This window comes from Nocardioides dilutus (assembly GCF_054779555.1).
This window is the reverse complement of sequence record NZ_BAAGYA010000001.1, coordinates 1,666,521-1,721,902: the sequence shown is the minus strand read 5'-3', so window position 1 is coordinate 1,721,902 and position 55,382 is coordinate 1,666,521. Positions and strand designations below refer to the sequence as shown.

Genomic DNA, 55,382 nt, shown 5'->3' with positions numbered 1-55,382 from the left:
CCGATCGGCTGGGATACGACAGTCTGGCGATGCCCGACCACGTCGTCGACCTGGAGACGCTGCGCACGCCTTACCCCTACACGCCCGACGGCACCCGGCGCTGGGGCTTCGAGGCCGAGTGGCCCGACCCATGGGTGCTCGCGGGTGCGCTGTCGACCGTGACCACCCGGTTGCGGTTCTTCACCTCCGTCTACGTCCCGGCGGCCCGCAACCCGTTCCAGGTCGCCAAGTCGGTCGGCACCGCAGCGGTCATCTCCGGCAACCGCGTGGCCCTCGGCGTCGGCATCGGGTGGTGCGAGGAGGAGTTCGAGCTGCTCGAGCAGAGCTTCCGGACCCGCGGCAAGCGCACGGACGAGGGCCTGGCTCTGCTCAAGGAGCTGTGGAAGCCCGGCTGGGTCGAGTTCTCCGGCGACTACTACCAGGCGCCTCGGCTCGTCATGGAGCCCACGCCCACGGCGCCGATCCCTATCTACGTCGGCGGGTTGTCCGAGATCGCGCTCGCTCGCGCGGCGCGCCACGACGGCTGGGTCGGCGACATGTACCGGACCGACGAGGCGATGGGCTGGGCCCGGCGCCTCGACGAGCTACGCCGCGGGCGGGGCGCGACCGGCGACTTCGCGGTCATCGTCGCGCTGACCGATGCCTTCCTGCCCGAGCACTTCGCCCGGGCCGAGGAGGGGGGCGTGACCGACTGCATGACGATGCCGTGGATGTACTACTTCGGCACCGAGGCCACGCTGGAGCAGAAGCTGGAGGGCATGACCCGGTTCGCCGAGGAGGTCATCGCTCCGCTGGGGGCGTCAGGACGCTAGGACGACGGTGACCGTCTCGCAGCCGTCGGTGACGTCCAGCGGGTCGACCGACCCGGTGTAGGTCAACACGTCGGCGGGGCCCGGCCCGCAGTAGATGATGTCCACCGACCCGTCGCTGGTGGCCAGGACCCGGTTGTCGCCTGCCTCGGCATAGACCATGTCCTCGCCGGCGCCCAGCGTGATCACGTCGTTGCCGTCGTCGCCGACGACCTTGTCGTTGCCCGGCCCGTCGGAGATCTGGTCGTTGCCCAGGCCACCGTTGATGTCGTCGTCGCCCTCACCGCCGTCGACCAGGTCGTCGTCGTTGCCGGCCGCGAGCTTGTCGTCGCCGGCACCGCCCTCGAGCCAGTCGCCGTCGTTGGTGGTCGTGATCAGGTCGTCGCCCTCACCCCCGATGGCGTGGTCGCGGCCGTCGTTGAGGAGCAGCACGTCGTCACCGGCGCCGCCCTCGGCGGTGTCGTTGCCGCCGCCACCCCGGATCTTGTCGTTGCCGGCCTGCCCGTAGGCCTTGTCGCTGCCGGCACCCAGCGTCAGCTTGTCCTTGCCGGGCCCGCCGTCGACCGTGTCCTTGCCGCCACCGGCGACGATGGTGTCGTTGCCGGCCTTGCCCTTGATCGTGTCGTTGCCGGCCTTGCCCTTGAGGGTGTCGCTGCCGCCCGTCCCGTTGATGGTGTCGTTGCCGCCCGTCCCGTTGATGGTGGCGGCCCGCGCGACCGACGCGCCGCCGGCGACGGCGGCACAGACGGCCGCGGCCGCGAGCGCGCGTGCCCATGGGTGTGACATCGGCGGCCCCCCTACTGCGTCTGGACGATCTCGCAGTTGGAGATGTAGTCGATGTTGGCATCGCCACGGCCACCCACGAAGACGATGGTGTCGTTCGGGCCCTCGCCGCAGTAGATCTCGTCACGCACGCCGTCGGCGGTGACGTAGACCGTGTTGGACCCCTCCTCGCCGAAGACGATGTCCTTGCCCTCGCCGAGGACGATGACGTCGTTGCCGGCGTCGCCGGAGATCTTGTCGTCACCGGGTCCGTCGGTGATGCGGTCGTTGCCGTCGCCGCCGTCGTGGTCGTCGTTGCCGTCGCCACCGTCGATGGTGTCGTTGCCGGCGCCACCCTGGACCTTGTCGTTCCCGGGGCCGCCGATGAGGGTGTCGTCGTCGTTGAGGCCCTTGATGACGTCGTCGCCCTTGCCGCCCTCGGAGTGGTCGTTGCCGTCCCCGCTCTTGATGACGTCGTTGCCACCGTCGCCGTAGGACTTGTCGTTGCCGCCGCCGCCCTTGAGGAGGTCGTTGCCGCCCTTGCCCTTGAGCGTGTCGTTGCCGCCCTTGCCCTTGAGGGTGTTGGCCTTGCCGTTGCCGACCAGCGTGAGGGCCTCGGCGGGCAGCGACATGCTCAGCACGAGCGCGGCTGCCGTGAGGACGCCGACGGCCAGCTTGGGAACAGGGGTCATGGCGTGACTCTAACGACCTGACGCCGCGCCGCCTGTAACGCAACGAGACCTCCCGTCGCTCTTGGGTGTGACGGCGGTCCGCTCGGGCCCGGAGAGGTGGAGTCTGGATGAGCAGGAACAGCACAGGGACCAGGACCATGACGTGGAGGTCCCTCCTCGGCACGGTCGTCGCAGTGGCGGTCGCTGCCACCCCGGCGCTGGCCGGCATGACCAATGCGCCGGCCTCGGCGAGCGCGCCCGAGCGTGCGGTCAAGAACGAGACGACGATCTCGATCCGGGTCAACGACCGCCGGGTCGAGGCAGGCGAGACCACCAAGGTCCGCGGCAACCTCAACATCAAGAAGAGCGACGACGAGCCCGGTCGGCTGGTGACCCTCGAGGCGAAGACCGCGGACGACGCGGCGTTCACCGCGATCGGCACCGCCACGGCCGGACCCCGCGGCGGGCTGAAGCTCCAGGTCGCTCCCGCGGTCACCACCCGCTACCGCTGGTACTACCCCGGCGACGCCGACACCCGCGCCAGCCGCAGCGGAGTCGCCCGGATCGTGGTCGGCCCCGGCCAGGGGGACGGCACCCCCGAGCGGATCAAGACCACGCTGTCGATCCGTGCCACCGACCGTCCCGTGGACCACGACGGCGACAGCCTGGTCCGCGGCAAGCTGCTGGCCCGGGGGGTCGAGATCCCCCACCGCCAGATCCTGCTCCTGGCCCGCACGGCCGGCAACCCGTTCGCACCGGTGGCGACGGCCCGGACCGACCGCGACGGCGTGGTCCGGTTCCCGGTCAGCCCGACGGTCAAGACTGCCTACCGCCTGAAGTTCCAGGGCACGCGACTGCTCCGGCCGGCCCGCAGCGGCGTCGTGCGCATCGGGGTCCGACCGGAGATCAGCGCCTCGGCCTCACCCAGCCCCATCAACCCGGGTGAGTCGAGCACGGTGTCCGGCCTGGTCACCTACGAGGGTGCGCCCTACGTGGGTGCGACCGTCGACCTGCTCGCCCGCCACCCTGGGCGGCACGGGAGGTTCAGCGTGGTCGCGACCGGCACCACGGACCCGCTCGGCGCGGTGTCGTTCGTCCAGTCGCCCCTGCGGACCACGGTCTACCGGCTGCTGGTCCGGCACTCCGAGGGCACTCCCCCGCGGGCCGTGAGCGACAACGTCCGGGTCGTCGTCCGGACCGCGACCTCGCTGTCGATCCGCGGCCGCACCACCCCGGAGGGGTACGCCGTCAGCGGCGTCCTCCGCGGTGGCGGCGGGCCGATCGCGGGCCGCATCGTCTCGCTTGAGCTGCTGGGCGAGGACGGGCTGACCTGGACCGCGATCGACTCGGCCCGCACCAAGAAGCGCGGGAAGGTGAAGTTCCTGGAGCCCATCTCGGAGGGCGCCAGCTACCGCCTCTCGTTCGCGGGCGGCCACCGCCTCGCGCCGAGCGTCAGCGGGGTTGTGGTCAACTGAGATCCGCCGCGACCCCCGGAAGGAGCCGGCGCTGGACGAAGTCCGCGACCAAGCCGCCCACGGACCCGAGATCACGCGCTCTCGGGTCCGTGGGCTGCCCGAGGACGACCTCACCGCCGCCCTCCACGCCGCCCGCTCCGGGGACGAGGACGCCTTCGTCACCGTGTGGAAGACGCTCCATCCGCCGCTGTTGCGCTACCTCCGGGTGCGCGGCGACGACGGTCCCGAAGACCTCGCCTCGGAGACGTGGATGCATGTGCTGCGCGGACTCGAGACGTTCGTGGGTGACGCCCGCGAGTTCCGGGCCTGGCTCTTCACCATCGCCCGCAACCGCGCCGTCGACGCCGGTCGGGCCCGCACCCGTCGGCCGACGGTGCCCGTCGCCGACGTCACCGAGCTGCATCCCGACCCGCATCGGCACCACGCTCCCAGCGCAGAGGACCTTGCCATCACCAACGACGACACGGCCCGCGCGCTGCGGCTCGTGGCCACCCTGCCGGCGATGCAGGCCGAGATGGTGATGCTCCGCGTGGTCGCCGGACTCGACGTGGCCGACGTCGCCGAGATCCTGGACAAGAAGCCCGGCACGGTGCGGGTGACCGTGCACCGGGCGCTGCAGACCCTCGCGCGCGACCAGCGCGCGGCCTCCCCTACAGAGACCTCACGAGAGGTGGTGTGACATGGCCGAGCCGTTCGACGACGACCCCTTCGACGACCAACCGTTGGTGCGATCGCTCCGCGAGCCCGGCACGCCGAGCGAGCTGGCCGACCAGGAGCACTACCTCGCGATGTTCCGCGAGACGCGCGGCGGCAGCAGGGTCACCCCCCTCTCTCCCGGTCCACCACGCCGCTCGGGCGGCCGCGCCGCACGCCGGCTGGGGGCCGGGACCACGCTGAGCATCGCTATCGCCGTCGCGGGCGGCGGCGTCGCCGCGGCCTACACCGCGAACCTGCCCGAACCTCTGCAGCAGTTCGCCCACGACGTCCTCGGGCCGGTCCACGTGCCCCCGCCCACACCGGCGCGCCGGGACCGGGTCGAGACCGCCCCAGACACCGACCCGAGTCCGTCCGACGCGGAGATCCCGACCGCGACCCCGGCACCTGAGCCGACGCCGACCGCTGAAGTCACCAAGCCCGGCAGTGGGGACCCGAAGCCGAGCGGGCAGGCCGACCCGAGCCACGCGGCGTCCGACGACCCGAGCGAGGCGCCGTCCGACGACCCGTCTCCCACGCCGTCCGTCACCCCCACCGCGACCCCCTCGCCGACACCCAGCCCGACCCCCACGCCGACCCCGACCCCGACGCCGCCCCCGGCGCCGGAGGCGCCGGCCCCGGCCACGGTGAGCATCGCCGGCACCAGCCACCGGGTCGACTACGCCACGTCGCCGGAGTTCTCCGGGGTCGTCCGCGACGACGACGGGTCGGCGGTGGCGGACGTCCAGGTCGCGTTGATGCAGCTCGAGGACGGCGTCTGGCGCCGGGTCGCCTCCACGACCAGCAGCGAGGAAGGCACGGTGTCGATGTCGGCGCCGCCGGTCTACGAGAACACGGTGCTGCGCCTGAAGACCAAGGGCGCCAAGAGCGACCGCTGGCGGGTCAGGATGCACCCCGAGCTCACGCTGTCGCCGTCGGTCGCGGACGACACCGTGACCATGGCGGCCGCCGCCACCGGCGGGCAGCAGGGTGACGTGGTCCGCCTCTACACCTGGCGCGACGGCGAGCGCGTCACTCTCGCCACCGGGATCCTCGGACCCGACGGGACCGTCACGTTCCAGGTCGAGCAGGAGACTAAGAAGGCGCGGTACGCCGCCCTGCTCGAGGCGACCGACGAGCACACCGCCGACAAGACATCGGTCGTGGTCACCAAGCCGCAGACGCCGAAGGACGAGCCGACCCCGAGCCGGGGGGCATAGGTCCCGCGGCCCGGTGACCTCCGGCCGTTGGGTGGGACTGCCGGTCGGAGGCATTGTCGAACCATGACCACTGCTGCCGCCCACGACGCCGCGCCGGACCACGAGCGCCCCAGGGCCCTCGTCGTCGTCGAGTCGATGTTCGGCAACACCCAGCAGGTCGGTGCCGCGGTCGCCCTCGGCCTCGACCTCGCAGGCTTCGAGGTCGAGGTGCTCGGGGTCACGACCGCTCCGGCCGAGCTGCCCGCGAACCTGGCGCTGCTCGTGGTCGGCGCGCCCACCCATGCCTTCTCGCTGAGCCGGCCGAGCACCCGGGAGGACGCCGTCCGCCAGGGCGCCGACGCGGAGCGGGCCGGCTATGGCATGCGCGAGTGGCTGGGCGAGTGCCACGACGGCGAGCACCCACCGCCGGTCGCCGTGTTCGACACCCGGGTGAGCAAGGTCCGCCGCCTGCCGATGGCCGCCGGACCGGCGGCCCGCCGCCTGGCCCGGGCCAAGGGCTTCGAAGTCCTGGACCACCCGGCGTACTTCCTGGTCGAGGACATCAGCGGCCCCCTCGCCGCCGGCGAGCTGGCCCGCGCCACGGGGTGGGGACGGCACATCGGTGCCCTGTGCCTCGAGCGCGGCGCGGTCGTCGCGATCTAGCTGCAGCTGCCGCGAGACCTAGGACTAGAGCGGCACCCGCCAGTCGACGGTGGTGCCACCGCCGGGCGCAGAGGTCACCGTGAAGGTGCCGCCGCGCTTGAGCGCCCGCTCGCGGATGTTGCCCAGGCCGCTCTCCCGGGCGTCCTCGGCGATCCCGCGACCGTCGTCAGTCACGACCACCCGGACCTCGTCGCCGACGCTGACCGTGACCGAGACCGACGAGGCATCGGCATGTCGGCTCGCGTTGGACAACGACTCCCCGAGGACAGCCAGCAGGTCCGGGGCAACGAGCGGCGGCACGAGGGTGCGCAGGGGGCCCTCGATGACCAGCGTGGGCCGGAACTTCAAGGTGGCCGCGGCCCGGTCCACCAGGCGTGTCACCTCCGCCTGGAGGTCTGCCGAGTCCGCCAGCGAGCCCAGCGCGAAGATCGTCCGCCGGATGTCCTTGATCGTCCCGTCGAGGTCATCGACCGCCGTGGTCAGGCGCTCGGTGACCTTCGGGTCGGTGGACGAGCGGGCGACGCTCTCGAGTCCGAGACCCACGGCGAACAGGCGCTGGATCACCAGGTCGTGCAGGTCGCGCCCGATCCGGTCGCGGTCCTCGAACAGCACCAGGCGCTGCTGGTCCTCGCGTGCTCGCGCCAGCTGAAGGGCGAGCGTGGCCTGCTCGGCGAAGCTGGCCGGCAGGGCCTGGTCGACCAGCTCCGCCCGGGAGGCGTTCTCGGGCAGCCAGCCCAGTGTCAACGCCCCCTCCACGCCCTTGCCCGACCCGAGCGGTACGACGATGGCCGGACCGAGAGACCCCAGTCCCAGCTCAGCGGCCGGGTCGATGACTCCGAGCTCGGCGCCCAGGTCCTCGACGGTGAGCACGGTCTGGCTGCGGACCACCCGTGCCGACAGGGACTCCGACATGGGCAGCGCGTGGAGCGCGTCGCGGTCGGCGTCGATGCCCGACACCACCTCCATCACGAGCGACTCGGGGTCGCGCCCCACGACCACCCAGGCCACGTCGGCACAGGCCACGGCACGGGCTTTGTCCGCCACGACCTGAAGGGAGTCGTGCTGGGAGTCCTGGTCGGCGAGGACGCCGGTGATCTCAGCGGTCGCCGCGAGCCACTCCTGGCGCATCGCGGCCTCCTCGTAGAGCCTGGCGTTCTCGATCGCCACGCCCGCGGCCGCGGCCAGCGCAACCACGATCCGCTCGTCCTGCTCGGTGAAGTCGACGCCCCCGGCCTTCTCGGTGAGATACAGGTTGCCGAACACCTTGTCGCGGATCCGCACCGGAACCCCGAGGAAGGAGGTCATCGGGGGGTGTCCGGGCGGGATGCCGTAGGACGCCGGGTGAGCGGTCAGGTCGTGCAGGCGCAGCGGCTCCGGCTGGTCAATGATGAGCCCGAGCAGCCCGTGCCCGGACGGCAGGTCACCGATCTCCACGACCTGCTCCTGGGACATCCCGTGGTGGATGAAGGTCCGCAACCGGCGGTCCCGCCCGACATCGAGCACGCCCAGCGCGGCGTACTTCGCATCGGCGAGGTTGCTCGCGATGAGAACGATCCGGGAGAGCACCCCGTCGAGGGTCAGGTCGGCGGCCATCGTCACCACCGCGTCGAGCAGCAGCCGGAGCCTGGCCTGCTCGTCGAGCACCCCGTGAACGCGCGTCAGCAGCTCGCGGAGCAGGTCGTCGAGCTCCACACCGGCAAGCTGTCCCTCGTCAGCCACCTGACAACGCTAGCAACGAACGGGGGCCCGTATGTGCAGGCCGTCCGGCCCCGCCGATTCGGGACCTGCGGCCCCTCCGGGCGGAGTCCCGTCGGGGTGACACTGCCGGACATGGAAACCTCGGAGGACAGACTGCTGATCGACCTCGACGAGGCCGAGTGCCTACGTCTCGCGGCCACCGAGCCGGTCGGTCGACTGGTCTGGACCGGCCCCGCCGGACCCTCCGTCGTGCCGGTCAACTTCACGCTCGAGGGTCGCTCGGTGCACGTCCGCACGGCGGCCTACTCCGCGCTCGCGCGCGAGTGCGACGACAGCCGGGTGGCGTTCGAGGTGGACGCCTACGACCCTGACAGCCGGCTCGGCTGGAGCGTGGTGATGCTCGGCCGTGCCTCGGTCGGGCTGGTCCGTCCCGGAGCCCCCGCCCCCGAGGTGTGGCCGGTCGGCGCCAAGGCCGCCCAGCTCACGATCGACATCGACAAGGTGACCGGACGCCGGCTCCGCCGCCGCAACTGAGCCGCGCTCAGGACTGCTGGTGCTTGGTGGCGAAGATGGCCGCCTGGGTCCGGCTGCTGAGTCCCAGCTTGGCGAGCATCGAGCTCACGTAGTTCTTGACCGTCTTCTCGGCGAGGTACATCCGCTCGGCGATCTCGCGGTTGGTCAGCCCTTCCCCGATCAGCTCGAGGATCTTCTGCTCCTGCGCGGTGAGAGCCTCGAGCTGCTGGTCGCGCGGAGGTCCGTTGCGGACCCGCTCAAGCACGCGGGCGGTCACCGAGGGGTCCAAGGTCGACTCCCCGGCGGCGACCCGGCGTACCGTGTCGACCAGGTCGTTGCCGCGCACCTGCTTGAGGATGTATCCGGCGGCCCCGGCCATGATCGCGGAAAACAGCGCCTCGTCGTCGTCGTAGGACGTGAGGATGAGTGCCTTGATCGTCGGGTCGACCGACCGGACGTCGCGGCACACCTCCATGCCGGTGCCGTCCGGGAGCCGTCCGTCGAGGATCGCCACGTCCGGCCGCAGGGCCGGGATACGGCGGACCGCCTCTTGGGCGAGGCCGGACTCGCCGACGACCTCGATGTCTCCCTCCGACTCGAGCAGCTCCTTGATGCCGCGTCGGACGACCTCGTGGTCGTCGAGGAGGAACACCCGGATCGGGGACGTGTCGTTCGCCATGTGCACACCGTAGACACCATCCCCAGGAAGACACAGGCTCATCGGCCTCCGTGGACGGGACCAAGGTCCCTGCTCCCCCGCCCTGCGACGGCACAGAGTTGGCACATTCCACGCAGGAATCCCCCGTACGAGCGAGAGCAGGTGCGTCATGCTGGTCCGCGAGGTCATGACCGACCAGGCGGTCACGGTCACTCGTGACACCTCCGTCAAGGAGGCGTTGGCGCTGCTCGAGCGGCATCAGATCACCGCGGCCCCCGTCCTCGACGTCGCCGCCCGGATCGAGGGAATGGTCAGCGAGGCCGACCTGATCCGCGACCTCCTCCAGCCCGACCAGCGCACCCACGAGTGGCCGACTCAGGAGGAGTGGCGTGACCGCCCCCGCGTGGTCGGCGACGTGATGTCGACGCATCCGGTCACCGTGGCCCCGGAGACCGACCTGGCCGCGGCGGTCGAGCTGATGACCACGTTGGGGATCAAGAGCGTCCCTGTCGTCGATCGTCACCATCGCCTGGCGGGCATGCTCAGCCGCAGCGACGTGGTCCGCGTCCTGGCGCGCTCCGACGACGAGATCGAGCGCGACGTCGACGCGATGCTGACCGAGGTGGGCCTCGGCGACTGGCTGGTCGCGGTCAACGACGGCCAGGTCGACCTGTCCGGACCCGAGGACTCGCCCTACCGGATGACCGCCCGGGCGGTCGCCGAGTCGGTGCTGGGTGTGGTCGCCGTGCAGGTGAAGACGTGACGGGTCCCTCGGAGGAGGTGCTGCGCACGCTGGTCGAGCTCGCCTGCCGGGCCCCCAGCGTGCACAACACCCAGCCATGGGTCTGGCGCACCACGGATGACGGCCTGGACCTCTACGCCGATCCGTCCCGGGTCCTCGATGCGAGCGACCCACAGGGACGCAACCTGGTGATCAGCTGCGGGGCCGCCCTGCACCACGCGCAGGTGGTCGCGGGTGCCCTCGGCTGGAAGGCGACAGTGGCCCGGTGTCCCGACGGCCCCGGATCCAAGTCCAACCGGCTGGCGACCATCTCGCTAGCACCCGGCGACGTCGCCGACGACGCGGGTGAGGTGCTGCTGTCCGTGCGCGAGCGATGCACGGACCGGAGGCGGTTCACATCGTGGCCGGTCCCGGAGGAGATGCTGCACGCGTTCGCCCGGACCGCCGGCGCCTGGGGCGTCCATGCGGTACCGCTCGTGGACGTGACCGACCGCTTCCGGCTCGACCGGCTGGTCGACCGCGCCCGCGAGCGGCAGCGCCGCGACCAGCGGGTGGCACAGGAGCAGGAGACCTGGATCGACCACGGGCCGACGGACGGGATCCCCTCCGCGGTGCTGCCCGCGGAGGACGCCTCGACCACGCTGGCCAGGTCGTCCCGGTTCGACACCGGCGTGCTCGACGACCCGAACCCGGAGCTGGAGACCTCCGACGGGGTCGTGCTCCTGTGCGGCTACGCCGAAGGGCCGGAGGACTGGCTGCGCACCGGCGAGGCGCTGAGCGCCCTGTGGCTGCGGGCCACGCTTGACGGCCTGTCCGTGGTGCCGCTGAGCCAGGTGATCGAGGTCGAGGAGACGCGGAGCTCGCTCCAGAACGAGGTGCTCGGCGGCCTTGCGGTCCCCAACCTCTTGGTGCGACTCGGCTGGCAGGCCCTGAGCCGCAGCCAGCTCACCCGGACCGGTCGGCGGCCGTTGGACGAGGTCCTCGACCCGCGATGACCGGCACGAACCCTCGCCCTCCACGGGACCTTGGTCCCGCGCCGCAGAGTCCTCGGCCCGTGGGGGCGGGCGGCGCCTCTCCCTAGCGTGCTTCGAAGACCGCGTAGCTCTCGGCCCGACCGAGCTGACCCAGGAGAGACTCCCTCGTGGACCCGACCGATATCGCCCGGTGGCAGTTCGCCATCACCACCGTCTACCACTTCCTCTTCGTCCCCATCACCATCGGTCTCTCGGCGATCATCGCCGGCTACCAGACCGCCTGGCTGCGGACCCGCAACGAGCAGTGGCTGCGGCTGACGAAGTTCTTCGGCAAGCTGTTCCTCATCAACTTCGCCATCGGCGTGGTGACGGGGATCGTGCAGGAGTTCCAGTTCGGGATGAACTGGAGCGACTACTCCCGGTTCGTGGGCGACGTCTTCGGTGCCCCGCTGGCCGTCGAGGGGCTGCTCGCGTTCTTCCTCGAGTCCACGTTCCTCGGGCTCTGGATCTTCGGCTGGGACCGGTTGCCCGAGAAGGTGCACCTCGCCTGCATCTGGCTGGTGCACATCGGCACGCTCTTCTCGGCCTACTTCATCCTCGCCGCCAACTCGTGGATGCAGAACCCGGTTGGCTTCGGCTACAACGAGGAGACCGGCCGAGCCGAGATGACCGACTTCGCCGCGGTCCTGTTCAACAAGGTCCAGCTGGTGACCTTCCCGCACGTCGTGCTGTCGGCATACATGACCGGCGCCGCCTTCGTCGTCGGCGTCGCGATCTGGCAGCTGCGCCGGCACCGCAAGCCGGAAGACGCGGTCGACACCGGCGACGCCGGGCTCTACCGCAGGGCCGCCCGAACCGGAGCGGTGATCCTGCTCGTCAGCGGTCTGGGCGTGCTGGTCAGCGGCGACGTGCAGGGCAAGATCATGACCGAGGTCCAGCCGATGAAGATGGCGGCGGCCGAGGGGCTCTACGAGACGGAAGACCCGGCCGCGTTCTCGATCCTCACCATCGGCAGCCTGGACGGTTCCGAGGAGAAGTTCGCGATCAAGATTCCGCGGCTGCTCTCCTTCCTGGCCAACGGCAGCTTCAGCGGCGAGGTCCGGGGCATCGACGAGCTGCGCGCGGAGTACCAGGAGACCTACGGCCAGGACCCCGGCGCCGGCTACTACTCGCCCGGTGACTACACGCCCGTCATCCCGCTGACCTACTGGACGTTCCGCCTGATGATGGGGCTCGGCCTGGTCGCGATGGCCGTCGGTGCGTGGGTGCTCTGGGCCACCCGGCGGGGCCGGGCGCCGGACGGGCGGCTGTTCCTGGCCGCCGCGGTGTCCCTGCCGTTCCTGCCGCTGCTCGCCAACTCCTTCGGATGGATCTTCACCGAGGTGGGTCGCCAGCCCTGGTCGGTCTTCGGGCTCCTGACGACCGAGCAGTCCGTGTCCCCGGGGGTCAGCACCGGTGAGGTGCTCACCTCGCTGATCCTGCTGACCCTGGTCTACGGGCTCCTGGCCGTCGTGGAGGTGAGGCTGCTGCTCACCTACATCCGCAAGGGGGCCGAGCCGCTTCCGGAAGCCAAGGACGACGACCCCTCCGACCCCGACCGGCCGCTGGCCTTCGCCTACTGAGAGCGGAGAGACAATCATGGAGCTCACCACCGTCTGGTTCATCCTGATCGCCGTCTTGTGGGTCGGCTACTTCTGCCTCGAGGGCTTCGACTTCGGCGTCGGCATGCTGCTGCCGATCCTCGGGCGCTCCGACACCGAGCGTCGGGTCCTCATCAACACGATCGGCCCGGTCTGGGACGGCAACGAGGTCTGGCTGCTGGTCGCCGGCGGAGCGACGTTCGCTGCCTTCCCGGAGTGGTACGCGACGCTGTTCAGCGGCTTCTACCTCCCCTTGCTGCTGATCCTGCTCGCGCTGATCGTCCGCGGGCTGGCGTTCGAGTACCGCGCCAAGCGCGAGGACGACGACTGGCGCCGCAACTGGGACCTGGCGATCATCGTCGGCTCGTTCGTGCCGGCGCTCCTCTGGGGCGTCGCGTTCGCCAACATCCTGCGGGGCGTGCCGATCGACTCCGAGATGGAGTACGTCGGCGGGTTCTTCAACCTGCTCAACCCCTACGCGCTGCTCGGCGGGGCGACCACGTTGTTGCTGTTCCTCACCCACGGCGCGATGTTCATCGCGCTGAAGACCGACGGTGAGATCAGGGTCCGGGCCCGCGAGCTCGCCCTGCGGGTCGGCCTCGCTGCCGCCGTGGTCACCGTGGCGTTCCTGGGCTGGACCCAGGCGCGCACCGGCTCGGTCGGCTCCGCGGTCGCGTTCGTGCTGGCTGCCGTGGCGCTGGTGGGCGGGCTTTTGGCCATCACCCGGGTCCGTGAGGGCTGGGCCTTCATCGGCACCTTCGCCGCGATCGGCCTCGGTGTGGCCGGGCTCTTCCTGGGCCTGTTCCCCGACGTGATGCCGACCAGCCTGTCCGACGGCCTGGGCCTGACGACGACGAACGCCTCGGCCACCGACTACACGCTCAAGATCATGACCGTCGTGGCGGTGATCTTCACGCCCGTGGTGCTGGCCTACCAGGCCTGGAGCTACTGGGTGTTCCGCAAGCGGATCGCGGTGCACCACATCCCCACCACACAGTCGATGTCCCGGCTGTGAGGCCGACCGACCCCTGGCTGCTGCGCCAGCTGAGGCCCGCGCGCGACGCCCTGCTGGCCGTCGTGGGCTACGGCGCGGTGTCCAGCGTCGTGGTGATCGCCCAGGCCTGGGCGGTCACCGCGCTGGTCATCGCGGTGCTGGACGGCCGCTCCGTGACCGTGCCCGCCGCACTGGTGGTCCTGCTCCTCCTTGGCAGGTCACTGGTGGGCTGGCGCGGCGAGGTGGCGGCCGCCCGGGCTGCGACCACGGTGGCGAGCTCCCTTCGGGGACAGCTCGTCACCCGGGTCGTCGGGGGCAGCCCGGGCGAGGCCGAGGCGGCGCCTGGGAGCGGCGCCGCCTCGGTCCTCCTCACTCGCGGCGTCGCGGCCATCGAGCCCTACGTCACGCGCTACCTGCCGGCGATGGTGCTGGCGTCGTTCCTCCCGGTCCTCACGGTGCTGGTCATCGCCAGCCAGGACCTGCTCAGCGCGCTGATCGTGGCGGCCACCCTCCCGCTCGTCCCCGTCTTCGGCGCGTTGGTCGGGCTCGCCACCCGGGACCGGGCCCGGTCGCAGTGGCGGCAGATGGGCGCCCTGTCGGGGCACTTCCTGGACGTCGTGCGCGGCCTGCCCACCCTGGTCGCGTTCCGCCGCGCCCGTCCCCAGTCCTCCCGGATCGCGGAGGTCAGCGACCGCTACCGGCGCGCCTCGCTGGAGACGCTGAAGATCGCCTTCGCCTCCTCGCTCGTGCTCGAGCTGGTCGCCACCCTGTCGGTGGCCCTCGTCGCGGTGACGACAGGCGTCCGGCTCGCCGGCGGATCCCTCGACCTGCACACCGCGATGGTCGTGCTGCTCCTCGCTCCCGAGGCCTACTGGCCCCTGCGGCGGGTCGGCGCGGAGTTCCACGCCGCTGCCGAGGGCACCGCCACCTTCGAGGACGTGCGTGCCCTGCTGGAGGCCGACGGTCCCTCGCCCGTCGACGCGGCCGCCCCGGCCGATGCGGCCCTCGTGCTGGGCGGGATCACCCTCACCCACCCCGGGCGCACCCAGCCGGCGGTCGACAACCTCGTCACGGCCATCCCCTCGCGCGGGCTCACCGTCGTGACCGGTCCGTCGGGCTGCGGGAAGTCGACCCTTCTCGAAGCGATCGCCGGGCTGATGCCGCTCGGCGACGGAGAGCTGATCGCCCAGGGCCGGCCGGTCGGCGGACCGGCCTGGCAGGCCCAGGTCGCCTGGCTCCCCCAGCGGCCGCACTTCGTGGCCGGCACCATCGCCGACAACCTGCGCCTCGGCGCTCCCGACGCCTCCGAGCAGCAGCTCTGGGACGCGCTGGCCCAGGTGGCGCTCGAGGAGCGGGTGCGCGCCCTGCCCGGCGGGCTGGACGAGCCCCTCGGCGAGGACGGCACCACGCTCTCGGCGGGCGAGCGTGCTCGTCTCGCCCTCGCCCGGATCGTCGTCGCCGACCGGCCGTGGATGCTCCTCGACGAGCCCACGGCACACCTCGACGAGCTCACCGAGCAGGTCATCACCGACACGCTGCTCGCCCTGAGCCGGCGCGGTGCCGTGGTCGTCGTGGCCCACCGGCCGGCTCTCGTGGCAGTCGCCGACCATGTGCTCGCCCTGCCCGCCCCGCCGCCAGTGCCGCCGCAGGCGGTGGTCCCGGCCGCGACCAGGACCCGCCGCCCCGAGCCGACCAACACCGAGCCGGCCCCCACCATCGGCTTCGGCCTGGCCACCCTGCTCGGCGGGCTGGCGTCGGCCTCGGGCGTCGCCCTGACCGCCACCGCCGGCTGGCTGATCGTGCAGGCGTCGTCCCACCCGGCCGTGCTCACCATGCTGGTCGCCATTGTCGGGGTGCGCACCTTCGGCCTGGCCCGTCCGGTGCTGCGGTACGCCGAGCGGCTGCGCTCGCACGACGCCGCGCTGCGGCTGCTCGCCGAGCGCCGGGTGCGGGTCTACGACGCCCTGGTCCCACTCACTCCGGGCCGGCTCGGCAGGCGGCGCGGCGACGTGCTGTCGTCGGTGGTGGACGACGTGGACTGCGTCGTGGACCGCGAGCTGCGCGTGCTGATGCCGGTCCGCGGCTACGCCGTGGCCGCGCTGATCGCCACCGCCGTCGCGACCTACCTCCTGCCGGCCGCCGGCCTCGTCGTCGCGATGTGCTGCCTGGTCTCCTCGCTCGCGTTCGTGGTGGCCAGGCTCGGCGCGCGCCGCTCCGAGCGGCTGGCGGTCGAGACCCGGGCGGCGCTGTCCGCGGCGGCCGTCGAGGTCGTGCAGACCGCCCGGGAGCTGCGCATGTGGCAGGCCGGACCGACGGCCGCGGCCCGGGTCGTCGAGCTCAGCGACCGGCTCGGCCGCAGCGCGCAGCTGAGCGCATCCACCACGGCCGCCGCCCGAGCGCTGGTGCCCGCCGCCGCCGGGGTCGCGATGGCCGCGATCGCCTATCTGGCGGCCGGACCCGTCGCCGACGGACGCCTGTCCGGCCCGATGATGGCGCTGCTGGTCCTGCTGCCGCTGGCCCTGGCTGACCCGGCGACTGCGCTCGCTGACGCCGGCACCCTGTCCGTCCGCACCGACGCGGCCGCCGACCGGCTGGCCCGCTGGGAGCACACCGCCCCGGCGGTCCGCGACACGGTGCCCGGCCCGCCGCCCACGTCCCACGAGCTCGCCGTCGAGCACGCCCGGGCCCGCTGGGACCGGGGGGCCGGTCCGACCCAGCCTCTCGACCTGGCAGTCGCCGAGGGTGAGCGGGTGGTCCTGGTCGGCCCGTCCGGGTCGGGCAAGAGCACGCTCGCCGCGCTGGCGATGCGCTTCCTGGACCCCGACGAGGGCGAGGTCTCCCACGGCGGCCGGCCGCTTCGCGACGTCGCCCTGGACGACGTACGCCGGATCACCGGCCTGGTCGACGACGACCCGCACGTCTTCGCGACCACGCTGGTCGAGAACGTCCGGCTCGCGCGCCACGAGGCCACCGATGCCGAGGTCGCGCAGGCGCTCACCGACGCCCGTCTCGGCCCCTGGGTCGCGTCGCTGCCCGATGGCCTCGACACCTGGGTCGGCGACGGCCACGCAGGCGTCTCCGGCGGCGAGCGGGCCCGGATCGCCATGGCCCGCTCGCTCCTGGCCGACCAGCCGGTGCTGGTGCTCGACGAGCCCGCCGCGCACCTCGACCACGCCACCGCCACCGAGCTCGCCGCCGAGGTCCTGTCCGGCCCGCGGCGGCGTTCGGTGCTCTGGATCACCCACGCGGACGTCGGCCTCGAGCTCGCCGACCGCGTGGTCCGGCTCGACGACCCGGTGTTCGGAACGGCGGGTCGACCCGAAGGGGGGTTGCCCGCGCACCGCGAACCGCGATACCTCTGAGAGGGCAACCATGACAACCACCACAGGCGGGACCACGGGCGGGGCAACCGTCGGCGCGGGCATCGGGCCCCGGACGCCCTACCTCATGCTGGGACTCGCCACCCTCGGGTTCGCGGTCAACTTCTGGGCCTGGGCGCTCATCAGCCCGCTCGGCCCGCTGTTCCGGGAGCAGGGCACCCTCGGCGACCTGAGCGAGTCGGACGTCGCGCTCCTGGTCGCGGTCCCCGTCATCGTCGGTTCGCTCGGGCGGATCCTGGTGGGTGCGCTCACCGACCGCTACGGGGGCCGGGTCATGTTCCCGGTGATCTCGGCGGTGACGATCGTGCCGATCCTGTTCATCGCCTTCGTCGCCCTCGAGTCGTTCGCCCTGCTGCTGGTGGGCGGGTTCTTCCTCGGCATCGCGGGCACGGCGTTCGCGGTCGGTGTCCCGTTCGTCAACGCGTGGTTCCCGCCCGAACGGCGAGGGCTGGCGGTCGGGGTCTTCGGGGCCGGCATGGGCGGCACGGCCATCAGCGCCCTGACGACGGTGAAGCTCTACACCAACGTCGGGGACAAGGCGCCGTTCCTGATCACCGCCGCCGTCCTGGCCGCCTACACCGCTGCCGCCTGGCTGCTGCTCCGCGACGCGCCGGGTCGTGTCGTCCCGACGACCAGCCTGGCGGCCCGGCTCAACGCCAACGCCCGGCTGTCGATCACCTGGCAGGCGTGCATCCTCTACGCGGTCGCCTTCGGCGGCTACGTCGCCTTCTCGGTCTACCTGCCTGCCTACCTCAAGACCGCGCACGGGCTCACCCCCGCCGACGCGGCCAACCGGATGGCCGGCTTCGTCGTGGTCGCGGTGCTGATGCGCCCGGTGGGCGGCTGGCTCTCCGACCGGTTCGGCCCGATCCCCGTGCTCTCCGCCGGCTACGGCGTGGTGGTCGTCTGCGCCGCGATCTCGGCCGGCACCCCGCCGCTCGACGGTGTCGGCACCGTGGCCTTCCTCGCGATGGCCGCCGCGCTCGGCAGCGGCAGCGGCGCCACCTTCGCGCTCATCGCCCGGGTGACCGACCCGACCAGGGTGGGTGGTGTCACCGGCCTGGTCGGCGCGGCCGGTGGTCTCGGCGGCTTCGTGCCGCCGTTGATCATGGGCTACGTCTACGGCCGCACCGAGTCCTACGCCATCGGGCTGATCCTGCTCTCCGTCACCGCCGCACTGACCCTGCTCCTCACCCTGACTGTGGTCCGCCGGACCGCCGCCGCCCACGACTCCTCAGGAGGACCCCCCTCGTGACGCCTGCCCGCCCTGGACTCGACGACCCGATCTCCGACCTGCTGGTCGGCACCCGGCGCTACTTCACCAGAGCGGACGTGAGCGACGACCTGCGCACCATGGTCAGGAAGGGCGGCCGCGGGGCCGACGAGTTCTACCGGGACCGCTGGAGCCACGACAAGGTCGTGCGCTCGACCCACGGGGTCAACTGCACCGGCTCCTGCTCGTGGAAGGTCTACGTCAAGGACGGGATCATCACCTGGGAGACCCAGCAGACCGACTACCCGTCGGTGGGGCCCGACAAGCCGGAGTACGAGCCGCGCGGCTGCCCCCGCGGCGCGGCGTTCTCCTGGTACACCTACTCCCCCACCCGGGTGCGCTACCCCTATGTCCGCGGCGTGCTGCTGCAGATGTACCGCGAGGCCAAGTCGCAGCACGGCGGCGACCCGGTCAAGGCCTGGGCGCACATCGTCGACAACCCCCAGCGCGCCAAGGCCTACAAGTCAGCCCGCGGCAAGGGCGGCCTGGTCCGCGCGACCTGGGACGAGGCGACCGAGATGGTCGCCGCGGCCTACGTCCACACCATCCGCAAGTGGGGCCCCGACCGGGTCGCCGGCTTCTCACCGATCCCCGCGATGTCGATGGTCTCCCACGCCTCGGGCGCCCGGTTCACCTCGCTGGTGGGTGGCTCGATGCTGAGCTTCTACGACTGGTACGCCGACCTGCCGGTCGCCTCGCCCCAGGTGTTCGGCGACCAGACCGACGTCCCGGAGTCCGGTGACTGGTGGGACGCGGGCTACCTGGTCATGTGGGGCTCCAACGTGCCCGTCACCCGCACCCCCGACGCCCACTGGATGACCGAGGCCCGCTACCGCGGCCAGAAGGTCGTCGTGGTCGCGCCCGACTACGCCGACAACGTGAAGTTCGCCGACGAGTGGCTGGCGATCGCGCCCGGCACCGACGGGGCGCTGGCCGTGTCGATGGGCCACGTGATCCTCAAGGAGTTCTTCGTCGACCGGGAGACGCCCTACTTCGCGGACTACACGAAGAAATACACCGACCTGCCCTACCTGGTCTCCCTGGACGAGGTGGCCGGCGCGCCAGGGACCTACCGGGCCGGCAAGTTCCTCACCGCCGCCGACCTGCCGGCGCACGCCGCGGAGGAGAACGCCCACTTCAAGACCGTCCTCCTCGATGCCCGGACCAACGAGCCGGTCGTGCCCAACGGCTCCCTCGGCGACCGGTTCGGTGACGCCGGCGTCGGCAAGTGGAACCTCGACCTCGGTGAGGTCGACCCGCGGCTGTCAGTGCTCGAGCCGGGCGGCGAGACCGTCTCGGTCGAGCTGCCTCGCTTCGACGACGTCGACGGGACCCCGGGGTCGCTCCCCCGCGACATCCCCGTACGCCGGATCGGCGACCGGCTGGTCACCACGGTGTTCGACCTGATGCTCGCCCAGTACGGCGTGGGCCGCGACAGGCTCAGCGGCTATGCCGCGTCCTACGACGACGCGACCGCGCCCTACACGCCGGCCTGGCAGGAGGCCATCACCGGCGTGCCGGCGTCCGCCGCCGCCCGGATCGCCCGGGAGTTCGCGCAGAACGCCGAGGAGTCCAAGGGCCGGTCCATGATCCTGATGGGCGCGGGCACCAACCACTGGTTCCACTCCGACACGATCTACCGCGGCTTCCTCGGGCTGACCACGCTCACGGGGTGCCAGGGCGTCAACGGCGGCGGCTGGGCCCACTACGTCGGCCAGGAGAAGTGCCGCCCGGTCACCGGGTGGGCGCAGCTGGCCTTCGGCCTGGACTGGAGCCGCCCGCCCCGGCAGATGATCCACACGGCGTACTGGTATCTCCACACCGACCAGTTCCGCTACGACACCTTCGGCGCCGACACCGTCGCTGCCAAGACCGGCAGCGGGCTGCTGGCCGGCATGAGCACGGCCGACGTGATCGCCAAGAGCGCCCGGATGGGCTGGATGCCGTCCTACCCCACCTTCAACCGCAACCCGCTCGACCTCGCCGACGAGGCGGGTGCGGCCGGCAAGCCGGTGGCCGAGCACGTCGTGGAGCAGCTCAAGTCGGGTGACCTGCGGTTCGCCGCGGAGGACCCGGACTCCCCGGAGAACTTCCCGCGGGTGCTCGCGATCTGGCGGGCCAACCTGCTCGGCTCCTCCGGCAAGGGCAACGAGTACTTCCTCAAGCACCTGCTCGGCACCGACAGCTCGCTGCGCGCGACGGAGGCGTCCGAGAGCCAGCGGCCGCAGGAGGTCGAGTGGCACGACAGCGCCCCCGAGGGAAAGCTCGACCTGCTGCTCACCCTCGACTTCCGCCAGACCAGCACCACGATCTTCAGCGACGTCGTGCTGCCGGCGGCCACCTGGTACGAGAAGCACGACCTCAACACCACGGACATGCATCCGTTCATCCACTCGTTCAACCCGGCCATCGCGCCGCCGTGGCAGACCCGCACCGACTGGGACGCCTGGCAGACGATCGCCACGAAGTTCAGCGAGCTGGCCGCCGGTCGCCTCGACACCCGCAGGGACGTCGTCGCGGTGCCGCTGCTGCACGACACCCCGGACGCGATGGCCAACCCGCACGGCGTGGTCCGCGACTGGAAGCCTCGGCCGGGAAGAGAAGCGGAGTGCGAGCCGGTCCCGGGCGTGACCATGCCCAAGATCGTCGAGGTCGAGCGCGACTACACGGCCGTGGGCGCCAAGATGCAGGCGCTGGGGCCGCTGCTGGAGAAGCTCGGCACCACGACCAAGGGCGTCACCTACGACGTGACGAAGGCCGTCGACTACCTGCTCCACAAGAACGGGCCGGTCCGCGGCGGCGCCGCCGACGGGCGTCCCTCCCTCGTGCGCGACATCCACGCCTGCGAGGCGATCCTCGCCCTGTCCGGCACGACCAACGGGGCGCTCGCCACCCAGGGGTTCAAGACCCTGGAAAAACGCACCGGCACGCCACTGCACGACCTCGCCGCCGAGCACGAGGGCAAGCAGATCACCTTCGCCGACACGGTGGCCGCGCCCGTCCCGGTCATCACGTCCCCGGAGTGGTCCGGGTCCGAGACCGGTGGCCGCCGCTACTCGCCGTTCACGATCAACGTCGAGCGGCTCAAGCCGTGGCACACCCTCACCGGGCGCCAGCACTTCTACCTCGACCACGACTGGATGACCGAGCTCGGGGAGGGGCTGCCGGTCTACCGGCCACCGCTCAACATGGGGGCGCTGTTCAGCGAGCCGGACATCGGCTCGATGGGTGAGGACCACGGGCAGGCGAGCGTCACCGTCCGCTACCTGACCCCCCACAACAAGTGGTCGATCCACTCGGAGTACCAGGACAACCTGTTCATGCTGTCGCTCTCGCGCGGCGGCCAGACGATCTGGATGAGCGACAAGGACGCCGCCAAGGTCGGCGTCGAGGACAACGACTGGATCGAGGCGGTCAACCGCAACGGTGTCGTCGTGGCCCGCGCGATCGTCTCCCACCGGATGCCCGAGGGGACCGTCTACATGCACCACGCCCAGGACCGGCTCATCGACGTGCCGATCGCCGAGACCTCGGGCAAGCGGGGCGGCATCCACAACTCCCTGACCCGGATCCTGGTCAAGCCCAGCCACGTCATCGGCGGCTACGCCCAGCTGTCCTTCGCCTTCAACTACCTCGGTCCCACTGGCAACCAGCGCGACGAAGTGACCGTCATCCGCAAGCGGAGCCAGGAGGTGACCTACTGATGAAGGTCATGGCCCAGATGGCGATGGTGATGAACCTCGACAAGTGCATCGGCTGCCACACCTGCTCGGTCACCTGCAAGCAGGCGTGGACCAACCGGACCGGCACCGAGTACGTCTGGTTCAACAACGTCGAGACCCGCCCCGGCCAGGGCTACCCCCGGCGCTACGAGGACCAGGAGGAGTGGAAGGGCGGCTGGACGGTCAACAAGCGCGGCCGGCTGACCCTCAAGGGCGGCGGCCGGCTCCGCCGGCTGCTGACGATCTTCTCCAACCCCAAGATGCCGACGATCCAGGACTACTACGAGCCCTGGACCTACGACTACGCGACGCTGACCGACGCCCCGGCGCAGGAGCACACCCCCGTCGCCCGGCCCAAGTCGCTGCTCAGCGGCAAGGACATGAAGATCACCTGGTCGTCCAACTGGGACGACAACCTCGGTGGGTCGGCCGCCACCTTGGAGCACGACCCGATGCTGAAGAAGATCGGGGACAAGGTGAAGTTCGAGTTCGAGCAGACCTTCATGTTCTACCTGCCGCGGATCTGCGAGCACTGCCTCAACCCGTCGTGCGCGGCGTCCTGCCCCAGCGGCGCGATCTACAAGCGCAGCGAGGACGGCATCGTCCTGGTCGACCAGGACCGGTGCCGAGGCTGGCGGATGTGCATCTCGGGCTGCCCCTACAAGAAGGTCTACTTCAACCACCGCACCGGCAAGGCCGAGAAGTGCACGTTCTGCTTCCCGCGGATCGAGGTCGGCCTGCCCACCGTCTGCTCGGAGACCTGCGTCGGCCGGCTGCGCTACATCGGGCTCATGCTCTACGACGCCGACAAGGTGCTCGAGGCCGCCTCCACGCCCGACGAGCACGGTCTCTACGAGGCCCAGCGCGAGGTGTTCCTCGACCCGAACGACCCCGAGGTGCAGCGCCAGGCCGAGGCCGCCGGCATCCCGCGCGACTGGGTCGAGGCCGCGCAACGGTCGCCGATCTACGCCCTGGTCAACCGGTTCAAGGTCGCGCTGCCGCTGCACCCGGAATACCGGACGATGCCGATGGTCTGGTACATCCCGCCGCTCTCGCCGGTGGTCGACGTGGTCAAGGACACCGGCTACGACGCCGAGGACAAGGGCAACCTCTTCGCCGCCATCGACGCGCTGCGGATCCCGATCGAATACCTCGCCGAGCTCTTCACGGCCGGCGAGGTGGCCCCCGTCGACCGGGTGCTCAAGAAGCTCGCTGCGATGCGCTCCTACATGCGCGACATCAACATGGGCCGGGAGCCGGACCCGTCGATCCCGGCCGCGGTCGGCATGACGGAGGAGGAGATGTACGACATGTACCGGCTCCTCGCCATCGCGAAGTACGACGAGCGCTACGTCGTACCACCGGCGCACGCCGAGCAGGCGCACTCGCTGGAGGAGCTGGCGACCGAGTGCTCGGTGTCGGAGTACGGCGGGGGCAACCCGGAGATCTTCGGCGAGGGGTCGGGCGGGCTGACGCCGATCGCGGTCGAGAACTTCCAGATGCTCCGCGAGCGGCAGACGTCGGACTCGCTGGCCGCGCCGGACGACAAGGCGGCCCGGGTCAACCTGCTCAACTGGGACGGCAAGGGCAGTCCCAGCGGGCTCTTCCCGCCCCGCGACGACGAGCCCGCCGACAAGAGGGAGACGCCGTGAACCGGCGCGAGCTGACCACGGCCTGGCAGGCGGCATCACTCCTGCTCGGCTATCCGGACGAGGAGCTGCTGCAGCGTCTCGACGCCATCGAGCGGGCCTCCGCCGGGCTGCCGGACCGCCTCGGCGGCCCGCTCCGCGCGTGCGTCGTCCACCTCCGGGAGACCCCGCTGGTCGAGCTGGAGGCGGACTACGTCGAGACCTTCGACACCCGTCGCCGGCACAACCTCTTCCTCACCTACTTCGCGCACGGCGACACCCGCAAGCGCGGCATGGCGCTGCTGCGGTTCAAGCAGACCTATCTCGCCTCGGGCCTCGAGCTCACCGACACCGAGCTGCCCGACCACCTCTGCGTGGTGCTCGAGTACGCCGCCACCGTCGACCCCGAGCAGGGTCGCCAGCTGCTGCTCGACCACCGCGCCGGGCTCGAGCTGCTCCGGATCGCGCTGGCCGAGGCCGGGTCACGCTGGGCGGGCGCGATCGAGGCCGTGACCTCCACCCTGCCGCCGCTGCGGGGTGACGAGTGGGAGGCCATCCGCCGCCTGGCGGCCGACGGGCCACCCGAGGAGGAGGTCGGCCTGACGCCGTACTCCTCCGGCCCCACGGCGCTGCCGATGCCGTCGTTCCCTGCCCCGTCCGTGGGAGGAGCCCGCTGATGGAGACGTTCCTCTGGGTGATCGTCCCCTACCTGTGTCTGGCGACCTTCGTCGTCGGGCACTTCTGGCGCTACCGCTACGACAAGTTCGGCTGGACCACCAGGTCCTCGCAGCTCTACGAGGACCGGATGCTGCGGATCGGCTCGCCGCTGTTCCACTTCGGGATGCTCGGCGTGGTCGGCGGTCACGTCATCGGGCTCCTGGTCCCGCGCAGCTGGACCGAAGCGGTCGGCATGGACGACCACCTCTACCACTATGTCGCGGTCATCGGCGGGCTGCTGGCCGGCATCGCAGCGACAGTGGGTCTGGTCATCCTGATCTACCGGCGCCGTACGGTCGGGCCGGTCTTCTCGGCCACCACCCGGATGGACAAGGTCATGTACCTGTTCCTCGGCGCGGCGATCGTGCTGGGCATGTGGAACACCATCGCCGGCTCGATCTTCACCCTGGGCGGTGAGTACAACTACCGCGAGGGGGTCTCGGTCTGGTACCGCTCGTTCCTGGCCTTCAACCCCGAGCCGGAGCTGATGGCCGAGGCCCCGCTCGGCTTCCAGCTGCACGCCCTGGTGGCGTTCGCGCTGTTCGCACTGTGGCCGTTCACCCGGCTCGTGCACGTCTTCTCGGCGCCGGTCGGCTACCTGACCCGGCCCTACATCGTCTACCGCTCCCGCGACGACCAGCAGCTCGGTTCACACCGGCCGCGTCGCGGCTGGGACCGGGTGGGGTGAGCGCCGGTGTGTGAGCACTGCGGGTGCCGTCAGGTGGCCCCGATAGCCGAGCTGATGGACGAGCACACCGCGCTGCTCGACGAGGCCTACGAGGTGCGCAGGACGCTCGGCGAGGGCGACCCCGGGCGAGCCATGGAGCTGCTCAGGACGCTGGTCGGCCACCTCGACCAGCACGTCCATCGCGAGGAGACCGGCATCTTCCCGGCCATCCGCGGGACCGGGGAGTTCACCGACGAGGTCGACGAGCTCGAGACCGAGCACCGCGACCTCGACGCCGCCGTCGAGGCGCTCGACATGCACGCACCGGACTTCGCCCAGCGGGTCACCGACCTGCTGCACACCCTCGACCTGCACGTGGAACGAGAGAACCTCGGCGTCTTCCCGGTCGCGGTCGTGACCCTGGGCGCCGACGGGTGGGACACCATCGACCGGGCGCACGCCGCCACACCGACGTTCCTCGGAAGGAACTGACATGGAGCCGATCTCGCTTGACGCGCTCATCGCCGAGCTGTTCGACCGCGCCCGGCAGGCCGGCTCCGGCCGGGCCGCCCACAACCTGTTGGCCGGGCAGGAGCATCCGCTCAGCCAGACGGTGATCGCGATCCTCGCCGGCCACGGGCTCGGCGAGCACGAGAGCCCTGGCGAGGCCACCCTGCAGGTGCTCCGTGGCCGAGTGACCTTCACGGCCGCGTCGGGCTCGTGCGACCTCGCCGCCGGCGACTTCCTGCCGCTCCCGCGCGAGCGGCACTCCGTCGACGCGTTCGAGGACTCGGTGCTGCTGCTGAGCGTGGTGAAGTAGGCGCGCAAGCGATCTCGGGCTGGGCGTGGTGCCCGCGCGCGTAGCCGATCGAGTCTCGGCGTCAAGGACGTCGCTTCGCTCCGCCGCTGCGCGGTCGGCTTCGCCGATCCCTGACTCCGAGCCTGTCTCGATCGGCTGGCGGCGCGCTTGGCGGCAGGGCTCCGCCCCGCCGCCCGCATGCGCGGGCACCACACCCGTCACACCGGCCCCATCCCGGGCTTAACGCATGGATTGCACGCACCAGCCGCGTGCGATCCATGCGTTAGGGGTGGCGGCCGCGCATGCGGCGGCGCGGGCTGGTACGCGCGCGGCCGCCACGCACAGCCCGCAACCGCCTCAGGCCAGCGGCCGCAGCTGCCGCGGAGCGGTGGGGTCGGGCCCGATCGGCGCGGCCAGCCGCATCTTGACGTCGACCACGGCGCAGCCGTGCTCTCCCACCAGCACCGGGTTGATGTCGAGCTCGGCGAGCTCTCGTACGTCGGCGGCGAGCCGGCCCACGGCCAGGACCATCTGCTCCAGGCCGGCGACGTCGGCGGGCGCCGAGCCGCGGTAGCCCTCGAGCAACGGCCAGATTCGCAGGCTGCGCAGCGCCCGCGCGGCGTCCGCGTGCGAGAGCGGCGGCACCAGGAACACCCGGTCGTCCCAGACATCGGTCGCCACGCCACCCGCCGCGACCATGACGAGCGGCCCGAGGGCCGGGTCTCGGACCACACCGAGGGCGACCTCGACGCCGGTGGCCATGGGCTGCACCAGGACCGGCGGCACGGTGCCCAGCTCGGCGGCGAAGTCGGCGACGGCGGCCGCCACCTGGAGGTCGCCGGAGACGCCGATCCGCACCAGGCCGCGGTCTGTCTTGTGGACCAGCTCGGGGTCGGCGACCTTCATGGCCACGGGGTAGCCCATCCGCTGCGCCGCCTCGACGGCGGCCTCGGCGCCGAGGACCGTCTCGCCGAGCGCCTTGATCCCGTAGTCGGCCAGCAGGGCCCCCGCCTGCTCGGGTGGCAGCCAGCCGTGCGCGGCCGTCGCGTGCAGCAGGTTGGCGGCGTGGCGCTGCACGTTGCGCCGCACCTCGGCGTCGGTGGGGTCGGCCGGCTCGCGCGGGGCGGCCAGCCACTCGGCGTAGCGCACCACCCGGCTGAGAGCGCGCACCGCGGAGGCGGTCGTGCGGTACTGCGTGACGGCCGCGCCGTCGGCGTCCGGAGCCTCGAGGCCCCCGAGCGGCACCATCAGCACGGGCAGGTCGGGGTGGGCCGCTCTGGCGCGCAGCATCGCGCGCAGCGACTCCGTGCCGTCGGTCACGGCGGTCGCGACGGGCACCAGGAGGAGCGCGTCGATCTCGCCGGAGCCGAGCATCTCGTCGACCAGGCCCGCCATCGCCTCGGGGGGCGCACCGGCGCCCGCGTCGATGGGGTTGCCGGTGCCGGTCGTGCCCTGCACCAGCGCAGACATCCGCGACTGGACCTCCTGGGACAGCTCAGGCACCTCGAGGCCGAGCTCCTCGGCGGCGTCGGCGGCCAGGACCCCCATGCCGCCCGCGTTGGAGACGATGCCGAGCCGGCGACCCTTGGGCAGCGGCTGCTCGTCGAGCAGCAGCGCGGTGCGCGCGAGCTCCTCGGCGTCGAGGCACTCGATGACGCCGGACTGGGCGAACAGCGCGCTGACACCGACCGCCGGCGACGCGGCGGCCGCCGTGTGCGAGGCGCCGGCCCGCTTGCCGCCCGAGGAGCGGCCGCCGACCACGGCGAGCAGCGGCTTGCGCTCGGCGAAGCGCCGGGCGAACCGGCCGAACTTGACCGCGTTGCCGAAGGACTCGAGGTAGAGCGCGGCCGCGGTCACCTCCGGGTCGTCGTACCAGGCGGCGAGCAGGTCGTTGCTGGAGACGTCGGCCTTGTTGCCCAGCGAGACGAACGTCCGGACCCCCAGCCCCACCTCGCGCGCGAGGTCGAGCATGACGATGCCGACGCCGCCGGACTGGCTGGCGATGGCCAGCCCACCGGCGGGTGGCACCGAGTTCTGGAACGTCGCGTTGAGGCGCACCTCGGGGTCGTTGCACAGCAGCCCGAGGCAGTTGGGCCCGATCAGCCGGATGCCGAGTGCGCGGGCCGTCGCCGCCAGGGCGTGCTGGCGCGAGGCCCCGTCGGCCCCGAGCTCGCCGAAGCCGGACGACACGACCACAGCGGCGCGCACGCCCGCGGCGGCCGCGTCCCTGAGCACGCCGTCGGCGGCGGACGCCGGCACGCAGAGCACGACCAGGTCGAGCGGGGCGGGTACGTCGCCCACGGAGGGGTAGGCGGTGACCCCGGCGATCTCGGTGGCCCGCGGGTGCACCGCCGCCACCCGGCCCTGGAACCCGCCTGACTGGATGGCGCGCAGCACCGTGGCGCCGATGCCGCTCCCGTCGGACCGGACGCCGACGACGGCGACCGAGCGCGGGCGCAGCATGGGCGCCAGGGAGGCCGCCTCGGCGCGGAACTCCCGCAGGTCAGCACGGGCCAGGATGTCGGCGCCGGCCTCGGTGGTCAGCCCGACGATCACGGTCGACCCGTCCGAGGTCCGCGACATCGACAGACCGGAGTCGGTGAAGACCTGGAGCATCGCCCGGTTCTCGCTCAGCACGTCGGCCTCGAGGTGGGTGAAGCCACGGTCCCGGGCGAGTGCGGCGAGGTGCTCGAGGAGGAGCGTGCCGACGCCCTGGCCCACGGTCTTGTCGGCGACGAGGAACGCCACCTCGCAGGTGCTCTCGTCGATCGGCTCGGCGGTGCCGAGCCCGACGAGCTCGCCGCGGACCTCGGCGACCAGGGACAGGGTGCCCTCGCGACGCAGCACGTGGTCGACATAGTCGTGGGCGGCCTGCCGCGAGGGCGCGAAGAACCGCATCCGGATCGCGTCGTCGGACACGTCGTCGTGCAGGGCGTGGAGGCTGGCGGCGTCCTCGGACCGCAGCGGGCGCACGACTGCCAGCGTGCCGTCGGCGAGGAGAACGTCGGCGGGCGCCAGGGTGCTCACAGGGTCCGCCCGACCGCGAGCATGGCGTCGAGACTGCCGCGGCGGCCGATGGCCCGGCCGCTGAGCTCGGTCCACGGCATCTGCAGGACACAGTCACGGTCACCCCCCGCCCAGGGACGCGGCGGCGGGGCACCCACCTGGGCGGTCGGCGGTGAGTCGAGGATCTCGCCGACGCCCCGGGCGATGACGCTGAAGCCGCTCCAGTATTCGTGGTCGACCGCATCCACCTCGAACACCAGGTCGGCTCCGGCGCCGTGGCGAGCCAGCGCACTGTCCTGCCCGGTCCGGACGACGACCGCCTCGCCGTGCACGACGTAGTTGACCGGGAAGATCTCGGGTCCGCGAGGCGACACGAAGGCGAAGCGTCCGAAGACGCCGCGACGGAGGAGGCGCTGGCAGGTGGGCGGGTCGAGCTCGTGGATCTCCGGCATGGGCCTCAGTCTGCTCGACGTCCCACGGCAGCCAGGAGGGTCCTTGGTCCCGCGCCGTCCGGGTCCGGGGGCCGTTCTGCGCGTGCGCGGCGTTGGGGACGCTTGGGACACACGTCCGGCTGACAGGAGCATCCATGAACCAGCCCGAGCACGCGATCGTCGTCGGCCTGCCCACGGACAATGGCGAGGCTGCGCTGACCTTCGCCGTCGAAGAGGCCCGGCGCTCCGGTTCACCCGTGCACCTCGTGCACGTCCTCCAGATCCCGGCGGGAGAGCCGTACGCCGGGGTCTACACGGCGGCGAAGGAACAGGCGCTGGCCGTCGTCGACGCCGCCCAGAGCCGGGCCCTGGAGCTGGCGAACGGTGATGTCTCGGTGACCAGCGAGCTCGCCGACTCCGGCACGATCGTCGGTGAGCTGGTGCACCGCTCGGAAACCGCCCGGATGGTGGTGGTCGAGCACCGCGACCTCGGCCGGCTGCGGCGCCTCTTCACCGGGTCGAGGAGCAGCGGAGTCGCCGCCCGCGCCCACTCCGCCGTGGTGGTCGTGGCCGCGAAGTGGCAGCCCACGAAGCGTCGCAAGCAGGTCGTCGTGGCCGCGGTGCAGAACGTCGATGAGGCCGAGAACCTCCTGCGCGCGGCGTTCGAGGCCGCTCGCGAGCGCGGAGCCGACCTCGTCGTGCTGCACGCGTGGTGGCTGGCCAACGGCTACGACGACCTGGTGGTCGACGGTGCCGCGCTGGACGAGGAGGAGCGGCGCTTCAAGGACGAGCTCGCGCCCCTGCTCGACCGGCTCAAGGCGCGCTACCCGATGGTCGGCACCAGCGTGGACGTGCGGCACGCGCCGCCAGTGGAGGGGGTGCTCGCCGCCGCGGCCCTCTCGGACCTGTTGGTCATCGGCCGCCGGCACCACCTGCTGGCGCTGGGCGGTCACCTCGGTCCCGTGTCGCGCGCGGTCATCGGCCACAGCCCGGTGCCGGTGCTCATGACCCCGGAGCCCGAGCCGGTGTTCGCCACCGTGCCGTGACCGGCCGTGACCGGCCGTGACGGGTTCCGAAGGGCCCGACGGGGCCAGGACGAAGGTCACCCTGACTCGGTGACTCCCGGCACTGAACCAGGCGGGGCACAGCAGTGAGGCTTACGGCATCGGATCTAACCCACACACAGAGAACAGGAGGTCATCTCGATGACCACCCACACCCCACACAGCGCGGCCACCGCGACTGTCGAGGACCAGGTAGTCACGCCCTACGCGGCGCGCGTCCTGGCCGTGCTCCGCATCGCCTTCGGCCTCACGTTCCTGTGGGCCTTCTTCGACAAGCTGCTGGCCCTCGGCTTCTCGACCGGGCGCGTGGTCAACGAGGAGACCGGCGCCGAGACCGTCGACCGCTTCGGCGACGCGGCCTGGATCCGCCACCTGGGTGCCGGTTCGGAGGACATGGTCGGCAACCCGACCCTCGGCTTCCTGAAGTTCGGTGCGGACGGCCCCTTCAAGGGCTTCTACAACGACATCGCCGGCCAGACCTGGACCAACTGGGCCTTCATGCTGGCGCTGCTCGGCATCGGCCTGGCGCTCACCCTGGGCATCGGCATGCGGATCGCCGCGATCTCCGGCGCGATTCTCTACCTGATGATGTGGACGGTGGCTCTGCCCCCGGACAACAACCCCGTGCTGGACGACCACATCCTGGGCGCCATCACCGTCGTGGCCCTGGCCGCGCTGAACGCCGGCGTCACCTGGGGATTCGGCCGGGCGTGGCAGCAGACCGAGCTCGTCAAGAACACCCCGATCCTGCGGTAACCCCTCGCCGCGATCCATCAGGCCCCGGACCCCGAGTAGTCCGGGGCCTGATGCTGCTCCCGACGGCTTGCAGGGACGGTTAGCGCGGCCGCCGTTCCGGGCACCGCACGGGGGGAGGAAGTCGAGACTCGAGACTCACGAGCTCGAGACGCACACCACCGCGGCGCAGGCCGCGGCAGTGCCCTGGGGAGGGACAGCACGATGTGGGAGACGGCGAACGCCGAGGACGAGCCCGACCACCTGACGCACGAGATGCCGTGCCCGCTCTGCGGGCACCCGCCGCACCACTACCTCGCGTGCGGGCCCGACTGCGACTGCGAGCCGGAGGGGATGCCGGGCGAGCGGCTGCTGACCGGCTGAGGCCTGCCCCGTTCTCGGGGTTTCCGCCTACGCTCGCCGAGCATGAGCGGTCAGGTGTTCTTCGAGACCGGGCGGCTGACCGTCCGCGCCATGGTCGACGCCGACGTGGAGCCCTTCGTCGCCTACCGGTCCGACCCGGACGTCGCGCGCTACCAGAGCTGGCAGGACTACTCCCTGGAGCAGGGTCGCGCGCTGGTCGCCGGCATGCAGGATCTCCGGCCCGGCCTCCCGGGTGAGTGGTACCAGTTCGCCCTCGTGGACGCCTCAGGCGACCTCGTCGGAGACCTCGCCGCCTGCGTCGACGCCGACGAGCACCGCCAGCTGGAGGTCGGGTTCACCCTCGCCCCGGAGCACCAGGGCAAGGGCTATGCGACCGAGGCGCTGCGCGGGCTGCTGGCCTACGCCTTCGACACGATGGGGATGCACCGGGTGGTCGCCGTGACAGACGCCGACAACGCCGCGGCGGCCGCCTTGTTCACCCGGGTCGGATTCCGCAAGGAAGCCCACTTCCGCGACAACGTCTTCTTCAAGGGCGCCTGGGGCAGCGAGTTCGTCTTCGCGATGCTGGCGTCGGAGTGGGCGGTTAGCGTCGAGGGATGAGCATCGAGGTCCGTCCGGCCCACAGCTTCCCCGATCTAGCGGCCGTCCTCGGGCCGAAGAAGAACCCCGACGCCAACGTCTGCTGGTGCCTGAGCCACCGGGTCGACTCCAAGACCAACCGGTCCCTGGTCGGTCGCGAGCGTGCGGCCTACGTCGAGAGGCTGTGCCGCCGCAAGGTGCCGCCGGGCGTCCTGGCCTACGACGACGGCGCGGTGGCCGGCTGGGCCGGGATCGCGCCGCGCGCCGAGCTGCCGGTCGCCCGCTCGACGAAGATCCGCGCCGTCGACGACCTGCCGGTCTGGAACATCTTCTGCGTCCGGGTCCAGCCGGGCTTCCGGGGCCGCGGCATCTCGCACGCCCTGGTCGCCGGCGCCGTCGACCTCGCCCGCGAGCACGGCGCGCCTGCGGTCGAGGCGATCCCGGTCGACAACCGGGGCGAGAAGGTCGACCTCACCATGGCCTTCGTCGGCACCCGGGCCCTGTTCGAGAGCGCCGGCTTCACCAAGATCGCCGACACCGCGTCGGTGAGCGGCGGCTTCCCACGCGTCGTGATGCGGCTTCCGCTAGGCGGTCAGCCGCGGCCGGACCCGCTGGCGCACGGCGTGTGAATCGGCAAGCCGGCGTCGATCGAGCTCATCGGCCCCGTCCCCATGCCGCGCGCGCTGTTCGTCACCCCTGACCCCGCTGTGCGGACCAGGATCGGCGCGATGGCCACGAATCCGACGCGACCATCCACCCCCAGGGCAAGAAGGCGAAGAACCCGAACCACTCGTTCCCCGAGCCGGAGCTCTCGGTCACGTCGGCGAGGAAGTCGTGGTCATAGGTTTCGAGATACAGCGCCGACCGTCTACGGCCTGGCTCTCCTGGCAGTCGCCTCGGCCACGGGCTTCGACGGCCCCCCTCGTCGGCATGGCGCTCGCCGGGCTGGGCGGCGTGGCGCGCGCTGCGTCGACGCTCGTCGGTCTCACGCCGGCCCCGACGGCTGGCGGTCGTGGCCGATGCGTCCTAGGTGGGTGTCCTTGAAGTCGGTCTCGTACTTCAGCCCGTAGCCCAGCGCGCGGTCCATGCCGATGTGGGCGAACCACACCAGGGCCACGCCCTGCCACAGCGGCTCGTCCGCGACGAGCGCCAGCGCGCCGAGCAACGCGGGCGCCGGGTAGGAGTGGGCGAGGTTGTAGGTCCAGGCCCCGACCCGGTTCGACGCGGCATAGCCGGCCATGAACACGTCCGGCACGAAGAGCAGCAGCGGCACCAGCCACCACGGCTCGTCGAGCCCGGCGAAGTACGCCGCGAGCGCGGCAGCCATGAGGACCACGCCCTCCGAGCGGAGGATCCGAAGCGGCAGACCGGAAATCGCAGACATCTGGGTCATGGCACGAGACTGCCAGTCCGCCTGTTCGCGGCGGACCTCAGGCGCTGGCGGGGAGCATCTCTCCGGCCGACCTGATGACGACGTCCACGGTGACCCCGCGACGCGGCTCGTAGCCGACCGTCGAGCCGACCTCGGCGCCGACGATCGCCCGGCCCAGCGGGCTGCCGGGGGTGATGGTGTCGACCCCCGCGACGGCCTGCTCGACCGAGCCCACCACGTAGGTCTCGTCCCCCTGGCCCAGGTCGATGACGACCACGTCCCCCACGGAGACGACGCCCTCGACGTGCTCACGACGCAGACCATCGGCGATCTCGAGCTCCACGCTGGCGATGCGCTCGTCGAGCAGCTGCAGCCGGATGAGCGCCTCGACGTTGGTGGCCCGGTCGGCGACGTCGCCGTTGTTCTGCAGCCGGGTCTCGGCCAGGACCTCGGCGCGTTCGGCACGGAGCGCGTGGAGCCGGTCGGTGAGGAGGGTGGTGCTGTCGGCGGCGACGGGGATCGTCATGACTTCGGGGCCTCTCGGGGGTGGTGGCGGCGGACCGGGGATGCCGAGCGGTTCCCGCTCGGAGAGCTGTCCAAACCATCGGGACCACGATCTGATTCCTCGATCGTCCGGATTCCTCGATCGTCGAACCGTTCCCGCCGTTCGACGACCACAATGGCGCCGTGAGCGAGTCCGTCCGGCCCGACGACGACGAGCACCTGGCCACCGGCTGGGAGCCGGACGTGCCCGTCGAGGACACCCTCGTGCGGCAGGCGGCCAACCTGCACGCCTCGTGGCCGGTCACGGTGGCGAAGGCACTGGGCCGGCCCTGGCGGCGGACCGACGATTGGGCCGGCGCATTCATCGCCGACCGCGGTGAGCTCGCCAACCCGTCCGTCCTGCTCCGTCCCCCGGGCGACCTCGGCACGCTGATCGGACAGATCTCCGAGATCGTGCCCGCCACCTCGCCGTTCTTCCTGCTCAGCCCGTGGCAGGCGCCCGACTTCGCGCCCCACGGCCTGGTGCGGCTGGGCTACCCGCCGCTCATGGTGCGCCAGCCCGCGGCGTACGACGTGCCCCCGCGGGACGGCGTCGAGGTCGTCGAGGTTCACGAGCCGGACGACCTGGCGGCCGCGGAGCGAGTGCTGGTCGAGGGCTTCCCGATGCCGGACGTCGAGCCACTGTCACCCGGTGACGTGCTCCACCACTCGATCCTCAGCCCCTCGACCCGGGTCTGGCTCGCCCGGGTCGACGGGGAGCCGGCCGCGGTAGCCGCCGCCCACCTCCACGGCGGCGCCACGCTCGTGGAGTACGTCGCCGCACTCCCGGCCGCCCGCGGCCGCGGCGCCGGCTCGGCGGTGACCTGGGCGGCGACACTGGCCGAACCCACGCAGCCGGCGATGCTCATCGCCAGTGACGACGGCCGCCCGGTCTACGAGCGGATGGGGTTCGTGGCGGTCGAGCGCTGGGCGGCGTGGGTCAGGCCGGCGCGCTGACGCGGAGCGACCGATCCGGGCTCGTCAATAGCCCATTCGCGCGATGGCAGCCGCCGCGCACCGACCTAACGTTGACTCCGTGAACCGCAGCCGCGGCACGCGCCGCCCTCACCCGACCCTGGTCGTCGGCCTGGTGGTGGCCCTGCTGGTCGCGGTGCTGTCGGCGTGCACCGACTCCTCCGACCCTTCCGACCCACCCGACGGCGAGCCCACGTCCGGGCTGGTGCCGCGGGCGGACGGCGTCCCGGCGGTGACCGAGGAGTCGGTGGTCGCGGGCCTCGCCTCGGTGGGGGTTGCCGTCGTCGACCCCGAGTCGGGCGAGCAGGTCGAGGAGGTCACCGGCGAACCGTCCCCCGTCACCGTGCGAGCCGACGAGCTGCCCGCCCTGGTCGCCGGCATCCAGACGCTCACCGGCCTGACCGCCGAGCAGCTCGACGGCCTGGCCGGCTGGCCGGCGCTGGAGGGTCCGGTCGGCCAGCTCACCCCGAGCCTGATGCTCGCCGGCTGGCTGGCGGGTGCGACGACCCCGGCCAGCGACCTGGGCCGTGAATGGATGGGCGGCCAGGACGTCCGCGAGCCCTCGTCCCTGGTCGTGCCGGCCGGGGTGCTCGACCTGTTCCTGAGCGACGTGCTCCCCCGGCCGTCGGAAGGCGTGTCGCCGAACGCCTCGCCCGCGGCGTACGTCGGCACGACGAGCAGCCAGAGTGTCTGCGAGCAGTTCCAGTCGTTCGTCGCCGACTCGATCAACAAGGTCTTCGACGCCATCGGCCGGCTGCCGAACGTGAGCGGTGACTCGATCTTCATCGACATCCTCAACGGCGTCATCGACCTGCTCAACCTCGGCAAGGACGCGCTGCGCTACTTCGTCATCAACGGCACCAAGGTGCTGCTGAAGCCGGTCGTGGACGCAGTGGCCGCGGTGGCCGGAGTGGTCGCGCTCGCCACCTTCGCGGTCAAGACCGTGCTGCCGTGGACGGGCGAGATCCAGCCCGAGCCCGGTGCGCCGACGCTCGGCACCGCGCCGGTCGAGGGCAAGTGGACGCTGACCGTCAAGAGCCCTGGCCCGCAGGAGTGGCCGGCCCAGGTCGCGGGCTGCGCCAGCGCGGCCGGCGTGACCCTGCCGAGCCTGAAGCCCAGCGAGGCCGACGTCGCCTGGCAGGTCGTCTCGCAGCGGCCGAAGATCCTCGTGACGCCCGGCGCCGCCGACCCCAAGCTGTCGGCGGACGGCACCGCCACCATGGCCTACCTGACGACGGTCGAGCCGCCCGAGATCGCCTCGGGCGAGGCGCAGTACGACGGCACGGTGCGGGTGCAGGCCACCGTTCACCGCACCGACCTGGGCCGCTTCAGCGACACCCTGCTCAAGCTGTTCGTCGGCTACCTGCCGGCGTTCCTGCCGGAACTCGTCAAGGAGACAATCGCCAACCTGCTGCGGCCGATCCTCACCGAGGCACTCGACAAGCTGGGTTCGATCCGCGACCTTGCCGTCCTGGGTTTCCTGTTCCCGATCTACCACGAGAAGGACGACGAGACGCCCTCGCCATCGCCGTCCCCGTCGGACGAGGACGGGACGCCGTCGCCCACGCCCTCCGAGCTGCCGCCCGGGGAGGCGTTCTGCCGGGGGTTCATCAAGATGCTCGAGTACCGCGAGTCCCAGGGCACCGGCGGCCTCGACAAGCAGGTCGCCCGGCGCCAGGTCAAGATGCTGCGCGCGATCCTCCCGCTGGGGACGCCCCAGCAGGCGGCCGACGGCGAGGTGCTGGCCATCATCTGGCAGATGTGGGTCGACGTCGACCCGACCAGCCCGACCCAGAACCCGGGTGCCATCGGCCAGGCGATGATCGACCTGGGCTACATCGAGGCCGGGGGTCGCATCGCGAAGTCCTGCAAGATCTCGCTGGACCGCATCGGCGTCGGCTGACCTGTCTGGCCCAGCGTCACGCGTCGAGCCGCTCCAGGAGGCTGCCGAGGAGCCGGCGCAGCTGGCGGGTCTCGGTCGCGTTCAGCCCGAACGACTCGGCCAGTCGCGTGGGGACGTCGGAGACCTTGTCTCGCAGGTCCCACCCTGCGCCGGTGACCGCGACCAGCACCCGCCGCTCGTCATCAGAGTCACGGGAGCGGGTCACCCAGCCGGCCTGCTCGAGCCGCTTGAGCACCGGGGTGAGGGTCCCGGAGTCGAGCCGGAGTCGGCTGCCCAGCTCGCCGACGGACAGCGGCTCGCCGTCGCCCCAGAGGGCGAGGAGCGTGAGGTACTGCGGATAGGTCAGGTCGAACTCCCGCAGCAGCGGTCCGTACGCCTTCGTGACGGCCCTGGTGGCGGCGTAGAGCGGGAAGCAGAGCTGGGCATCGAGGTCGAGCTGGGGGTGACGGGACACACAGTGATCATACCTTGCACAATTCCATTGTGCCCAATTAGATTGTGGGCATGAAAACTCTCTACACGACCACCGCCGTCGCCACCGGAGACGGCCGCAACGGCCACGTCCTGTCCACGGATGGCCTCCTCGACACCGACGTGCGCATGCCCGTCGAGCTCGGCGGTCCGGGCGGCGCCACCAACCCCGAGCAGCTCTTCGCGGCCGGCTACGCGGCGTGCTTCCACTCGGCGCTGAAGCTGGTCGCCGGCGCGGACGGCGTCGACGCCACGGACAGCGAGGTCGTCGCCGACGTGTCGCTCGGCGCACACGCGAACGGCGCCTTCGGCCTGTCCGTCGCGCTCGAGGTGAGCATCCCCGGCACCGACCGCGACACCGCCGAGAAGGTCGTCGCGCGCGCTCACGAGGTCTGCCCCTACTCGAACGCCACCCGCGGCAACATCGAGGTCGCCCTCACCGTCGCTTGACCGGTGGCCGCGGCGTCCGATGACGCAACCCAGTCCCCATGCACGAGGCGCCCCGGCAGTGCCGGGGCGCCTCGCTGCACTGCAGCATGCAGCTACTCGACCGTGATCTCCATGGTCCGGTCGTTGTCGCTGTCGGGGTGCTGGATGTTGACCCAGGCCCGCCGCTTGTCGGTCGGGTCGAAGTAGAGACCGGTGAACTCCGAGCCCACGGTCCCGTTGGAGGCCCAGCGGCCCAGCCCCTCGCCGGGGTCGAGCAGGTCGCCGTCGAGGTTGAGGTCGCGGGCGAACCAGATGTCGTCGTCCACGCCGCCGTTGCGGTCCTCGATGACGTAGATGTTGTTCTCGGCGTCCAGCGCGAGGTTGTCGGGGCTGGTGAGGCCGCTGCCGACGGGTGCGCCGGTGGCGAGGTCCGTCGACGCCCGGTTGGCGAAGACCGAGATCTTCTGGGCCGCGAGGTCCATGACGTAGACCTCGTTGGTCGTGGTGGTGGCGACGTACATCCGCTCCACGCCCTTGACCGTCTGCACCTGCAGGTCCTCGGGGCGCTGGTAGTCGGTGCCCTTGAACGCCGGCAGGTCGGTCGTGTTGCGGCCGTCGACCGAGGTCACGCCGCCCGGGTCGGTGATCGTCAGGGCACCCGGGAGGGCGTCGCCCTCGGCGTCGGTGATCGGGACCCAGGTGTAGGCACCGGTCGCGTTGGGGGTGGTGCCGTCGCCGACGCGCAGCACGAAGGTCTGGCCGGCGTCGAAGTAGCCGGCGCGGCCCTTCTTGATGTCGCACCAGCGGGCGGCAGGTGTGTACTTGTAGAGGCTGCCGCCGTTGAGCTCGTCGATGAAGTACATGTTGTGCCGCTTGTCGAACTGCACGCCCTCGTGAGAGACGCGTGGGATCACGTTGCGGTGCTCCACGACGGCGTCCTCACCCGCCGGGTCCGTGATCGAGTCGGCGGTCAGCGGGTTGGTGAGCTCGAAGAACCGGCCGTAGGGGTTCGTCGTGCAGCCGGCGGCCGCCGTGCACCAGGACTCCTCGGCGGTGACGTAGGTGCCCCACGGCGTCCAGTACGACGCGTCGAAGGCGACGTGGCCGCCCGGCGCCGGGCTGTACCAGAGCGTCTCGGTCTCCTCGGTGGCCAGGTCGGTGCGCTGGATGCCGGCCTGGCCGGACTCGAACGGGGTGAAGAGGTGGCTGCCCTTGTGCGGGCCCGTCTCGTTGACGGTGATCATGTCCCAGACGCCGCTGTTGGGCTCGCCCTTGGCGAGCTGCTCGTCGACCGAGGCGATCGACCGCTGCTTGATCGCCGCGCTGCCGAAGGTGATCGGCGCCGCTTCGTCGGCGGTGGGACCGGCCGAGCTCGCGAGCGGGGTGAAGTCGTCGAAGCTGGTGTTGGCGGCGCCGGCGACACCGGCGGAGGTGGCGATCCCGGCGAGCACCAGGCTGCCGGCGACCGCGAGGCCCAGGGAGGGCTTGTTCATGTGGGGAGTCCTCTGCGTGATCAGTACGTCGTCACCCTGACGACGCACCAGATCTATTGGCGCCGCGTGACTACGACGCGACGCCGCCGCGAACCTCCGGTGAAGTGCTCGGGGCCAGCCCACGCGGTCGCAGCTCGAGCTCGAACCCCTCGGGCATCAGGGTGAGCCGTTCCCTGATCCTCAGCTCGTAGGCCGGGTCGCCGACGATGTCGTAGCGGTGCAGCAGCCGGGCGAGCACCAGCACCGCCTCGTGCAGCGCGAACTGGCGGCCGATGCAGGCCCGCTCGCCGGTGCCGAACGGCTTGTAGCTGTGCGGCATCCGGCCCCGGGAGCGCTCGGGCAGGAACCGGTCCGGGTCGAAGCTCTCGGCGTCCTCGCCCCACGCCGCTGGGTCGCGGTGAACGGCCGGGATCAGCACGATCGCCCAGTCCTCGGGACGCATCCGACGACCGGCCAGCGTGGTCTCCTCGCGTGGGCTGCGGGCGAACGCGGGCGCTGTCGGCCACAGCCGCAGCGTCTCGTCGAGCACGCGGCGTACGTAGCGCAGATGGGCGACCTGCTCGAAGGTCGGCACAGCGTCGGGGTCTGGGCCGAGCAGCTCGTCGACCTCCGCCCGAGCCGCGGCGAGCACGTCGGGGTGCTTGGAGAGGAAGTAGAGCGCCAGCGAAAGCGCCCCCGACGTCGTCTCGTGGCCGGCGACCAGGAAGGTGAGGATCTGGTATCTGATCGCCGTGTCGTCCAGCCGCTCCCCCGTCTCCGGGTGCGCCTGCTCGAGCATGATCCGCAGCAGGTCCTCGGGACCGCGGTCGCCGGCGGCCATCGCGCGACGACGGGCGCCGATGAGGTCGTCGAGCAAATCGTCGATGTAGGCGAGCTTGTCGGCGTTGCGGCGCTGGATGCGGCGACGGACGAGCCCTGCGCCCGGCACGCCGGCGAGCGAGCCGAGTCGACGCCCGGTCTCGAGCGCGGTCACCATCGCGGGCACGAACGGGTGCGTCTCGGCCTGGGTGAAGGAGCCGAAGTCGCGGCTGAACGCCGCCCGCGCGATGGTCTCCATGGTCAGCTTGGTCATCGCCGAGGCGACGTCGACCGGGCCGTCGGCGGGCAGCGCCGCGAACAGCTCGTCCACCGCCTCGAGCATGATGCCGTGGTAGCGCTGCATCGCCGGCTTGGTGAACGCCGGCAGCAGCAGGTCGTGGGCGGTGCGCCAGTTGGGCTCGGTGTTGTAGGCCGTGAACAGGCCGTCGCCGGCGAACTCGCGGAGCGCGACCAGCGCCGGCGGCAGTGCCTTCTCGAAGCGCTTCTCGTCGCAGAGCTCCGCGGCCAGCTCGGCGCTGGCGGCGAAGACGAACTTCTGGCGGAAGACCTGCACCTCGAACAGCGGCCCCAGGTCGCGGCTCCACTCCAGGATCGTCTGCAGGGCGCTGGTCGGCTTCAGCCCACGCACGTCGCCGAAGAACCGGTCCCGTCCGGGTCGGTGCGGCAGCGTCTGCCCGGACCAGTCGTTGGCCATCGCGAGCTCCTTGTTGGACGTTGGTTCAACAAATCTACGCGCTATTGAACCGGCGTCAAGTAACGTACGGTCCATGACCCGGCGCCGCCTCTCGCCGCAGGACCGCCGCGCCCAGCTGCTGGCGCTCGGTGCGGAGCTGTTCTCCTCCCTGCCCTACGACGAGGTGCACATCGAGAAGGTGGCCGAGCAGGCCGGGGTCTCGCGCGGGCTGCTCTACCACTACTTCCCGACCAAGCGTTCCTTCTTCGCCGAGCTCGTCCGCGAGGGCGCCGCCCGGATGGCCGCCGACACCGAGCCCGACCCAGCCATGGAACCGCTCGACCAGCTGATGACGGGGGTGACCCGCTATCTCGAGCACGTGCGTCGCCACCGGCACATCACCCGCGCCATCTACCGCGGCGCCGCCAGCGCCGACGCCGAGGTGCAGGCGCTGGTCGAGGAGTCGACCCGGCTCTTCGAGGACCGGATCGTGGCCGTGCTCGAGCCGGACCGCGCCGGGTCCGAGCTGCTGGGCATCGCCGTCCGCTCCTGGGTGGTGCTGATGCGCGCCGCCGCCCACGAGCTCCTCGACCACCCCGACGTACCCGTGGAGCACGTCCGCGACCTCTGCGTCAGCGCGTTCGCCGGGCTGATGCTCGCGCTGCCGGGCGAGGCCCGGCCGAGCCGGGTGGACGAGGTGCTGGCGGGGATGCCGGCGGGGATGCCGGCGGCGACATCGGCGTAGCGTCGCCACCATGGAGTCCTACGCGAGGGGCGAGACCGACACTCCCCTGCTCGAGCAGACGATCGGCGACAACTTCGGGGCCACGGTGGCGCGTTGGCCGGACCGCGAGGCGCTGGTCGAGTGCGCCACCGGCCGCCGGTGGACGTGGGCCGAGCTCGACGCCGACGTCGACACGCTCGCCCTCGGCCTGGTCCGCGCGGGGATCGGCAAGGGCGACCGGGTGGGCATGTGGTCGCCCAACTGCGCCGAGTGGACGATCACGCAGTTCGCCACCGCGAAGATCGGCGCGATCCTGGTCAACGTCAACCCGGCCTACCGCACCCACGAGCTCGCCTACGCGCTCAACCAGTCCGGCACCAAGCTGCTGATCTCGGCCGAGGAGTTCAAGGGCAGCAGCTATCGGGAGATGGTCGAGGAGGTGCGCGACGACGTCCCGGCGCTGGAGCAGGTGTGGTTCCTCGGCAGCCCCCAGTGGGAGGCACAGTGGACCGACCACAACGTGCACGACCCGGGTGTCACGCTGCTGGAGGCGCTCGACTACTCGCTGTCGGACCTCTCACCGGACGACCCGATCAACATCCAGTACACGTCGGGCACCACGGGCTACCCGAAGGGAGCCACGCTCAGCCACCGCAACATCCTCAACAACGGCTACTTCACGACCGAGCTGATCAACTTCACCGAGCAGGACCGGCTCTGCATCCCGGTGCCCTTCTACCACTGCTTCGGGATGGTGATGGGCAACCTCGGCTGCACCTCCCACGGCGCCACCATGGTCATCCCGGCGCCCGGCTTCGATCCCGAGCTGACGCTCAAGGCGATCGCCGAGGAGAGGTGCACCGGCGTCTACGGCGTCCCGACGATGTTCATCGCCATGCAGAACCACCCGACGTTCGCCTCGCATGACCTCGAGTCGCTGCGCACCGGGATCATGGCCGGCTCGATCTGCCCGGTCGACGTGATGAAGCGCTGCATCGACGACATGGGCATGTCCGAGGTCGCGATCGCCTACGGCATGACCGAGACCTCGCCGGTCTCCTGCCAGACCCGGGCCGACGACGACCTGGACCGGCGTACGGCGACCATCGGCCGGGTCCACCCGCACCTGGAGATCAAGATCGTCGACCCCGCCACCGGCGAGACCGTCGAGCGCGGGCAGCCGGGCGAGTTCTGCACCCGCGGCTACTCGGTGATGCTCGGCTACTGGGACGACCCCGACAAGACCGCCGAGGCCATCGACGCCGACGGCTGGATGCACACCGGCGACCTCGCCGAGATGCGCGAGGACGGCTACTGCAACATCGTCGGCCGGATCAAGGACATGGTCATCCGCGGCGGCGAGAACATCTACCCCAGCGAGGTCGAGGCGTTCCTCTACCAGCACCCCGACATCGAGGACGTCCAGGTCATCGGCGTACCCGACGAGAAGTACGGCGAGGAGCTCTGCGCCTGGATCCGGATGCGCACCGGCGCCGAGCCCCTGGACGCCGACGCCGTGCGCGAGTTCTGCTCAGGCCGGCTCAGCCACTACAAGATCCCGCGCTACGTCATGGTGGTCGAGGAGTTCCCGATGACCGTGACCGGCAAGATCCGCAAGGTTGCGATGCGTGAGGAGTCGGCGGCGCGGCTCGGCCTCGGCTGACCTTCGGATGAGGAGCTCCCACCTGCTGAAGGGACCCGCCCCGGTCCTCGTCCTCGTCCTCGCCGCCGCGGTCGCGGGTGCGCTCCACGGGGACTTCACCGACCTCGTCGTCTACCGGTACGGCGGCCAGGCGGTGCTCGACGGCGTGCCGGTCTACGAGTTCGACGTGGCGGAGACCGGGCTGCCGTTCACCTACCCTCCGTTCGCGGCGATCGCCATGGTGCCGCTGGCGCTGCTGCCGGGGTGGCTCGCCGGGGCGCTCTGGACGGGGGCGTCGGCGGGCGCGCTGGCGGCGGTCGTCGTCGTGGTCCGCCGCGCCCTCGCCCGGCCTGCGCCAGGGTGGCTGGTGGCGCTCGTGACCGGCGGCGCGCTCGCGCTGGAGCCGGTGTGGCAGAACGTCGTGTTCGGACAGGTCAACCTGTTGCTGATGCTGGCGGTGCTGGTCGACCTGGTTCGGCCCGAACGACGCTGGTCCGGCGTGCTGGTGGGCATCGCCGCGGGCGTGAAGCTGACCCCGCTCGTGTTCGTCGTGCTCCTGGTGCTGGTCGGTCGTCGCACGGCTGCGGGCCGGGCGGTGCTGGCTTTCGCCGGCACGGTCGCGGCCGGCTTCGTCGCGATGCCGGGCTCGGCGGCGACGTACTGGACCGACGGTCTCGTCGACGCGAGCCGCGTCGGCCCGCCGGCGTTGACGCACAACCAGTCGGTGTATGGCGCGCTCACCCGGCTCCTCGACGGCTCGCCGTCCGCGGCGCTGTGGCTCGCGGTCGCGGCGCCGCTCACCCTCGCGGTCCTGGTCGTCGCCGCCGGGTGGTGGCGGCGCGGCGACCGGGTGCTCGGATCCTGCCTGGGAGCGCTGGCCATGCTGCTCGCCTCGCCGGTCTCGTGGTCGCACCACTGGGTGTGGGCAGTGCCGGTCGCGCTGGTGCTGTGGGAGCGGAGCCGGTGGGCGGCCGCCGCGTGGACGGCGGTGTTCGTGGCCCGCCCGATCCTGTGGCCGCCCTGGGGCGGGGGTCGCGAGTATGGATGGGGCCCGCTCGAGCACCTGGTCGGCAACTCCTATCTCCTCGCGGCCCTGTGCCTGTGTGCATGGGCAGCATCCAGCCTCACCAGGAGGTCGGATCAGGAGCCGGCGACCGCCTAGGTCGACGTCGCGGTCGCCGCTTCGCGCACGGCCTCGGCGACCGCGGGCGCGACGCGGGGGTCGAACACCGAGGGGACGATGTAGCTGGCGTTGAGCTCGGTCGGCGACACGGCGTTCGCGATCGCGGAGGCGGCCGCGAGCATGACCGCCTCGGTGATCTCGTGGGTGCCGGAGTCGAGCATCCCCCGGAAGAACCCCGGGAAGGCCAGCACGTTGTTGATCTGGTTGGGGTAGTCGGACCGCCCCGTCGCGACCACCGCCGCGGTCTGCCCGGCTGCGATCGGGTCGACCTCGGGGTCGGGGTTGGCGAGCGCGAAGACGATCGCGTCGTCGGCCATCGTGGCGATGTCGTCGCCGGTGAGCAGGTTGGGCGCCGAGACGCCGATGAACACGTCCGCCCCCGGGATGGCCTCCTTGAGCGAGCCGACGAAGCCGTCACCGTTGGTGTGGTCGGCGATCCACTGCCGGGCCGGGTCGAGGTTGTCCTGTCCGCGGTGCACCGAGCCGTTCCTGCCGCAGGCCACGATGTGTCGCGCACCCTGGGCGTGCAGCAGCGCGATGACCGCGTGTCCGGCCGCTCCCACCCCGCTGACCACGATGCGCACCTCGCTGAGGTGCTTGCCCACCACACGCAGGGCGTTGGTGAGCGCGGCCAGTACGACGATCGCGGTGCCGTGCTGGTCGTCGTGGAACACCGGGATGTCCAGCTCGGCGCGCAGCCGCGCCTCGATCTCGAAGCAGCGCGGCGCGGCGATGTCCTCGAGGTTGATGCCGCCGTAGACCGGGGCGATCGCCTTGACGATCTCGATGATCTTCTCGGTGTCCTGGGTGTCGAGGCAGACCGGCCAGGCGTCGACGCCGGCGAACTGCTTGAAGAGCGCCGCCTTGCCCTCCATCACCGGCAGCGCCGCCGCCGGGCCGAGGTTGCCCAGGCCGAGCACCGCCGAGCCGTCGGTCACCACGGCGACCGTGTTGCGCTTGATGGTGAGCCGGCGTGCGTCCTCGGGGTTCTTCGCGATCGCCAGGCACACCCTGGCCACCCCCGGTGTGTAGGCACGCGAAAGATCGTCACGGTGCTTGAGCGGCACCTTCGGCACGACCTCGAGCTTGCCGCCGAGGTGCAGCAGGAACGTGCGGTCGCTGACCTTGCGGACCTTCGCGCCGTCGATCCTGTTGAGCGCCTCGGTGATCACGTCGGCGTGGTCCATGTCCGAGGCGTCGCACGAGACATCGACGACGAGCCGGTCGGCGAGCGACTCGGCCACGTCGAGCGCGGTGACCGAGCCCCCGACCCCGGTGACGGCGGCGACCAGGTCTCCGGTCGCCCGCGCGGACGAGGGCACCTCCATCCGGACGGTGATCGCGTAGCCGGGACTGGGATTGGCCATGTCGTCCTTTCGGGTCGTGTCTGCTCACCAGTCTCGCGCAATCCTCGTGCCTTGGCCCGGGCCCTTCGACCCTTCTGTTCCGCCAAGTGGGCGCGCTTGAGTATGGGCATGGGTGTCGTCACCGTCGATCACCTCCACAAGTCATACCGCCGCCTCGTGGCCGTCGACGACGTGTCGTTCGAGGTCGAGGCGGGCGAGATCTTCGGCATCCTCGGGCCGAACGGCGCGGGCAAGACGACAACCGTCGAGTGCGTGCAGGGGCTCCGCCAGCCAGACATGGGCACGATCCGGGTGCTCGGGATGGACCCGGCCGAGGAGCCGAGGAAGCTGCGGCAGCGCATCGGGGCTCAGCTGCAGGCCTCCGCACTCCCGGGGCGACTGAAGGTGGCTGAGTCGATCAAGCTGTTCGCCGCCTTCGCCGACCACCCAGCTCGCCCCGACGAGCTCCTCGCTCGCTGGCGGTTGGAGGACCAGCATGACCAGAGCTTCGACAGCCTCTCGGGCGGTCAGCGACAGCGGCTGTTCATCGCGCTGGCGTTCATCAACTCACCTGAGGTGGTCTTCCTCGACGAGCTGACCCAGGGACTCGACCCCCAGGCCCGGCGAGCGACGTGGGAGCTCATCGAGGAGATCCGGGAGAGCGGCACGACCGTCGTGCTGGTCACCCACTTCATGGACGAGGCGGAGCACCTCTGTGACCGGGTGGCAGTGGTCGATGAGGGGAGGGTGGTCGCGATCGACAGCCCGCAGGGCCTGATCGACGGACTCGGGCTGGCCTCGGTGGTGCGGTTCACCGCCTCCGACCCCGACCTCGACTGGCTGCACAACGTGAAGGGGGTCGAGACCATGGCACGCCGGGGGGATGCCGTGGAGCTCCGCGGGAGCGGCCCGATGCTCGCCCTCGTGGCGTCAGAGCTCGTCGCGCGCGGAATCCTGCCGCTCGACCTCCGCGTGGACCGCCCCACCGTCGAAGACGCGTTCCTCGCGTTGACCGGACGAAGCATTCGGGAGTGAGCGGATGCGTGGCTACCTCGCCCTGACGCGCATGGAGCTGCGGTTGCTCCTGCGTGAGCCCTTCGCGGTGGTCTTCGTGCTGGCGTTCCCTCTCATGATGATGCTGCTCCTCGCCGCTGTCTTCGGGGACGACCAGGCCGACGCCCAGGAGATCGAGAACGGCATGCTCATCTGGCGCGGTGTGCCGCCGGCCGACTACTACACAGCGGCGTCCGTGGCCGTGATCGTCGCCGCGCTCGGCCTCATGACGCTCCCCATCACGCTCTCCGGCTACCGCGAGCGCGGGATCCTGCGGCGCTTCCAGGCGTCATCGGTGTCGGTGTCGACCCTGGTGGGCGCGCAGCTGACAGTGGCGCTCGCGACGTTCGTGACCGGCACCGTGGTCATGTATGTCATCGCCAGGATCGCGCACGGCGCGATGTTCCCCGAGGACGTGCTGGGGGTCCTCGTGGCTCTCCTCACCGGGACGGCTGCCTTCGGGGCGATCGGACTCCTGCTCGCCACTGTCGTCCGGACCAGCCGCTCGGCGCAGGGCATCGGGCTGTTGTTGTTCTTCGCGATGTGGCTCATCTCGGGCACCGCACCGCCGCGTGCCGTCCTACCCGGTGGAGTCCGCGACTTCGGCAACCTGTTGCCCCTCAGCCACCTGGTCACCGCCTTGCAGGACCCGTGGTACGGGTTCGGTTGGAGCGGCGTCGACCTTGCGGTCCTGGCCGGGTTCGCTGTGGCGGCCGGGGTTCCCGCACTGTGGCTCTTCCGCTGGGACTGAGAGCCACGTCGGCGACTACTCCGGGGGCGCGCTCCCGTGGCGGTGCGCCACCTTCCAGGTGCCGTCCTCACGCCGGTAGATCTGGGTCGCGCGCAGGGTGTAGGTGCGCGGGACACCGTCGACGGTCGCGGCGATGTGCTCGAAGCCGACCGTGTAGGCGGTGTCTCCGGACACCTCCGCGTCGACGATCTCGAACTCGTAGGACGTGCAGTCCGAGAAGCGCTCCGCGAGCCGGGCGAAGAGCTCGTCGAGCTCCTGCTGGCCGGTGACGTTCTTGGCAGCGCCCAGGATGCTGACCGGTTCATTGCGTGACCAGATGACCCGGCGTGGCCCGGCGTCACCGTTGTGGATTGCGATCTCCGCGTCCCTGAGTGCCGACTGCACCCAGGCGATGAACTCATCACGCTCGCTCATGACGGCATGATCGCACCCGGGTCCACCTCAGCGCGGGCGGTGCAGGTTGCGCAGCCAGCCGCCGTCCAAGGGCGTGGCGCGCCAGGTCGCCGCCGCGGTCCGCGCGGGCAGCGAGCAGACGAGGTCCATCCGGTGCGGTGACTCCAGGAAGATCACCTCGACCCGGAGGGTCTGGTCGTCCAGCCAGCCACCGGCGGCCGCGACCGGCACGCCGTCGCCGTGGACGTCGAGCGGCGTGGAGACCAGCCACTCGCCGGTGCCCACTGCGAAGGTCAGCGTGTTGTCCGGCTCGCTGATCGTGACCTCGAGGCGGCCGGCGGCGCGCCCCAGGGCGACCGCGGTCAGCGCAGCGCCCATCCCTCCGCCGGTCGGGGTCACCGTGAACGGCGCCGCGAGCCAGTCGTCCCACTGCGCCGGACCCGGCTCGGCATCCGGGGTCGGCAGGCCGAGCCCACGCAAGCGCTCCTCGAGCTTGGGCTGCGCGTCCTCGTCCGGCTCCGCGGCGTCGAGGCCCGGGAGCAGGTGCTCCCACACGTGGTCCAGCACCGTCTGCATCGCCTCGGTGCCGCCGGTGATCGCGACCACGGCATCCTGCTCGGGCAGGACGATGCAGAACTGGCCGAAGGCGCCGTCGCCGCGATAGCCGTGGCGGGCCATCCAGAACTGGTAGCCGTAGCCCTGGCTCCAGTCGACGTTCTCCATCCGGGTGGCCACCTGGCGGGACGTCGCCGCCGCGACGTACGCCTCCGGGATCAGCTGCTGTTCACCCCAGCGGCCCCGCTGCAGGTAGAGCTGGCCGAGCTTCGCGACGTCCTCGGTGCGGGCGAAAAGCCCGCTGAAGCCCTGCTCCCGGCCCGGCGGGGTGCACAGCCACCCGACCTCGCCGATCCCGAGCGGGTCGAACAGGCGTGGACGGAGATACTCGCTGAGCCGCATGCCGGCCTGGCGCTGGATCACCGCCGCCAGCGTGTAGGTACACGGCTGGCTGTAGGCGAAGAGGCTGCCTGGGGGCTCGTCGGGCGGCACCATCAGGAACCCGCGCACCGGCTCGTCGGGGTCGCCCGCCAGGGCCTCCGGCCACATGTCGCGGTCGTGGCCGCTGGCCATCGAGGCAAGGTGGCGCAGCGTGAGCGACCGGTTGCGTGGGTCGGTGATCTCGTCGGCGAACTCGGGGAAGTGCGAGACCACGGTGTCGTCGAGGTCGAGCAGACCCTCGTCGATGGCGAACGCCAACGCGGTCGAGGTGAAGCTCTTGCTGATGGAGTAGAGCAACCGGGTCCGCTCCGGCGTGTGCGGGGCCCACCAGCCCTCGGCGACGACCTGACCGTGCCGCAGGACCAGCAGGCCGTGCAGCTCGACGGCCGGGTCCGCGTCCACCGCGTCGACGAACGCCAGGACGGCGGCCGGGTCGACGCCCTGCGCCCCCGGCGTACTCCTCGGGAGATGGCTCACCTGCGCCAGCGTAGACGCGGGCTACGGTGTCGAACATGAAGGTCACCGTCGTCGGCTCCGGCAACGGGGGTCTCGCGACCGCGTTCGACTTCGCGCACCACGGTCACACCGTGCGACTCTTCGACAGTCCTCACTTCCCCGACCACGTGGCCGAGGTCGCGGCGGCCGGTGGGATCCACGCGGCCGGTCAGATCGAGGGCTTCGCCGAGATCGTCTACGCCGGTCACGACGGCGACGAGGCTCTCAACGGGGCCGACCTGGTCGTGCTCGTCGGCCCGGCCTACAGCACCGAGCACCAGGCCGCCTTGGTCACGCCGCACCTGACTCCCGGGCAGGCGGTGCTGATCTGCCCGGCCTCGTGTGCTGGTGCGATCACGTTCAAGCGCACCGTGGGCCTGACCCTTGACGACGAGTCGATCACCGTGGGCGAGACCAGCACCCTGCCGTACGCCGTTCGCATCGTCGCGCCGGGCCGGATCAACGTCTTCCACAAGCTGGACGGCGGTGTGTTCGTCGCGGGCATCCCTCGTTCGGGCACCGAGCGACTGCTTTCGCTGATCCAGGATGTCTATCCCGGGACGGAGGCCGCCGACAGCGTCTTCCAGACCACGCTGCAGAACGGCAACCCGGTCATCCACCCCGCCGTGACCCTCCTCAACACCGGGGTCATCGAGCGGAACGGCGGCGAGTTCCTGTTCTATGAGGAGGGGGTCACCGAGGCCGTCGGCAGGGCGATCGAGGCGGTCGACCGCGAGCGGTTGGCCATCGCCGACGCGCTCGGGGTGCGGGTGCTGTCGGAACCCGAGCTCGGGGTGGTGCAGGGATACATGCGTGAGGCCAACTACTCGACCGGCTACTCCACCGCCCCCGGCTTCCTGGGGATCGGCGCTCAGAGCCACCTCGACAACCGCTACCTGACCGAGGACGTCGGCTACTCCCTGGTGTTCCTGAGCGACCTGGCCGGCCGCCTCGGCGTCGAGACGCCGACGATGGAGGCGCTGATCACGATGGCGTCGGTCGTGCTGGGCCGGGACTTCCGCGCCGAGGGGGCGCGCACCCTGGCGAGCCTGGGCCTCGACGGCATGAGTGCAGGTGAGCTCGCCGCCCTCTGATGGGGAGCGCCTCGTCACAGCGACGGACCGGCATTGCCTTCGACGTGGGTCACGGGGACGTCAGAGACGCCGGCGATGCGGTGCGGCAGGTCCCGGATCAACCACCGGGACAGTCGCCGCGGCAGCGTCGACACGACGACGCCGTCGAAGTGCTCCTCGTGGAGCAGCTCCTGGACTCGGCCGACTGCCTGGGCGTCGACGACCTCGCCGTTGGCCTCCACTCCGGACCGCCGCAGCCGCGCGAGCTCATGCTCCAGGCGACCCTCGGCCAGCACTCGGGCGATCCGGTGCGCGTCGGGGACGTAGCGATCGATCGGAGGGTAGTCCCACTGGTGAGTGCCTTCGCTGTCAGTGACCGGCACGACGAATCGGAAGACACAGGAGCCGGCGCTGGCAAGGTCGTCCAGCTTGGCGGTCAGCTGTTCGCCGCCGATCGTCTGGTTGGCCACGATGAGGTAGCGGGCCATGTGAACGCCCCTGATGGTTGGCTTTGTCCGAGCTCGGGCCTGACCCCAGCGTCCTCCCCGGCGGGATGCGTGACAAGGCATCCGTTCCCCGAATTGAGCACCTCGCTGCTAGCGAGTCCCGCTCAGCCGTGCGATCTCCGTCGCTGTGGAGCGGCGCGCTTCCTGGTCCGGGACCGGGTGCCGCTCGGCTCGAAGCAGCAGCCCGAGGGTGACCAGCATCAGGGGAGCCCAGACCCACAGCACTCCACCGAACGCCAGCTGCCCGACGTGGAAGCCGATGAGGGCGATGAGGCCCATCTGGGTCCACCGCCCTCCGCTGAGGACGAGCACACCCGCGACTGCCTCGGCGATGATCAACAGGGAGATGAACAGACCCTGGTGGGGTAGCACGAGCGACTCCCAGGTGTCCCTGACGAACGCGAACGGGGATGGCTTCGCGAAGTCGTCGTAGTAGTCCGAGTCCGCGGCAAGGTAGGCCGCGTTGACGGCCGCTCCGAACACGATGAAGAGGACACCCACGGCCCAACGGCCCACCTGCATGGCACGTCGGCTGCGCCCTGCCCGCAGCGCGGCAACGAAGGCCACGCCTCCCAGCACGAGCCACATGATCCTTTCCATGACCCACTCCTCCCCCAGGTTCAACCCGACTGTGCTCGTCTGGATCGACGATCAGTAGGAGCGAAGGTCCCCAAGTGGAGTGATCCTGCGCCCTTTTAGGTCCATGGACCCTGCCGCCACCTCGGGTTCCTGGTCCCTAATGGTGACCATCAGTCCTGGGTGGCGGGCCGACCCTCGGCCTGCGGGTCTCGAGAGAGGACCAGCGATGGACGATCGAACGCGCCCGACCCGCCAGGAGGTCCTCCAGCTCGCGGAGAAGTACGTCTGCCCGGATCGGGTCCGGATGCTGACCGGTTTGCACGCGGACCTGGTGATCGGGAAGCGCGAGGGCTACCGGATCTGGGACCTGGACGGCCGGGAGCTCCTCGATCTCCACCTCAACGGCGGCACGTTCAATCTCGGCCATCGGCATCCCGCCCTTGTCGAGGAGCTGCGTGCGGCTCTGGACCGGCTGGACATCGGCAACCACCACTTCCCGAGCGTGGAGCGGTCGTTGCTGGCCGAGCAGCTGGTCGCCCTCACACCCGGCATGCGCTACGCGGTGTTCGGGAGCGGCGGGGGTGAGGCGGTCGACCTGGCCCTCAAGAGCGCGCGCAGGGCGACGGGCCGAACCCGCGTGGTGTCCGCGACCGGGGGCTACCACGGGCACACCGGGCTGGCCCTCGCCGCGGGCGACGAGCGGGCAGCTGCAGCGTTCGGCTCCACCGGCGCTCCGGGCGAGTTCGTGCACGTGCCCTTCAACGACGCGGCTGCCGTCGAGGCCGCATGTGCCGCGGGCGACGTGGCCGCGCTCATCCTGGAGACCGTGCCGGCCACCGTCGGCTTCGTGGCACCGACGCCGGACTACCTGAACCACGTCGAGGCGATCTGCCGCCGCCACGGCACGGCACTCGTCCTGGACGAAGTGCAGACCGGGCTGGGCCGGACCGGGCCGCTGTGGGCCTTCGAGCGCTATCAGGTCCAGCCCAACGCGGTGGTCACCGCCAAGGGCCTGTCCGGCGGGTTGTTCCCGATCAGCGCCACCTTGCTGGACGAGTGGCTCGGCGGCTGGCTGGAGGAGGACGGCTGGGGCCACGTGTCGACGTTCGGCGGCGCCGAGCTCGGCTGCCCGGTGGCGCGGCGCGTCCTGGACATCACCACCGACCCGGCGACGACGGGGCACGTCGAGTCGCTGATCTCGACGTTCTCCGCAGGCCTGGGCGAGCTGCGCGGCCGCCATCCCGAGTGGCTGCTCGAGGTGCGCCAGACGGGGCTGGTGATCGGCTTGCAGTTCGCCCATCCGCAGGGCGGGATGCTGATGACCGGGGCGCTGATGTCGGCGGGAGTCTGGGCGATCTACGCCGGGTTCGACCCGTCGTGCCTGCAGTTCAAGCCGGGGCTGCTGCTGAGCGACGACGACGCGCGGACGGCGCTTGCCGCCCTGGACACGGCCTGCGCGCAGCTGGCGGGTGCCGTCGCCGATGGATGAGCAGGCGGACGCGGACACGGCGTCGCTGGTCCGTCGCCTGGTCGCCCTGGAGGAGACCCTGATCCCGGCCCGCGCCGAGTCCACGCCCGGCCTGAGGATCCTCGGATACGGCGAGGTCAGCGCAGTCCTGGTCCTGGCCGACATCCCCGGGCTGGCGCTGAAACGGATGGCCGGTTTCGCGGACGTGTCGGCCGCCGAGACCTACCGGGAGCTCGTGACCGACTACATCGCAGCGGTGCGCAGCGCCGGCGTACCGGTCCTCGAGACCCGGGTGCTCGTCGTACCCAGACGAGGGCGAGGTCCCGTGACCTACCTCGTCCAACCGGAGGTCGCCCAGGACCGGCTCGGCCACCGCATCGTCTGCACGGCCGACGACGCCACGCACGAGCAGCTGCTGCACCGGGTCATGGACGCGGTCCTCACCGTCCGTGAGAACGCCGTCGAGGACGTCGCGGTCGACGCCCAGCTCTCCAACTGGTACCAGCCGTCGGCCGACGACGTGCCTGTGCTGCTCGACGTGGGCACGCCGTTCCTCCGGCGGAACGGACGTCAGGCCATGGACGCCGAGATCATCCTGTCGACCGCACCCGCGCCGCTGCGCCCGATCTTCCGTCGACTCGGAACCGTGCATGCCTACTTCGAGGACTACTTCGTGCCTCGCACGGCGGCCGTCGACCTGGTGGCGAACTACCACAAGGAAGGTCGGCCTGATCGGATCGATGCCGCGCTCGGGGTGGTCAACCAGCGGCTGGAACCACTCGGGGCATCCCCGATCACACGGCGGGAGGTGGACCGCTACTACCGCTCCGACGCCCGGCTGCTCGGGTTCTGGCTGCAGGCTCGTCGGGTCGAACGCGCGGTGCGTCTCCGCACCGGCCGGGGCTACGACTTCGTCCTTCCGGGCAGGATCCAGCGGTGACACCGGCTGAGAGGCCGGCGCATCGCGAGCCACGACGTTCTCGATGACCGCGCGGGGGACCTTTCACATGGCAGGTGGCCTGCCCGACGCCCGCAGCGCCGCCGGGCCACTGCCTGCGGTCGCCCACGAGCCCGACACCGTGATCACCGCGAGGGCCGAGGTGGGCATCGGTGCCCAGTCACCCGTGAGCAACAAGATCAGGTCCTCGAGCCCGGGGTTGTGACCGACCAGGACCACTGTCTCGAGGTCGTCAGGAAGCTCCCGCACGACGGCGAGGAGCTCATCGTCTGACGCGGCGTTCACCCGATCGTCGATCCGCGTCCGCGGAGACATGTCGAGGACTCCCGAGACGAGGTCCCAGGTGCTCCGAGCGCGGTTGGCGGGTGAGACGACAGCGAGGTCGACCCTGTCGATGTTCGCCGCCAGCCATCTCCCCGCGTCAGGTGCCTGACGACGGCCGCGCTTGGCCAGCGGCCGGGCGATGTCGGCCTCGCCGCCGGACCAGTCCGACTTCGCATGCCGGAGCAGGATCAGCGTGCGCTCAGTCATCCGGGTCCCCGACGGCACGCAACAGCGCCCTCACAGCGAGGGGCGCTTTCGTCGGACTGGGAGTCGTCAGCTCGGCTTGGCGTACGCCGCGACGCCGGTGTCCAGCATGACGCAGGGCTCGTCGCCGACGACCCACGCGTCGTGTCCCGGGTCGAGGTCGACGACGTCGCCCGGGCCGATGTCGATCTCCTCGCCGTCGTCCATCCTGACGGTCATCCGACCGGACGTGCAGATCCCGGTGTGGTGGGTCTGGCACGAGTCGGTGCCGGCGATGGGCTTGACGTCGTTGGACCAGCGCCAGCCTGGCTCGAAGACGCCTCGGCCCAGGGTGAACTCACCGAGGGTGACCACGTCCACGTGGCCGTGGTCCTCGAACGGGCGTACTTCGTGCGGGCTCTCGATGCTCTGCTTCGCGGTCATGTGTCCTCCTCGAGCCTGGCCCCACCTCAGGCCTCCCCCTTGTTGGCCTCGGGCCTGAAACCACAGTCCTCCTGGGAGGTACACGTGGCAAGACATCCGGCCTACGAATGCGGGTCACCACCCGAGCTCACGCAGCCGTGCGTCGCCGATCCCGAAGTGATGGCCGACCTCGTGGACCACTGTGCGGCGCACCTGCTCCACGACCTCTCGTTCAGTGCGACAGCGCGCGCAGATGGCGCGCCGGTAGATCGTGATCCGGTCGGGCAGCACACCGGCGTAGGCCGTCGTACGGCGCGACAGGGGAATGCCGCGGTAGAGCCCCAGCAGACCCGGCGGTCCCTCATCGTGCTCCACGGTGACGGCCACGTTGGTCATCAGCTCCCCTAGCTCGTCCGGCAACCCGTCGAGAGCCTCGCTCACCATCGCCTCGAATCGCTCCGGATCCACCTCGACCACGTCGCGATTGTCCGTCAGTCATGGTTGCAGCAGAACGAGCCCGATCGTGCGGTGCGGCAGCCGTCCCGTCTACGGTCGGACCGTGCGAGAGCACCGCGTGCCGGTCCTGACCGATCCCGAGGTCGCGCCCGACGAGAGGCAGATCAGCTCCGCGCTCGGCGGGGCGATCGAGCCATGGCAGGTCCTCGAGACCGCTCTTGCCGGCCCACCATTCGGCCTGACCCTCTCGTGGCACTACTTCCGCGATGGTGGGTGGC

The 55,382-nt window shown here is 71.3% G+C and carries 54 protein-coding genes (2 of these 54 cut by a window edge); 35 read left to right on the top strand and 19 right to left on the bottom strand.

Translation table 11 applies throughout. From position 1 onward, the window contains the following. On the top strand, window positions 1–812 hold the 3' portion of the coding sequence (locus ACYVC6_RS08415; RefSeq protein WP_460712880.1) for a TIGR03619 family F420-dependent LLM class oxidoreductase. Its footprint begins 64 nt before the window's first position; only the last 812 of its 876 coding nucleotides appear in the window; its start codon lies beyond the left edge, outside the window; its stop codon occupies window positions 810–812. On the opposite strand, the gene ACYVC6_RS08410 is transcribed toward ACYVC6_RS08415, so the two are convergent. Then, window positions 801–1,595 carry a calcium-binding protein gene (locus tag ACYVC6_RS08410; RefSeq protein WP_460712878.1) on the bottom strand — a complete coding sequence of 265 codons (795 nt, stop codon included), beginning with the start codon at window positions 1,593–1,595 and terminating at the stop codon, window positions 801–803. The two genes, ACYVC6_RS08415 and ACYVC6_RS08410, sit on opposite strands and share 12 nt — an antisense overlap. 11 nt (window positions 1,596–1,606) lie before the next feature. Continuing rightward, window positions 1,607–2,263, bottom strand: coding sequence for a calcium-binding protein (locus ACYVC6_RS08405; protein ID WP_460712876.1), 657 nt, complete (start codon window positions 2,261–2,263; stop codon window positions 1,607–1,609). Window positions 2,264–2,400: 137 nt separating this feature from the next. On the opposite strand from ACYVC6_RS08405, the gene ACYVC6_RS08400 reads away from it, so the two are divergent. The 4 genes from ACYVC6_RS08400 (at window position 2,401) to ACYVC6_RS08385 (ending at window position 6,272) form a co-directional block, all read left to right on the top strand. Further along, entirely contained in the window at window positions 2,401–3,717 is a 1,317-nt protein-coding gene (locus tag ACYVC6_RS08400; RefSeq protein WP_460712874.1) for a hypothetical protein, read from the top strand. Then, window positions 3,704–4,396, top strand: coding sequence for an RNA polymerase sigma factor (locus ACYVC6_RS08395; RefSeq protein ID WP_460712872.1), 693 nt, complete (start codon window positions 3,704–3,706; stop codon window positions 4,394–4,396). The genes ACYVC6_RS08400 and ACYVC6_RS08395 overlap by 14 nt, the downstream gene beginning before the upstream one ends. Window position 4,397: 1 nt before the next feature. After that, window positions 4,398–5,630, top strand: coding sequence for a hypothetical protein (locus tag ACYVC6_RS08390; RefSeq protein WP_460712870.1), 1,233 nt, complete (start codon window positions 4,398–4,400; stop codon window positions 5,628–5,630). A gap of 63 nt (window positions 5,631–5,693) precedes the next feature. Beyond that, window positions 5,694–6,272 (top strand): flavodoxin family protein, encoded by a 579-nt coding sequence (locus ACYVC6_RS08385; RefSeq protein WP_460712868.1) that lies wholly within the window; start codon window positions 5,694–5,696, stop codon window positions 6,270–6,272. Between the two features lie 24 nt (window positions 6,273–6,296). Here the strand turns inward: ACYVC6_RS08385 and ACYVC6_RS08380 are convergent, their stop codons facing one another. Further along, window positions 6,297–7,991: a sensor histidine kinase gene (locus ACYVC6_RS08380; RefSeq protein ID WP_460712866.1), complete on the bottom strand. Its 1,695-nt coding sequence runs from the start codon at window positions 7,989–7,991 to the stop codon at window positions 6,297–6,299. A gap of 111 nt (window positions 7,992–8,102) precedes the next feature. On the opposite strand from ACYVC6_RS08380, the gene ACYVC6_RS08375 reads away from it, so the two are divergent. After that, window positions 8,103–8,504, top strand: a complete 402-nt coding sequence (locus ACYVC6_RS08375; protein ID WP_460712864.1) for a pyridoxamine 5'-phosphate oxidase family protein — start codon at window positions 8,103–8,105, stop codon at window positions 8,502–8,504. A 7-nt stretch (window positions 8,505–8,511) separates the two neighbouring features. On the opposite strand, the gene ACYVC6_RS08370 is transcribed toward ACYVC6_RS08375, so the two are convergent. After that, complete coding sequence (locus ACYVC6_RS08370) at window positions 8,512–9,162, bottom strand: response regulator (RefSeq protein ID WP_460712862.1); 651 nt, start codon at window positions 9,160–9,162, stop codon at window positions 8,512–8,514. Between the two features lie 148 nt (window positions 9,163–9,310). On the opposite strand from ACYVC6_RS08370, the gene ACYVC6_RS08365 reads away from it, so the two are divergent. From ACYVC6_RS08365 to ACYVC6_RS08310, 12 genes are all read left to right on the top strand, one after another. Further along, window positions 9,311–9,904 carry a CBS domain-containing protein gene (locus ACYVC6_RS08365; protein ID WP_460712860.1) on the top strand — a complete coding sequence of 198 codons (594 nt, stop codon included), beginning with the start codon at window positions 9,311–9,313 and terminating at the stop codon, window positions 9,902–9,904. Then, window positions 9,901–10,878: an Acg family FMN-binding oxidoreductase gene (locus tag ACYVC6_RS08360; RefSeq protein WP_460712858.1), complete on the top strand. Its 978-nt coding sequence runs from the start codon at window positions 9,901–9,903 to the stop codon at window positions 10,876–10,878. The genes ACYVC6_RS08365 and ACYVC6_RS08360 overlap by 4 nt, the downstream gene beginning before the upstream one ends. 146 nt (window positions 10,879–11,024) lie before the next feature. Next, entirely contained in the window at window positions 11,025–12,479 is a 1,455-nt protein-coding gene (locus tag ACYVC6_RS08355) for a cytochrome ubiquinol oxidase subunit I (RefSeq protein ID WP_460712855.1), read from the top strand. Between the two features lie 16 nt (window positions 12,480–12,495). After that, window positions 12,496–13,512: a cytochrome d ubiquinol oxidase subunit II gene (gene cydB / locus ACYVC6_RS08350; protein ID WP_460712853.1), complete on the top strand. Its 1,017-nt coding sequence runs from the start codon at window positions 12,496–12,498 to the stop codon at window positions 13,510–13,512. Beyond that, window positions 13,509–16,853 carry a thiol reductant ABC exporter subunit CydD gene (gene cydD / locus ACYVC6_RS08345; RefSeq protein WP_460712851.1) on the top strand — a complete coding sequence of 1,115 codons (3,345 nt, stop codon included), beginning with the start codon at window positions 13,509–13,511 and terminating at the stop codon, window positions 16,851–16,853. The genes cydB and cydD overlap by 4 nt, the downstream gene beginning before the upstream one ends. Before the next feature lie 10 nt (window positions 16,854–16,863). Further along, window positions 16,864–18,126, top strand: a complete 1,263-nt coding sequence (locus tag ACYVC6_RS08340; RefSeq protein ID WP_460712849.1) for an MFS transporter — start codon at window positions 16,864–16,866, stop codon at window positions 18,124–18,126. Continuing rightward, window positions 18,123–21,848 carry a nitrate reductase subunit alpha gene (locus tag ACYVC6_RS08335; RefSeq protein ID WP_460712847.1) on the top strand — a complete coding sequence of 1,242 codons (3,726 nt, stop codon included), beginning with the start codon at window positions 18,123–18,125 and terminating at the stop codon, window positions 21,846–21,848. Before ACYVC6_RS08340 ends, ACYVC6_RS08335 begins: the two co-directional genes overlap by 4 nt. Continuing rightward, window positions 21,848–23,518, top strand: coding sequence for a nitrate reductase subunit beta (gene narH / locus ACYVC6_RS08330; protein ID WP_460712845.1), 1,671 nt, complete (start codon window positions 21,848–21,850; stop codon window positions 23,516–23,518). The genes ACYVC6_RS08335 and narH overlap by 1 nt, the downstream gene beginning before the upstream one ends. Then, window positions 23,515–24,171: a nitrate reductase molybdenum cofactor assembly chaperone gene (gene narJ, locus ACYVC6_RS08325; protein WP_460712843.1), complete on the top strand. Its 657-nt coding sequence runs from the start codon at window positions 23,515–23,517 to the stop codon at window positions 24,169–24,171. Before narH ends, narJ begins: the two co-directional genes overlap by 4 nt. Then, window positions 24,171–24,899, top strand: a complete 729-nt coding sequence (gene narI / locus ACYVC6_RS08320; RefSeq protein ID WP_460712841.1) for a respiratory nitrate reductase subunit gamma — start codon at window positions 24,171–24,173, stop codon at window positions 24,897–24,899. The genes narJ and narI overlap by 1 nt, the downstream gene beginning before the upstream one ends. A gap of 6 nt (window positions 24,900–24,905) precedes the next feature. Further along, a complete protein-coding gene (locus ACYVC6_RS08315; protein ID WP_460712839.1) occupies window positions 24,906–25,370 on the top strand; it encodes a hemerythrin domain-containing protein in 465 nt (154 codons plus the stop codon). A 1-nt stretch (window position 25,371) separates the two neighbouring features. Next, a complete protein-coding gene (locus ACYVC6_RS08310; RefSeq protein ID WP_460712837.1) occupies window positions 25,372–25,698 on the top strand; it encodes a cupin domain-containing protein in 327 nt (108 codons plus the stop codon). Window positions 25,699–26,034: 336 nt separating this feature from the next. Here the strand turns inward: ACYVC6_RS08310 and ACYVC6_RS08305 are convergent, their stop codons facing one another. Next, window positions 26,035–28,704 (bottom strand): bifunctional acetate--CoA ligase family protein/GNAT family N-acetyltransferase, encoded by a 2,670-nt coding sequence (locus ACYVC6_RS08305; RefSeq protein ID WP_460712835.1) that lies wholly within the window; start codon window positions 28,702–28,704, stop codon window positions 26,035–26,037. Next, window positions 28,701–29,135, bottom strand: coding sequence for a pyridoxamine 5'-phosphate oxidase family protein (locus ACYVC6_RS08300; RefSeq protein ID WP_460712833.1), 435 nt, complete (start codon window positions 29,133–29,135; stop codon window positions 28,701–28,703). Before ACYVC6_RS08300 ends, ACYVC6_RS08305 begins: the two co-directional genes overlap by 4 nt. Window positions 29,136–29,269: 134 nt before the next feature. On the opposite strand from ACYVC6_RS08300, the gene ACYVC6_RS08295 reads away from it, so the two are divergent. The 5 genes from ACYVC6_RS08295 (at window position 29,270) to ACYVC6_RS08275 (ending at window position 32,502) form a co-directional block, all read left to right on the top strand. Continuing rightward, window positions 29,270–30,160 carry a universal stress protein gene (locus tag ACYVC6_RS08295; protein ID WP_460712831.1) on the top strand — a complete coding sequence of 297 codons (891 nt, stop codon included), beginning with the start codon at window positions 29,270–29,272 and terminating at the stop codon, window positions 30,158–30,160. Window positions 30,161–30,319: 159 nt separating this feature from the next. Beyond that, a complete protein-coding gene (locus tag ACYVC6_RS08290) occupies window positions 30,320–30,934 on the top strand; it encodes a hypothetical protein (RefSeq protein ID WP_460712829.1) in 615 nt (204 codons plus the stop codon). Window positions 30,935–31,135: 201 nt separating this feature from the next. Beyond that, a complete protein-coding gene (locus ACYVC6_RS08285) occupies window positions 31,136–31,294 on the top strand; it encodes a hypothetical protein (RefSeq protein WP_460712827.1) in 159 nt (52 codons plus the stop codon). A gap of 42 nt (window positions 31,295–31,336) precedes the next feature. Further along, window positions 31,337–31,894, top strand: a complete 558-nt coding sequence (locus ACYVC6_RS08280) for a GNAT family N-acetyltransferase (protein ID WP_460712825.1) — start codon at window positions 31,337–31,339, stop codon at window positions 31,892–31,894. Then, entirely contained in the window at window positions 31,891–32,502 is a 612-nt protein-coding gene (locus ACYVC6_RS08275) for a GNAT family N-acetyltransferase (protein ID WP_460712823.1), read from the top strand. Before ACYVC6_RS08280 ends, ACYVC6_RS08275 begins: the two co-directional genes overlap by 4 nt. Before the next feature lie 356 nt (window positions 32,503–32,858). Here the strand turns inward: ACYVC6_RS08275 and ACYVC6_RS08270 are convergent, their stop codons facing one another. Both ACYVC6_RS08270 and ACYVC6_RS08265 read right to left on the bottom strand, forming a co-directional pair. Beyond that, the gene (locus ACYVC6_RS08270; RefSeq protein WP_460712821.1) at window positions 32,859–33,266 is read right to left on the bottom strand and encodes a DUF4260 domain-containing protein; all 408 of its coding nucleotides are present in this window, start codon (window positions 33,264–33,266) and stop codon (window positions 32,859–32,861) included. 37 nt (window positions 33,267–33,303) lie between these two features. Beyond that, complete coding sequence (locus ACYVC6_RS08265; protein WP_460712819.1) at window positions 33,304–33,771, bottom strand: GreA/GreB family elongation factor; 468 nt, start codon at window positions 33,769–33,771, stop codon at window positions 33,304–33,306. 161 nt (window positions 33,772–33,932) lie between these two features. Between ACYVC6_RS08265 and ACYVC6_RS08260 the strand changes: the two genes are divergently transcribed. Together ACYVC6_RS08260 and ACYVC6_RS08255 are read left to right on the top strand one after the other, a co-directional pair. Next, window positions 33,933–34,745: a GNAT family N-acetyltransferase gene (locus ACYVC6_RS08260; protein WP_460712817.1), complete on the top strand. Its 813-nt coding sequence runs from the start codon at window positions 33,933–33,935 to the stop codon at window positions 34,743–34,745. A gap of 79 nt (window positions 34,746–34,824) precedes the next feature. Further along, window positions 34,825–36,666: a hypothetical protein gene (locus ACYVC6_RS08255; protein WP_460712815.1), complete on the top strand. Its 1,842-nt coding sequence runs from the start codon at window positions 34,825–34,827 to the stop codon at window positions 36,664–36,666. A 16-nt stretch (window positions 36,667–36,682) separates the two neighbouring features. On the opposite strand, the gene ACYVC6_RS08250 is transcribed toward ACYVC6_RS08255, so the two are convergent. Continuing rightward, complete coding sequence (locus ACYVC6_RS08250; RefSeq protein WP_460712813.1) at window positions 36,683–37,120, bottom strand: MarR family winged helix-turn-helix transcriptional regulator; 438 nt, start codon at window positions 37,118–37,120, stop codon at window positions 36,683–36,685. Window positions 37,121–37,161: 41 nt separating this feature from the next. On the opposite strand from ACYVC6_RS08250, the gene ACYVC6_RS08245 reads away from it, so the two are divergent. Continuing rightward, window positions 37,162–37,587, top strand: coding sequence for an organic hydroperoxide resistance protein (locus ACYVC6_RS08245; RefSeq protein WP_460713332.1), 426 nt, complete (start codon window positions 37,162–37,164; stop codon window positions 37,585–37,587). Window positions 37,588–37,679: 92 nt separating this feature from the next. On the opposite strand, the gene ACYVC6_RS08240 is transcribed toward ACYVC6_RS08245, so the two are convergent. Further along, window positions 37,680–39,059, bottom strand: coding sequence for an alkaline phosphatase PhoX (locus ACYVC6_RS08240; protein ID WP_460712810.1), 1,380 nt, complete (start codon window positions 39,057–39,059; stop codon window positions 37,680–37,682). A 70-nt stretch (window positions 39,060–39,129) separates the two neighbouring features. Further along, on the bottom strand, window positions 39,130–40,572 hold the full coding sequence (locus ACYVC6_RS08235; RefSeq protein WP_460712808.1) for a cytochrome P450: 1,443 nt from the start codon (window positions 40,570–40,572) through the stop codon (window positions 39,130–39,132). A gap of 73 nt (window positions 40,573–40,645) precedes the next feature. On the opposite strand from ACYVC6_RS08235, the gene ACYVC6_RS08230 reads away from it, so the two are divergent. Genes ACYVC6_RS08230 through ACYVC6_RS08220 form a run of 3 tightly spaced genes read left to right on the top strand, consistent with a single transcriptional unit; the run spans window position 40,646 to window position 44,079 of the window. Further along, window positions 40,646–41,296, top strand: a complete 651-nt coding sequence (locus ACYVC6_RS08230) for a TetR/AcrR family transcriptional regulator (RefSeq protein WP_460712806.1) — start codon at window positions 40,646–40,648, stop codon at window positions 41,294–41,296. 10 nt (window positions 41,297–41,306) lie between these two features. Next, window positions 41,307–42,938: an AMP-binding protein gene (locus ACYVC6_RS08225; protein WP_460712804.1), complete on the top strand. Its 1,632-nt coding sequence runs from the start codon at window positions 41,307–41,309 to the stop codon at window positions 42,936–42,938. A gap of 7 nt (window positions 42,939–42,945) precedes the next feature. Beyond that, window positions 42,946–44,079, top strand: coding sequence for a glycosyltransferase 87 family protein (locus tag ACYVC6_RS08220; RefSeq protein ID WP_460712802.1), 1,134 nt, complete (start codon window positions 42,946–42,948; stop codon window positions 44,077–44,079). Here the strand turns inward: ACYVC6_RS08220 and ACYVC6_RS08215 are convergent. After that, the gene (locus ACYVC6_RS08215; protein WP_460712800.1) at window positions 44,076–45,467 is read right to left on the bottom strand and encodes a malic enzyme-like NAD(P)-binding protein; all 1,392 of its coding nucleotides are present in this window, start codon (window positions 45,465–45,467) and stop codon (window positions 44,076–44,078) included. The two genes, ACYVC6_RS08220 and ACYVC6_RS08215, sit on opposite strands and share 4 nt — an antisense overlap. Before the next feature lie 108 nt (window positions 45,468–45,575). Between ACYVC6_RS08215 and ACYVC6_RS08210 the strand changes: the two genes are divergently transcribed. Beyond that, window positions 45,576–46,481, top strand: coding sequence for an ABC transporter ATP-binding protein (locus ACYVC6_RS08210; RefSeq protein WP_460712798.1), 906 nt, complete (start codon window positions 45,576–45,578; stop codon window positions 46,479–46,481). 4 nt (window positions 46,482–46,485) lie between these two features. Further along, window positions 46,486–47,250 (top strand): ABC transporter permease, encoded by a 765-nt coding sequence (locus ACYVC6_RS08205; RefSeq protein ID WP_460712796.1) that lies wholly within the window; start codon window positions 46,486–46,488, stop codon window positions 47,248–47,250. Window positions 47,251–47,265: 15 nt separating this feature from the next. Here the strand turns inward: ACYVC6_RS08205 and ACYVC6_RS08200 are convergent, their stop codons facing one another. Together ACYVC6_RS08200 and ACYVC6_RS08195 are read right to left on the bottom strand one after the other, a co-directional pair. After that, window positions 47,266–47,664 (bottom strand): nuclear transport factor 2 family protein, encoded by a 399-nt coding sequence (locus ACYVC6_RS08200; protein ID WP_460712794.1) that lies wholly within the window; start codon window positions 47,662–47,664, stop codon window positions 47,266–47,268. Window positions 47,665–47,691: 27 nt separating this feature from the next. Then, window positions 47,692–49,116 (bottom strand): serine hydrolase domain-containing protein, encoded by a 1,425-nt coding sequence (locus ACYVC6_RS08195; RefSeq protein WP_460712792.1) that lies wholly within the window; start codon window positions 49,114–49,116, stop codon window positions 47,692–47,694. A 35-nt stretch (window positions 49,117–49,151) separates the two neighbouring features. Here ACYVC6_RS08195 and ACYVC6_RS08190 point away from each other — a divergent pair, with 35 nt between their 5' ends. Further along, on the top strand, window positions 49,152–50,228 hold the full coding sequence (locus ACYVC6_RS08190; RefSeq protein ID WP_460712790.1) for an NAD/NADP octopine/nopaline dehydrogenase family protein: 1,077 nt from the start codon (window positions 49,152–49,154) through the stop codon (window positions 50,226–50,228). A gap of 14 nt (window positions 50,229–50,242) precedes the next feature. Here ACYVC6_RS08190 and ACYVC6_RS08185 read toward each other — a convergent pair whose 3' ends face one another. Together ACYVC6_RS08185 and ACYVC6_RS08180 are read right to left on the bottom strand one after the other, a co-directional pair. Continuing rightward, on the bottom strand, window positions 50,243–50,695 hold the full coding sequence (locus ACYVC6_RS08185) for a hypothetical protein (protein WP_460712788.1): 453 nt from the start codon (window positions 50,693–50,695) through the stop codon (window positions 50,243–50,245). Window positions 50,696–50,803: 108 nt separating this feature from the next. Then, a complete protein-coding gene (locus ACYVC6_RS08180) occupies window positions 50,804–51,313 on the bottom strand; it encodes a hypothetical protein (protein WP_460712786.1) in 510 nt (169 codons plus the stop codon). Between the two features lie 205 nt (window positions 51,314–51,518). On the opposite strand from ACYVC6_RS08180, the gene ACYVC6_RS08175 reads away from it, so the two are divergent. Together ACYVC6_RS08175 and ACYVC6_RS08170 are read left to right on the top strand one after the other, a co-directional pair. Next, the gene (locus ACYVC6_RS08175; RefSeq protein WP_460712784.1) at window positions 51,519–52,781 is read left to right on the top strand and encodes a class-III pyridoxal-phosphate-dependent aminotransferase; all 1,263 of its coding nucleotides are present in this window, start codon (window positions 51,519–51,521) and stop codon (window positions 52,779–52,781) included. Beyond that, a complete protein-coding gene (locus tag ACYVC6_RS08170) occupies window positions 52,774–53,700 on the top strand; it encodes a DUF6206 family protein (protein WP_460712782.1) in 927 nt (308 codons plus the stop codon). Before ACYVC6_RS08175 ends, ACYVC6_RS08170 begins: the two co-directional genes overlap by 8 nt. 63 nt (window positions 53,701–53,763) lie before the next feature. Here ACYVC6_RS08170 and ACYVC6_RS08165 read toward each other — a convergent pair whose 3' ends face one another. From ACYVC6_RS08165 to ACYVC6_RS08155, 3 genes are all read right to left on the bottom strand, one after another. Next, on the bottom strand, window positions 53,764–54,249 hold the full coding sequence (locus tag ACYVC6_RS08165) for a SixA phosphatase family protein (protein WP_460712780.1): 486 nt from the start codon (window positions 54,247–54,249) through the stop codon (window positions 53,764–53,766). 66 nt (window positions 54,250–54,315) lie between these two features. Next, window positions 54,316–54,669 (bottom strand): cupin domain-containing protein, encoded by a 354-nt coding sequence (locus ACYVC6_RS08160; RefSeq protein ID WP_460712778.1) that lies wholly within the window; start codon window positions 54,667–54,669, stop codon window positions 54,316–54,318. A gap of 114 nt (window positions 54,670–54,783) precedes the next feature. After that, window positions 54,784–55,125 (bottom strand): metallopeptidase family protein, encoded by a 342-nt coding sequence (locus tag ACYVC6_RS08155; protein WP_460712776.1) that lies wholly within the window; start codon window positions 55,123–55,125, stop codon window positions 54,784–54,786. Between the two features lie 82 nt (window positions 55,126–55,207). Between ACYVC6_RS08155 and ACYVC6_RS08150 the strand changes: the two genes are divergently transcribed. Further along, on the top strand, window positions 55,208–55,382 hold the beginning of the coding sequence (locus tag ACYVC6_RS08150; protein ID WP_460712774.1) for a DUF3788 family protein. The gene runs 254 nt beyond the window's last position; 175 of the gene's 429 nt are visible here — the first part of the coding sequence; its start codon is at window positions 55,208–55,210; its stop codon lies beyond the right edge, outside the window.

What these genes read in the sequence shown, in the direction of transcription:
- ACYVC6_RS08410 (WP_460712878.1), bottom strand. Translation starts at nt 1,595, where the DNA reads ATGTCACACCCATGGGCACGCGCGCTCGCGGCCGCGGCCGTCTGTGCC.
- ACYVC6_RS08405 (WP_460712876.1), bottom strand. Translation starts at nt 2,263, where the DNA reads ATGACCCCTGTTCCCAAGCTGGCCGTCGGCGTCCTCACGGCAGCCGCG.
- ACYVC6_RS08400 (WP_460712874.1), top strand. Translation starts at nt 2,401, where the DNA reads ATGACGTGGAGGTCCCTCCTCGGCACGGTCGTCGCAGTGGCGGTCGCT.
- ACYVC6_RS08390 (WP_460712870.1), top strand. Translation starts at nt 4,398, where the DNA reads ATGGCCGAGCCGTTCGACGACGACCCCTTCGACGACCAACCGTTGGTG.
- ACYVC6_RS08385 (WP_460712868.1), top strand. Translation starts at nt 5,694, where the DNA reads ATGACCACTGCTGCCGCCCACGACGCCGCGCCGGACCACGAGCGCCCC.
- ACYVC6_RS08375 (WP_460712864.1), top strand. Translation starts at nt 8,103, where the DNA reads ATGGAAACCTCGGAGGACAGACTGCTGATCGACCTCGACGAGGCCGAG.
- ACYVC6_RS08370 (WP_460712862.1), bottom strand. Translation starts at nt 9,162, where the DNA reads ATGGCGAACGACACGTCCCCGATCCGGGTGTTCCTCCTCGACGACCAC.
- ACYVC6_RS08365 (WP_460712860.1), top strand. Translation starts at nt 9,311, where the DNA reads ATGCTGGTCCGCGAGGTCATGACCGACCAGGCGGTCACGGTCACTCGT.
- cydB (WP_460712853.1), top strand. Translation starts at nt 12,496, where the DNA reads ATGGAGCTCACCACCGTCTGGTTCATCCTGATCGCCGTCTTGTGGGTC.
- ACYVC6_RS08340 (WP_460712849.1), top strand. Translation starts at nt 16,864, where the DNA reads ATGACAACCACCACAGGCGGGACCACGGGCGGGGCAACCGTCGGCGCG.
- narH (WP_460712845.1), top strand. Translation starts at nt 21,848, where the DNA reads ATGAAGGTCATGGCCCAGATGGCGATGGTGATGAACCTCGACAAGTGC.
- narI (WP_460712841.1), top strand. Translation starts at nt 24,171, where the DNA reads ATGGAGACGTTCCTCTGGGTGATCGTCCCCTACCTGTGTCTGGCGACC.
- ACYVC6_RS08310 (WP_460712837.1), top strand. Translation starts at nt 25,372, where the DNA reads ATGGAGCCGATCTCGCTTGACGCGCTCATCGCCGAGCTGTTCGACCGC.
- ACYVC6_RS08300 (WP_460712833.1), bottom strand. Translation starts at nt 29,135, where the DNA reads ATGCCGGAGATCCACGAGCTCGACCCGCCCACCTGCCAGCGCCTCCTC.
- ACYVC6_RS08295 (WP_460712831.1), top strand. Translation starts at nt 29,270, where the DNA reads ATGAACCAGCCCGAGCACGCGATCGTCGTCGGCCTGCCCACGGACAAT.
- ACYVC6_RS08290 (WP_460712829.1), top strand. Translation starts at nt 30,320, where the DNA reads ATGACCACCCACACCCCACACAGCGCGGCCACCGCGACTGTCGAGGAC.
- ACYVC6_RS08285 (WP_460712827.1), top strand. Translation starts at nt 31,136, where the DNA reads ATGTGGGAGACGGCGAACGCCGAGGACGAGCCCGACCACCTGACGCAC.
- ACYVC6_RS08280 (WP_460712825.1), top strand. Translation starts at nt 31,337, where the DNA reads ATGAGCGGTCAGGTGTTCTTCGAGACCGGGCGGCTGACCGTCCGCGCC.
- ACYVC6_RS08275 (WP_460712823.1), top strand. Translation starts at nt 31,891, where the DNA reads ATGAGCATCGAGGTCCGTCCGGCCCACAGCTTCCCCGATCTAGCGGCC.
- ACYVC6_RS08270 (WP_460712821.1), bottom strand. Translation starts at nt 33,266, where the DNA reads ATGACCCAGATGTCTGCGATTTCCGGTCTGCCGCTTCGGATCCTCCGC.
- ACYVC6_RS08265 (WP_460712819.1), bottom strand. Translation starts at nt 33,771, where the DNA reads ATGACGATCCCCGTCGCCGCCGACAGCACCACCCTCCTCACCGACCGG.
- ACYVC6_RS08240 (WP_460712810.1), bottom strand. Translation starts at nt 39,059, where the DNA reads ATGAACAAGCCCTCCCTGGGCCTCGCGGTCGCCGGCAGCCTGGTGCTC.
- ACYVC6_RS08235 (WP_460712808.1), bottom strand. Translation starts at nt 40,572, where the DNA reads ATGGCCAACGACTGGTCCGGGCAGACGCTGCCGCACCGACCCGGACGG.
- ACYVC6_RS08230 (WP_460712806.1), top strand. Translation starts at nt 40,646, where the DNA reads ATGACCCGGCGCCGCCTCTCGCCGCAGGACCGCCGCGCCCAGCTGCTG.
- ACYVC6_RS08225 (WP_460712804.1), top strand. Translation starts at nt 41,307, where the DNA reads ATGGAGTCCTACGCGAGGGGCGAGACCGACACTCCCCTGCTCGAGCAG.
- ACYVC6_RS08220 (WP_460712802.1), top strand. Translation starts at nt 42,946, where the DNA reads ATGAGGAGCTCCCACCTGCTGAAGGGACCCGCCCCGGTCCTCGTCCTC.
- ACYVC6_RS08215 (WP_460712800.1), bottom strand. Translation starts at nt 45,467, where the DNA reads ATGGCCAATCCCAGTCCCGGCTACGCGATCACCGTCCGGATGGAGGTG.
- ACYVC6_RS08210 (WP_460712798.1), top strand. Translation starts at nt 45,576, where the DNA reads ATGGGTGTCGTCACCGTCGATCACCTCCACAAGTCATACCGCCGCCTC.
- ACYVC6_RS08205 (WP_460712796.1), top strand. Translation starts at nt 46,486, where the DNA reads ATGCGTGGCTACCTCGCCCTGACGCGCATGGAGCTGCGGTTGCTCCTG.
- ACYVC6_RS08200 (WP_460712794.1), bottom strand. Translation starts at nt 47,664, where the DNA reads ATGAGCGAGCGTGATGAGTTCATCGCCTGGGTGCAGTCGGCACTCAGG.
- ACYVC6_RS08190 (WP_460712790.1), top strand. Translation starts at nt 49,152, where the DNA reads ATGAAGGTCACCGTCGTCGGCTCCGGCAACGGGGGTCTCGCGACCGCG.
- ACYVC6_RS08185 (WP_460712788.1), bottom strand. Translation starts at nt 50,695, where the DNA reads ATGGCCCGCTACCTCATCGTGGCCAACCAGACGATCGGCGGCGAACAG.
- ACYVC6_RS08180 (WP_460712786.1), bottom strand. Translation starts at nt 51,313, where the DNA reads ATGGAAAGGATCATGTGGCTCGTGCTGGGAGGCGTGGCCTTCGTTGCC.
- ACYVC6_RS08175 (WP_460712784.1), top strand. Translation starts at nt 51,519, where the DNA reads ATGGACGATCGAACGCGCCCGACCCGCCAGGAGGTCCTCCAGCTCGCG.
- ACYVC6_RS08170 (WP_460712782.1), top strand. Translation starts at nt 52,774, where the DNA reads ATGGATGAGCAGGCGGACGCGGACACGGCGTCGCTGGTCCGTCGCCTG.
- ACYVC6_RS08165 (WP_460712780.1), bottom strand. Translation starts at nt 54,249, where the DNA reads ATGACTGAGCGCACGCTGATCCTGCTCCGGCATGCGAAGTCGGACTGG.
- ACYVC6_RS08160 (WP_460712778.1), bottom strand. Translation starts at nt 54,669, where the DNA reads ATGACCGCGAAGCAGAGCATCGAGAGCCCGCACGAAGTACGCCCGTTC.